This is a genomic window from Mycobacterium sp. NGS64 (assembly GCF_059812245.1).
On sequence record NZ_JCALCI010000006.1, the window covers coordinates 1 to 55,519 of the forward strand.

Genomic DNA, 55,519 nt, shown 5'->3' on the forward strand with positions numbered 1-55,519 from the left:
ATCGCTTGACCCGCGACGCCGTTCCGGATACCAATTCGACTCGGCTTCTTGGCAATTGAAGGTGCGCCGCCAGCAGGCGGATGACCGCTTCGTTGGCCTTGCCATCCACCGCTGCCTCCCGGACGTAGATCGTCAGCTCACCGTCGGGGCCGACCTCGACGAGGGGCCCCTTGCGGCTGCCGGGCTTGACCTTGACGACGACGGAGTCGTTCATGCCTCGCAAGGCTACCGGCGCGGACTCGTGTGTTGACTTACGGAGAACGTTCACGCGGTTGTCGGTGGCTGCTGCTATTTCTTAAGCAGCAACAGATTGGAGTCGGGATGGACAGCGCAGCTTTGGCCCAGCGCGGCGAACGGTTCCGCCAGCTACACGACAGTGACGAGATGCTGGTGCTCCCCAACCCCTGGGACGTCGGCACCGCACGGTTATTCGCCAATCTCGGATTTCAGGGACTGGCGACTACCAGTGCGGGACTGGCGTTTTCGTTGGGTCGGCGCGATGGCGATGGCGCGGTCAGCAGGAGCGAAACCCTCGAGCATGTGCGCAACATCGTCGACGCGACATCGTTGCCGGTGACCGCGGATTTAGAGAACGGCTTCGGAGCGTCGCCCGAGACCGTGGCAGAGACGGTGCGTCTCGCGGGCCAGGTCGGCCTGGCGGGAGCCTCGATCGAAGACGCAACGTACCGGCCTGAGGACCCGATCTTCAACCGCAAACTGGCGATCGAACGGATCCAGGCCGCCGTGGAGGCCGCGCGGTCGCTGCCGTTCCCCTTTACCCTGACGGCTCGCTGCGAGAACTTCATCCGTGGCCGACCCGACCTCGAAGACACGCTGTCACGGCTTCAGGCCTTCGAAGCCGCCGGCGCCGACGTGCTTTACGCGCCCGGCATTCCCGACGAAGCGGCCCTTCGCCTCGCGTGCAGCAGCGTGTCCAAGCCGCTCAACTACGTTGCCGGGATCGGGCCGACCCGTTTCACCGTCGCCGAGCTCAAGGAATTCGGGGTGCGCAGGGTGACTATCGGCACCTCGTTTTGCCGTGCCGCCCTGACCGCCGTCGTCCGTGCCGCGCGTGAGGTGCTCGACAGCGGGTCGTTCAACTATCTCGATGGCGTGTACAGCGTGGGCGAGTTCAACGCTCTCATCGATCCCCACGCGGGCGACCGCTGACGTCGCCGGTGTCACGAGTTGCCGCTGCGCGCGCGCCACCATCGCCACCAGATTGACGGATGCCCAAGGAGCGTCGGCAGGATCGCGAGAGGATCGAAATAGGTGACCCGTTCAATCGCCTTGCCGTCGTGTAGCACGAGCCGGTTCACGCTGGGCCATTCGATGATTCGGCCGCCAACCCGGGCATGGAGCCGGAACTCAATGAACAAGAGGTCGCCGTCTGCGCACCATCGGTCGACGCGAGCGCGCAAATCTGGAAGGCAGCGCCAGATGCGTCGGAACTCTCGTTGTGCGGCCTCGATCCCGACCATCGGGCCTGCGAGTGGTTGCACGAGGACCACGTTGGTGTGCAGGAGCTCCGGCAGCCGTTGTGGCGACGGGTCGCGCCAGAAGTCGGCGAACTTGGTGACGAACTCTTCAGGGGCGGAGCGCTTCTTCACTCCCCCACGATGTCGACCGGTGTGCTGCCATCTCGACGCGTGACAGTGCCAAGAACCGCCAACCCGAAATGCTGATCAGCCGGCCGGCGGCACCAGCGGAGGACGGCAGGCGTTGGCGGTCGGATCCCACCACCAGCCGTTGTCGCACGCCAGCGGTTGCGGCCCGACGCCGAGTGGCCGACACACGTTTGCCGTCGGGTCCCACCACTGGCCGGCATCGCACGCCAAGGGTTGCGGCCCGACGCCGACTGGCCGGCACACGTTAGCCGTCGGGTCCCACCATTGGCCGGGGTCGCATGCAAGAGGTAGCGGCGCCCCGGCGGATCGACACATGTTGGCCTTCGCGTCCCACCACTCGCCGTCGGCGCATTGGGCCGAACTCACCGCCGGCATCGCGATCGTCACCGCGGCCATCGAGCCCAGTGCCACCGTCACAGCGGCTAATGCACGGCGAATCGATGTCATCATTGCGAGCCTCCCCCTATGTCGGCATACACCTCATCGAACCGACGCCGGGCATCGAGGTCAAGGGCCGTCCGGCGCGGCTAGCGTGGATGCAGTGACCGTTGCTAGCGAACACTCGGATGACCAAGCCGCCATACGACAGCGAACCGGCCGGCTCGCCGGCGCGATCCGCGCCGCGGACCTCGAAAGCGTGATGTCGATCTACGCACCCGACGTCGTGTCGTTCGACCTCGAACCGCCCCTGCGACACGTGGGGGCGGAAGCCAAACGGCGAAACTGGGAGCGCGTGTTCGCGGCATACGAGCACCCGCTCGGCTACGAGATTCGCGACCTCACCATCACGGTCGCCGGTGACGTGGCATTCGCGCACAGCCTGAATCGGCTCAGCGGCACGCTGAAGAGCGGGACGACGAGCCCCGGCTTCTGGGTCAGGGCGACGACGTGCTTCCGCAAACTCGATGGCGACTGGCTCATCGCGCACGACCACGTGTCGGTGCCTCTGGAGGTGGCGAGCGGCGCAGCGCTGCTGAACCTGGAGCCGTGAGCCCCAATTGGCAGTGGTTGGCAGTTCCTTGCGTACACCTGGCAGCGGCCCTGAGGTGCGATGACACATAAGGGTCGGGACGAAACGCGTCAGGAGGAACAACCGACATGCCACAGCTCGCACTTCGCCAGGCCACCATCGAATACCGGGAATTCGGACCGCAGGATTCGCCGCACCCGCCTGTGCTGTTCGTCCACGGCATCCTGGTCGACGGGCAACTGTGGCGAGACGTCGCCGACGGCCTGGCGCGCCGGGGGTTCCGCTGCATCGTCCCGACGTGGCCGCTGGGCTCGCACACCATCCCGGTCAAGGACGCCACCGCGCTATCGCTGCCCGGCGTCGCGGAGATGGTCAACGACGCGCTCGTCGCCCTCGACCTCTCCGACGTGACCCTGGTCGGCAGCGACACCGGAGGTGGGATATGCCAACTGGTCGTCGACGCTCACCCGGACCGGATCGGCCGTCTCGTGCTCACCAACTGCGACGCCTTCGACAAGTGCCCACCCTTCCCCTTCGACGTCGCGTTCGCGGTGCTCCGCGGCCCGGCCTCGATCAAGGCGCTGGCCCAACCGCTGCGATTCCGCGCCGTGCGCCAGTCGCTCTTCGGGTTCGGCCTGCTCGTCAGCAAAGCCGATCCGGACCTCACCTTGGCGTGGGTGCAACCCTGCCTCGACGACTCGCGCATCCGCCGCGATCTCGCGGCGCTGCTGCGGCGGGTGGCCGGCTTCGATCTCACCGACGTGGCCACCCGCCTCCCCCGGTTCACCAAGCCCGTCACGCTGGTATGGGGCCAACGGGACCGCTGCTTCACCCCGGGCCTGGGCCGGCGGCTCTCCGGGTTGTTCAGCAACGCGAAACTGATCGAGGTGCCCGACGCGAAAACATTTGTCGCCCTTGATCAGCCGGATGCGGTCGTCGACGCGATAGCGACGATCACGGCGGTGAGCGCGTAGCGCCGTTCGCCGGGGCGCCGACGCCCGTTCGCCGGCCCGGTGAACTTCTCCGATAAGCGGCGCGAATTCGCGCGCTGTCTTAGCCTGTCTAATGGATAGTCGTTCCCGCAGGGCGGCGCCGCGAGGTGCGCCGGTGAGCGGAAGGTTGCCGGGAATATGGGCGTCGGTGTCGGGCCTTGGCAACGGCAGCCGCCAAATTCCCCGCATGCCGGTCTATCGGTCTGACGGCGCGGGCGCGGGGATTCACATGGCCGAGCGAGTCGTCGGAAGGCGAGCTGAAGAACAGGCCGTCATCGACTTTCTCGATCGTGTGCCACATGAGGCATGTGCCCTCGTCATCGAGGGCGAGCCCGGTATCGGCAAGACCACCCTGTGGTTGGACGCGGTAGACCGGGCTCGCAGCCGCGGTTTCCGTGCGCTGAGCTGTCGCGCGGCCTCCGCCGAATCCGTGTTGGCCTACACGGTGTTGGCCGATCTGCTCAGCGATGTCGACGATTCGATATTGGCCGACCTGCCTGTCCCACAGCAGGAAGCGTTGGACGGGGCGCTCCTGCGTCGCCGAGTCGAGGCACACGACATCGATCCCGGCGCGGTGGCGGCGGCGTTTGTGACCGTCATTGGCCGGCTCGCCACCGACAATCCGCTGGTACTGGCGATCGACGACTTGCAGTGGGTCGACGCGTCCAGCGCGAGCGTGGTGTCGTATGCCGCACGGCGGCTTCCGCCCGGGGCGGCCATGGTGTGCACGACGCGTACCGAAGAGGCGGCGGCGCGGCTGCAGTTGCCCAGCCCCGATGGAGTGCAGCGAATCCGGCTGCGGCCGTTGACGGTCGGTGAATTGCATCAGGTTATGTTTCTTCGGCTCGGTCGCTCGGTCACCCGCCCTGCCTTATTGCGTATCCACGAGATCGCAGGCGGCAACCCCTTTTTCGCGCTGGAGCTGGCCCGAGAACTCGGCGCCCAGCGCGGCCCCGCGTTGAGCCTGCCGAGCAGCCTCAATGAGGTGGTCCGTTCGAGAATCGGCCGGGTCGGTGCCGAGGACGTCCTGCTTGCGATGGCCAGCCTGCCCGATCCGACGGTGCCGATGGTGGCCCGCGCCACGGACATGACACCGGATCAGGTGGCCGAGTTGCTCGGTGAAGCCGAGATTCAAGCCGTGGTGGCCATCGAAGGAAACCAGCTCCGCTTCACGCATCCGATCCTGGCGCACGGCGTCTACAGTGGCGCGTCCTCACGTCGTCGCCGCGAGATGCACCGGCGTCTGGCCGAACTCGTCGACGAGCCTGAGTTGCGCGCCCGCCACCTTGCCCTGTCGGACGCGACCGGTGAACCGCAAACGATCGAAGCGCTCGACGGCGCGGCGGACCTGGCGCGCAGCCGCGGAGCCCCCGCCGCCGCGGCCGAGCTGCTGGAGCTGGCGATCGGCCTCGGCGGGGATTCTCCTGAGCGTCGAATCCAGTTGGCCGCTTACCATTTCACCGCCGGCGACGCCGAGCGTGCCCGGGCCGTGCTGGAACAGACTGTCGATCGGCCAGCACCCCGCCCCGTGCGGGCGGCGGCGTTGCGATTGCTTGGGCAATGGAGCCTGCTCGACGGCAGTTCGCGCGAGGCTGCCGAACTACTCGACCGCGCCCTCGACGACGCGGGGAACGACCTCGCGTTGCGGACCCTGATATTGGTCCCGCTGTCGTTCGCGCTACTCAACATCGGCCAGCGCGACCGCGCCGCACGATGCGTCGACGACGCCGTGGACAGTGCCGAGTCGCATGGCCAGCCCGACCTTCTCAGCCAGGCGCTGGGCATGCAGGTGATGGTGCGGTACCTGCTTGGCGCCGGCCTCGACGAGTCCCGCCTGCAACGCGCCCTGGAGTTGGAGGATTACCAAACCCCAGTGTCGGCGCAGCAGAGTCCACGGATGCAGAAGGCGATACTGCTCGCCGGGACAGGTCGCCTCGACGAGGCACGGCCCGAATTGCACGCCATCAGGCGTAGCCACATCGAGCGCGGCGAGGAAAGCGATCTGCTGGTGTTCGCGTTCCACAGCGGTCTCAACGAGATTTGGCGCGGCGACTTCGCCGCGGCAACGCTGATCGCGAACGACGCCATGGAGCGCGCGTTACAGCTGGGCCGGGACCTACCGCTAGCGGTAGCCCTCATGCTGCGGGCCGCGATCTTGGCGTATACGGGTGCGGAGGACGAGGCGCGGCGCGACGCCGCCCAGGCGCTCGCCGTCGGCGCGCGGTGTGATTCCCCCGGCTTGGTGACGGTGTGGCCGATCACAATCCTGGGGTTCCTCGACGTCTCCGTCGGTGACTACGACGCCGCGCTGAAAACACTTGAGCCCCTGTTGGATAACTTCAAAGAGGCGCCGGAGGGCACTGAGATCTTCGTCGCGCCATTTCTTCCCGACGCCATCGAGGCGTTGACCGGTCTGGGACGCTTCGATGACGCCGAGCCGTTGGTCCAAGCCCTCGAGCGCAACGGCCGGCGGTTGGATCGCCCATGGATGCTGGCCACCGGCACGCGCGGGCGGGCCATGTTGGCGGCGGGGCGCGGCGATGTGCGGGCGGCCACCGCGGCCACCAAACAGGCCATGGCCGAGCACGACCGGCTGCCGATGCCATTCGAACGTGCGCGCACGCAATTGCTGCTGGGTCAACTGCAACGTCGACAACGGCGTCGCGACGCCGCTGCCGTGACCCTGCACGAGGTGTTACAGACATTTCGCCGACTCGGCACTTCGGCGTGGGCCGCCCGCGCCGAAGCCGAACTGGCACGCGGCGTCGAGGGCAGGCGGCGCGGGCAGGGATTGACCGCGACCGAAGGGCGTGTCGCCGAGTTGGCCGCTTCGGGCATGATCAACCGCGACATCGCCGCCGCGCTGTTCGTCAGTGCCAAGACGGTGGAAGTCAACCTCGGTCGCGTCTACCGCAAACTCAACATCCACTCGCGCGCGGAGCTCTACCAAGCATTGCAAGCGTGGAAATCAGATTTTCCCGATGATCAGCGATGAGTTCCGCGCATGCCGGCAGTCATACCTGTGAGATCGGAGTAATCGAGAGCGCCAAGAAAGAGGTTGGATCCCATGCCATCCACCAGCAGGGCACTACCACCAATCGTCGACCAGCGGACCTGGCGCGCGGCACTCGACGACCTGCGCAAGCGGGAGAAGGCGGCCACCCGGGAGCTGGATGCGATCGCCGCCCAACGGCGCCGGCTGCCCATGGTCCAATTGCCCGACTACACCCTGATCGGGGCCGACGGACCCATCCGCCTGGCCGAGGTGTTCGACGGCCGGTCGCAGCTCATCGTCTACCACCACATGTGGTCCGACGGCGCGGAGTGGCAGTGCGGTGGGTGCACGGGCTTCACGTCGCAGTTCACCCGGTTGGAGTTCCTCGACAACTACGACGCCCGCTTCGTCATCGTCACCAACGGACCGATCGAGGAGGCACTCGCCTATAAGCGCAAGGTCGGTAACCGGATGGAATGGTATTCGTCGGCGGAGAGCTCGTTCGGCGCCGACATGGACGCCCCGCCGGGCGGGGGCTTCGGGGTCAACGTGTTCCTGCGCGACGGCGACACCGTGTACCGCACCTGGCATACGAACGGGCGGGGCACCGAGCAGCTCAGCCACTCGTTCGGGCTGATCGACATCCTGCCGTGGGGCCGGCAGGAGGAATGGCTCGATTCGCCCGCAGGCTGGCCCTCCCGGCCGACATACTCGGGTTGGCTCGACTCCCCCGATATCGCCGCGGCCTATGGACCCGAGGACAACGCATGACCACGACCACCGAACGCTACGTCGTCACCCGCACCATCGCCGCGAGGCCGGACCAGATTTTCACCGTCCTCGCCGACCCCGCCCGCCACTGCAACACCGAGCCCACCGACTGGGTCCGCGACGCGGTGGACACCGGACCGATCACCGGCACGGGACAGATGTTCGCGATGAACATGTTCCTCACCCAGGCCGGCGGTCACTACGTCGTCTACAACCTGGTGAACGTGTTCGACAAGGACCGCGCGATCGGGTGGATTCCGGGCCAGCTCGACGAGGCGGGCAACCACAATCCCGGCGGCTGGTCCTGGCGCTACGACCTCGCACCGAACGGGGACGGCACCGATGTCACCCTCACCTACGACTGGAGCGGTACGCCGCAGGACTTCCGCGAGCGCGTCGGCGAGATGCCGATCTTCGGCGAGGACTACCTCGCCGCGTCGCTGGCGACCCTGGAAAAATCCGTCGCGAATTGACAATCGTCGTACAGCCCTCGGGTACGTCAAAGCGGCGTCTACAAAACCCATTTCCTTGTCGGGGCGCCGAATGAAGACGACGGGATCGAATTCCGCGGTTTTCGGTTAGACCAGGTGTTTTGTGCGCGCATTCGCGCGAAAACGGCAGTCCCGAATTGGTCTCCCCAATTCGCGCCATCCGGTTTACTTTGGTAGAAATCCAAGCCAGACTTCAGCGACGTCGGTCGCGGAATGCACCAATCGGGAAGGCGCGCATGAGTTGGTTAGCGGCGTCGTGGAGACGGCCTGACCACTTCGACTGGCTGACCGGTTACCTGCAGGCTCACGGCCTGAGCACCCCCACCCGCCGCATCATGGCGGGGGTTTCGGCATCGCTGGCCTTGTGGCCGGCAAACGTCCTGTGGGGAGTGCCCCCGTATTTGCCGGGCCTTTCGCTGGCGGTGTCGGTGTTGGCCGGATTGATCGGGCTGTTCATGGCGGCGCTTTGGCTGACGCGCTGGCCCACGCGCCGGCAATCGATCTTTTTCGCGATGATGGGCAGCGCCAGCATCGTGACCGGCTGCGTGACGCAGACCCAGCCGATGGTCGCGCTGATGGCATGCTCGGCCTTGGCCGTGTCGGGCGGATACCTCGCGTTTTTCCACACCGCCCGATATATGGTCGTGAATTTCCTGCTGGCCGGCGCGGCGGGCGGTGTCGAGGTGGCCCGCCTGGTCATGGCCGGTGAGACAACGCTGGCCCTCACTGGCTACTTTCTGGTGCTCGAACTCAACGTGGTGGTCCCCTTCGCTATCCATATCGTCGTCCGGGCGCTGGGTGTAGATCTGTTACGCGCCGACCGAGACCCGCTCACCGGTCTGCTGAATCGGCGCGCCTGCGATCGCGCCATCATCGGCCGGATGCTTGCCGGCCACGACCACATGTTCCTGGCGGTGGCGATGGTCGACCTCGACCACTTCAAAGCGGTCAACGACAGCAGAGGACATGCCGCGGGCGACGAGGCGCTTGTCGCGGCGGCCCGCGCGATAACCGCCGCGTGCCAAGAGAGCGCGGTCGTCGGCCGTGTCGGCGGAGAAGAGTTTTTGATCGCGGACGTTGTCGCGACACAACGACCACGGGGATGGGGGCATAAGTTCTGCAATGCGGTCGCGGCGATTCCCGCCTCGGTAACGGCCAGCGTGGGGACCGCCACCCTGCCGCTGCGCAACGTGGGCTGCGACGACGTGGAACAAGCGCTGCGGCAACTGGTCGCCGATGCCGATACCGCTATGTACGAAGCCAAGAGATGCGGCGGAAACCAAGCTCGACACCACCGCTCCCCCGCGCCGGCGGCGATGTCCTGACGGCAGAGCCCCAGCCGCCGCCCGAAAGTTAGATGGAGCGCCAAACGGCGCGCGCTGTCTTAGCCTGTCTAAGGACAAAGGTGCATGCGACGGCGGGCGCGCCCGGGCGTGGGGATTGGACATGGCAGAGCAGGTCGTCGGACGGCGAGCTGAAGAACAAGTCGTTACCGAATTTCTCGATCGTGTGCCGCATGAGACATGTGCGCTGGTCATGGAGGGCGAGCCCGGCATCGGCAAGACGACGCTCTGGTTGGACGCGGTAGGCCGCGCCAGCGCGCGTGGGTACCGGGTGTTGAGCTGTCGCGCAGCTCCCGCCGAGTCGGTGTTGGCCTACACGGTGTTGGCCGACCTGCTCGGCGATGTTGACGACTCCATTCGGGCGGACTTGCCCATCCCGCAACAGCAAGCCCTGGACGGCGCGCTGTTGCGCCATCGCATCGAGGCCCACAACATCGATCCTCGAGCGGTGGCGGCGGCCTTTGTCACGGTCATCGACCGGCTCGCCGCCAAAAATTCGGTAATCGTTGCGATCGACGACCTGCAGTGGATGGATATCTCCAGCGCAAATGCGGTGTCCTATGCCGCGCGTCGGCTCCCGGCCGGGGCCGCCTTGCTGTGCACGACGCGCACCGAGCAGGCCGCTTCACGCCTGCAGCTGCTAAGTCCCGATGGGATGCGCCGAATCCGACTGCGGCCCTTGTCGGTTGGCGAACTACATCGCGTCTTACTGCTGCGATTGGGTCGCTCGGTAGCCCGTCCCACGTTGCTGCGCATCCATGAAATCGCCGGGGGGAATCCGTTCTTCGCATTAGAGTTGGCGCGAGAACTCGGCTCGCAGGGTCGCACCTCCCAATTGAGCCTGCCGGGCAGCCTCAATGATCTGGTCGAGTCACGGATTGGCCGGGTCGGCGCCCGAGACGTGTTGCTGGCCATGGCCAGTCTTCCCGATCCGACGGTACCGGTGGTGGCCCGCGCCACTCACTCGACGCCGGATCAGGTGGTCCAGTCGCTTGCAGAGGCCGAGTCGCAGGCGGTGGTTGCCATCGAGGGGCACCAGCTTCGCTTCACCCACCCGATCCTGGCGCACGGGGTCTATAGCGCCGCGCTGCCTCGCCGCCGCCGCGAAATGCACCGCCGCCTGGCCGAACTCGTCGACGAGCCCGAGTTGCGCGCCCGCCATCTCGCCCTGGCCGACACGTCTGGAGAGGCGGAGACCGTGGCCGCCCTCGACGCTGCCGCGGACATCGCCCGCGACAGGGGGGCGCCGGCCGCCGCTGCCGAACTGCTCGAACTCGCCTTCAGCCTCGGGGCCGACGACCCACGTCGCAAGATTCGTTGTGCGACACACTATTTCGACGCGGGTGACCCGGGACGCGCACGGCAGATCCTCGATGCGGTCGTAACGGCGCTCCCGGCTGGCTTGATCCGTGCCGAGGCCCTGCATCAGCTGGGGTTGGTGCGCCTCTACGGCGACGGTTTTCTTGAGGCGGCGGAGTTACTCGAGGCCGCGCTGCTCGACAGCACTGGCGACGCCGGCTTGCGCGGAGGCATTTCGATCAGCTTGTCGTTTGCCCTCCTGAACGCCGGGCGACCCATGGACGCCTATGAGCGTGTTCAGCAGGCCCTCGGTGACGCCGAGCGCCTCGGCGCACGAGTATCGCTGAGCCTCGCCCTCGGGATGCGGGCGATGATCGACTTTATGTTGGGCCGGGGCTTCGACCGGTCCGCAGTGCGTCGCGCCGTCGAGATGCAAGAGCCCACCTCCCGCATTCCTTTGCCATTTCGCCCGCACGTGCAGCTGACACTTCTGCGTGCCTGGACGGGTGAACTCGAGCAGGCGCGTGAGGACCTGGTCGAGCTGGGTCAGCAGTGTCTCGTCCTGGGCGAGGAAGGGGAGCTGATCTTCGTCAGCTTTCAACTTGTTCTCGTTGACATTTGGCTCGGCCGACTCGACAGCGCGGCCAGTACCGTCGACGCGACGATGGAACGGGCGGCACAGCTCGGCGGTGACTTCCCACTGTTCATTGCGCTGATCCTTCGTGGCGCGGTCGCCGCCTATGTCGGCCGCCTCGACGACGCGCGACACGATCTGGGCGAAGCGATCGCAGCCGGCCAGCGTTGCGGCTCAACGCGTTTGGCCGAGTGGCCCGCGACGCTAGCCGGGTTTGTCGAGGTGTCACGTGGTGACTATCAAGCGGCTCTCGATGCGCTCGAACCGCTGATACCGATGGTGCAAAGTTTTCCGGAGGCCAGCGAGATCATTTCGTCGTCTTTCGTGCCCGAGGCGGTCGAGGCCATGATCGGCCTCGGCCGCTTGGGCGAGGCCGAGCCGTTGGTCGAAACCCTCGAGCGCAACGGCCGTCGACTTGATCGCGCATGGACGCTGGCGGTCGGTACGCGCTGCCGCGCGATGCTGCAAGCGGGAAGCGGTGATGTCGCCGCCGGGGTGACAACCGCCGAGCTGGCTATGGCCGAGCATCAGCGACTGACGATGCCATTCGAGCGCGCCCGGACCCAGCTGTTGCTCGGTCAGCTGCAACGCCGCCAGCGGCGCCGGGATGCGACTCCGACCTTGCGCGAGGCGCTCCGGACGTTCCAGCAGCTCGGTACGACGGCATGGGCCGCCCGCGCCGAGGCCGAACTGGCGCGTCGGCCTCCGGGCAGGCGGCGCGAGCAGGGATTGACCGCGACCGAAGCGCGTATCGCGGAGCTGGCCGCCTCGGGCATGATCAACCGCGACATCGCCGCCGCGCTGTTCGTCAGTCCCAAGACGGTCGAGGTCAACCTCAGTCGCGTCTACCGCAAGCTCAACATCCGCTCGCGCGCGGAGCTCTACCAAGCGCTCCAAGTCTGGAGATCAGAATCGGATATGAGTAGGTAAACCCCTGATGTAAGGGGCCGCCATCATCTATAGCGTGGCCGGGGTGGCGAGCACCGACGCGGCGGGAACACACTCATTTCTTGTCGAGTGGTATGGCCCCCGTGCGCCCGCGCACTGGATCGGCGAAACCGCTCAACGCCTCAACGACCACGCCGCGGCAATGTCGGCCCGCGGTGGACTGATCCGATTGCTCATGGCGGTGGCCGTTCCCGCGGACGACTACGCGTTCGGCGTGTTCGCCGCCGATTCTGCCGAGGTAGTCGCGGAAACCTGCGCCGGCGCCGGCGCTCCCCCGGAACGGATCAGTGCCGCCGTGGGCTGGTGGCAAGGGCAGGATTTTCGATCGCCGAGCGAGGCTTAGCGCCTTCCCGGTCCGCCGCGGCGACCCGCCTCTGCCGGGAGCGGTGCGCGTCCCGTCGCCCCGCGCCGACGATTTCCTTGACGGTTGCGAGCAGCCGGTCGGGCCGATCCCGCAGTGCGCGCGCGGCGGCCCGGATGACACGGCGCGTCGTGAAGAGCTGTGACGGGCGGACTTCATGGTTAAGGACGCGAAGCAGCGTCTGTGTGGCTTCGGGATCGGCGGCGATATCCTTCATCAAGCGGGTATTGAACGGCGTCGACGCACCCGGTGCGCCAAAATCACTTGCCATCCAGTGCATTTCATAGCCGTCGTCGTCGCGCCACTGCCACCACCGCTGCATTTCCTCGTCGGGAGTCGTGTAGCCCAGGCCGCCCTCAATGGAATCGGCCAGCCGACGGGCCTGCCGGAACGCGTCGCCGATGCCCTGCCCCGGCGATGGGTCCTTGAAGTGGCCGGCGTCGCCGACGAGGACCCATCCGGGGCCGGCGGCCTCGCGGAAGTATCCGTGCCACTTCGTCACTACCCGGATCGGGCCGACGCGTCGCCCGTCTCCGATCACGTCGGCGAGTTCAGGCCAGGCCTGCAGTCCGGCGGCGAAGTTTGCGTCACGATTCGCGTGGAACTCGGCCTGTTTGGCCATATCGATCCCGATCGCGGCCATGTAGAGATCGCCGTCAGTGGGCCCGGCGAGGAAGGCCAGGTTTCCGCGGCGCCCAAGCCGCGCGTGCCCTTCCCGATCGCGCACCTGCTCGAAATATGCCCAGGCAAACATCTTCCCCGGCTCGGCGACGTGGTATTCGCGGGCCCCGGCCAGCGCGGCGATCGTCGAGTGGCGGCCGTCGGCGCCGACCACCAACCGCCCTTTGATGGGGCCGGCGACCGTGTCCACCCCCGTGACGCGCCCGCCTTCGGTGATGAGGTTCGTGACGCGCAGGCCAGTGCGGACGTCGGCGCCGGCCGCAGCGGCCGCCTCGACCAGCAACGCATCCAGCGTCACCCGCCGGACGCACAGGCCGCGGGGGGCCTTGAGCGCGAGGTCGACCGTCGCCTCGATCCGCACGGCGTCATCGATCACCATCGTCATGCGGTCGAGCGGGACGGCCCCTGCCGCCAAGACGTCGTCCAGCACGCCGAGCTGCTCCAGCACTTGCACCCCGCTGGACTGGATTATGTGGGTCGATGGCGTCTCCGATGGAAACTGCGCGCGGTCGATAAGGCAGACGCGCAATCCCCGGCGGGCGAGCATCGTCGCCAGCGGCGAACCGGCGCAGCGCGCACCCACCACCACGACATCGAATCGGTTCACACCGCTCCCCCAATCGCTCGACGATCCACTGCCCCGACGCTACCCGAAGATTAAGGGAATAGTAAGAGCTTCTTAGATAACGTTTAGATCGAGCGGGGGTGCTCGCGCACTCCTGCCTCGGCTACGCCACCTGGCGTCACCGAAACACGTTTGTTAGCACTGTAATTCGTGTCCCCACTGCTCGCGCGGCCCTGGGACGTGAGGCGCGATATCGCCCCCTGCGGGGCGCGCGTCGTTCTTAGAGAAGCAAAGAGTTGCACGAAAGCGTCCCCGGGTAGGGTCAGCGCATGACCGCTCTGCGAACCCAGGTCTGTGTAGCCGGCGGCGGTCCCGCCGGACTCGTCCACGCGCTTCTGCTCGCCCGTGCCGGCGTCCAGGTCGTCGTCCTGGAGAAGCACAACGACTTCTTGCGCGACTTCCGCGGCGACACCGTGCACCCCACCACCCTTCGGATCATGGACGAGCTGGGATTCATTGACGAGTTCTTGCGTCTGCCCCACACCAAAATCACGCGTGTCGCCTTCGACACCGACGGAACGCTTCGCACCTTCGGGAACTTCAGCGCGCTCAAACGGTTGGGTTTCAACCAGCCCTACATCGCGCTGATGCCGCAGTGGGACTTCCTCGACTTCCTGGCTGAAAAGGCAAGCGCCTACCCGGAATTCACCTTGATCCGCAACGCCGAGGTCAAGGAGTTGATCTTCGACGGCGACCGCGTCGCCGGGGTGCGTACGCCAGAACTGGAGGTGCGCGCCGAGCTGGTGGTCGGCGCGGACGGACGCAAGTCCACCGTGCGAGAGGCGTCCGGCCTGAACATCGCCGCCGCACACTCCCCGATGGACGTTTTATGGTTCCGGCTGAAATGGCGTCCGGGCGATCCACAAGAGCTCTTCGGAGTCCTCCGCAAGGGCCTGCTCATGGCCATGATCTACCGGGGGGACTACTGGCAGGTCGCCCATCTCATGCCCAAGGGAACCGATCCACGCGACGGTTCGCTCGAGGCGTTCAAGGAGCGCCTGGTCCGCGCCTTACCAAGGCTGCGCGAACACGTCAACGATTTGCACTCCTGGGACGACGCCAGCTACCTCGACGTGCGGGTGGACCGGCTCGAGACTTGGTGGCGCACAGGCCTCCTCTGCATCGGCGACGCCGCGCACGCCATGTCGCCCGCCGGAGGGGTCGGCATCAACCTCGCCGTCGCCGACGCCGTCGCCGCGGCGAATATTTTGTGCGCCCCACTTCGCGAAAACCGGTTGACCGACGCGGATCTTGCCAAGGTTCAGCGGCGCCGCGAGCTGCCCACCCGAATAATCCAGGCCGGTCAGGTCTTCATCCAGGACAGGGCGGTCGAACCCAATTTGACCGGCGACCTCTCCCCGATCAAGGTTCCCAGCTTCATCGGTCGCGGTCCCTTGCAGTTCATCCCGCCGATCATCGTCGGCCGCGGCTTTCGCCCGGAGCACGTGCGCACGCCCGACGTGCACGCTTCCTAGGAGCCGATCGCTCAGCCGGCGAGCGGGTCGAACATGTGCGCCGGGTCTATCCCAAGTTGCTGAGCGACGTGGCTGGTGTCCAATACTCGCGCCAGTGAGTGATCGTGCCGTCGCGGACCTCGAAGAGGGCGGTGACGTTGAACGTGACCGCGACACCGTTCATCGCGTTCACGTCGACCCGTTCGACCACCACCGTGTCCGCGTTCGACACGACCGTGCGAATCTCGCTCCCCTCGATCATTCCCGTCGACAGGCTGCTGTGTTTCTCGAGCTCGGCGCGCGCCGCGTCGCGCCCCACGACCACCGGCGAGAGAGGCACATGGAGTTGCCAAACGAAGTCGTCCGCCATCAACGCGGTCATCGCGTCGACGTCCATGCGCTCGCCATAGGCCGCATGGAGGAAGTCGAGCACGAGCTTTTCGTTCTCATTTTTCGCAACGGCCTGGGGCATGGTCTTTTCCCTAACTCCCGACGAGGACGACCTAAATAAACCGGTTGATTTAATGCCAGGCCAATCACGCTATCCCTTCGATCGGGTCGGGTAAAGACCCGACGCGACGACGAGCTGCCGCGACGCGCGCCTCAGGCCTGGGGGCCCTCCGAGGGCGGCCAGTGCGCGCCCGGCGACGCATCGCCGGGTTCGGCGTGCTCGCCACGGGACAGCGGAACCCATTGCTCGGTTGGCGCGGGCTGCTTGGACGACGGGAAGTCCCGCAGCGGACCCGACGGCTTGGCGTCCCACTTGGCGAAGGTCAGCGGCGTCCGTAGCCAGCAATGCAGCAGGTTGTACGCCGCCTCCAGCGAGTCGATGTGGGTGCGCTCCCAGCCGTGGCTGCCGTCGACGCCGAAGCCGACCAGCGCGGCCCGGGTGCCCGCGCCCGCCTCGATCGCCGCGGCGGCGTCGGAGCGGTAGTAGCGAAACACGTCCCGCACGAAGGGAATCCCTTGCTCCTCGGCGAGCCGGCACATCCTCCGGGTCAGGTGATAGTCGAAGGGGCCGTGCATGTCGGCCATCGGGATGGTCACGCCGTCCTCGATCGAGTGCTGGCCGGGCGCGCACACCGCGTTGTCCACCGAGACCAGCTCCGCGACATCCGCCGGCAGGCCGTGGCTGGCGCCATGGCCAACCTCCTCGGTGATGGTGACCATGATCGTGGTGCGGTGCGGCAACACCACCTTGTTCTCGGAGAAGTTCTTGGCCAGCGCGAGGGCGATTGCGACGCCGGCCTTCCCGTCGAGGTGACGCGAAACGATGAAACCGTCGGCGGTGAGTTCGGGGCTGGCGATCAGCGCGACGAAGTCACCGACGTTCAAGCCCAGTCTGACCAGGTCCTCGCGCGAGGACACCTTGCGGTCGACGCGGACCTCGATGTTGTCCCAGTCGGTGGGTTGCGTGTCGATCTCGTCGCCGAACCGGTGCCCACTTGCCTTGAGCGGCAAGACCGTTCCGGTGATGAACTCGTCGGGGTCGTCGCTGAAAATCCGCACGCGGGCACCCGTGGCGAACCGGGCCGAAAAGGTGCCGACCGGAATCAGCTCGAGGCGGCCGTTGTCCTTGAGGCTGCGCACCATGCAACCGATGGTGTCCGCGTGAACCGCCAGCGCCCGGTCGATGGTCGCGGACTCCCCCGGCAATTCGGCGGTCAGCGCGCCGCGGCGCGTGAGGGTGAACGGCACCCCGAAGTCGTCGAAGATGTCGCCGATCAGCTGCATCACCGCATCCGTGCGTCCCGCCGGACTCGGGGTCTGCAGCAGTGCGAGCAGCGTGTCGATCATCCACGCGCGGTCGGCCTCCGCCATGGCCGCGGTTTGGGGCACAGCCTCTCCTTCCCGGTTCGTTCGGAATCCGGGTTCAACCTACCGGTTCGCGCGGGAGCGGAAGGGCGCAGCCGCAACGTCTACAGTTGGAGCGCGATGAACGCGTCGGCGGTTACCGGGTGACCGACTTCGTCAAGCGCCGGCCGGGCGCACCCGCCGGCTACTTCGCGTGGGAAGCCGCGGGGCTGCGATGGCTTTCGGCCGTCGCGGGTGGCGTGCCGTGCGCGACGGTTGTCTCTGTCGGCGCCGACCACCTCACGCTAGGGCGGCTGGAATCGGTGCCTCCCAGCCCCGAAGCGGCGTACGAATTCGGGAGCCGACTCGCCGTGACACACGACGCGGGCGCACCCGCGTTCGGCGCCGGGCCCGACGACTGGGACGGGCCCGGGTTCTTCGGTCCCTTGTCCCAGCCACTGCCGATGTCGCTGCGTGGGCACCCAAGCTGGGGTGAGTTCTACGCCGAGGAGCGGCTGATCCCGATGGCCGAAATGGCGGCGCCGCGCCTCGATGCTTCCGTCCGCGCCACGATCGACGCCGTCGTGGCGCGTTGCCGCGCCGGCGACTACGACTCCGATGACGACTTTCCGGCGCGGCTGCACGGCGATTTGTGGAGCGGCAACGTGATGTGGACACCTGACGGGGTGGTCCTCATCGATCCGGCCGCCCATGCCGGTCACCGCGAGACCGACCTGGCGATGCTCGCGCTGTTCGGCTGCTTGCACTACGACACGGTCCTCACCGGTTACCAGCGCGTGCGATCGCTGAACCCGGGCTGGCACAACAGGATCGGACTGCACCAGCTTTACCCACTTCTGGCGCATGTCGCGTTGTTCGGTGGAGGGTATGCCGCGCGGACCCATGCGGCGGCGCGCGCCGCATTGGACGCACGTTCGAAGTAAGCCCATCTGCCGCACCTTTTGCCGCAAAAATTTGTTTCCGGCGTTGCCGCAAATTGGAGTTAGGCTCCTCGATGTCCGGTCATATCGCAGATTAGGAGCCCGCTATGAAAGTGGATGCGCAGGGACACGAGGAAAAAGACGTCCGCCGGCTACGGGAATTCGCCACATTCGACAAGCTTTCGGATAGCGATTTGCGGCGCATTGTCACGGCGGCACATCACACCTCCACGCACGCGCCCCTGCCGCTGATTCACGAGCAGACCCCGTCGGACGCCTGCTACATCCTGCTGACCGGCGAGGCCGGCGTCTATGTCGGCCATGACCGCGTTGCCGTGGTGGGGCCGGGCGAAGTGATCGGCGAATCTGCGCTGCGCCGTGGGAAATTGCGTTCCGCGACCGTCACGACGACCGGGCCGGCCGAGGTGCTGCGCATCGAACGCGACGACCTGGGCCGCTTGCTCGACGAGATGCCGGCACTGCGCGAAACCATGGACGCCACCGCGGCGCGGCACGCGGCCGCAGCCGTCCCCGAGCAGCCGCCGAAGCCAAAGCCGACGCATCGCAGGGTGGACGCGCAGGTCCCGACGGAGTTGGTCGAGCGGTTCGAACAGGCCGCGGAGGGCGCCGGGGTGCGGGTCTCGGCCGCGCTCGAAGATGCGCTCACCCAGTGGATCGAGCGAAACGGCACAGGGTAGCCGGCAGACGGCTAACTATGGGTTCACATTCGGGCAGATCTGCTTGATCCAACCGGTGATCGAGTCCCTGTTGGAGTTCAGGTCGGGGTCGTCGGGCCGCGCGCCGACGGTGGTGACGAAGTGCTCGATCGCGGCCTTCACCGGATCGGGCGGACCGTACTTCTCCAGCGTGTCTGCCCACTTGCGCGCGTTTTCCGGTTTCGCCGCCACCATCAAGTTGTCCTTGGCGAACGAAATGTCCAGGCAGGTGGATTGGTCGAGTGGCGCGGCCGGCGTGGACGAGGTGGGTGCCGTCGTCGGCTGGGACGGGGCCGCCGTCGGCGAGCTCGACGTCGACGTCTCACTCGACGTGGGTGCCGATTGAGTATTGCCGTTCGAGCAGCCCGCGGTGATGACCGCAATGGCGACCACTCCCGCGAGCGCAGTTCCGTTTAGCCGCATCAGACACTCCTTTGCCCGACGATCTATTTGCTGCAGGCACCTTACCGGCAATTCGGCTGCGACGCTGTTTGACGGCGAATCCGGTTATGCCGATTACATTTCGGCGATCAGGTCGCCGAGGGCGAGGATCCGCTGGGCGTCGCGCACGTGCAGGCTCTCGATCATCCGGCCGTCGACCGTGATGACGCTGTTCCCCGCGGCCTGGGCCTCTTCGTAGGCCGAGACGATCTTGCGGGCATCGGCCAGCTCCTGGTCCGACGGTCCGAACACGTCGTTCGCCGGTCCGATCTGGGACGGGTGAATGAGGGTCTTGCCGTCGAAACCGAACTCCCGGCCTTGCCGGGCCTCGGCCCGGAAGCCGCCCTCGTCGCTGATGTCGTTGAAGACGCCATCCAGGACGACCTTGCCGGCCGCCCTCGCCCCCAACACGGCGAGCGACAGCGCCGTGAGAACCGGCGCCCGGCCGGGCAGGTGCAATCCGTGCAGATCGTTCACCAGATCGTTGGTGCCGACCACCAACGCCGCCAACCGATCGCTGGCCGAGGCGATCTCTTCGGCTCGCAAGATGGCCCTCGGCGTTTCGATCATGACCCACAGCTGCAACGACTCCGGCGCGCCGGCCCGGTCGAGCGCGGCGATCAGCGCCCGGACCTGTTCGCCCGTCTCGACCTTCGGCACGAGCACGCCGTCGGCGGCCGAACCGGCCACGGCCGCCAGATCGTCGTCGTGCCAGTCGGTGCCCAAGCCATTGATACGCACCACGATCTCGCGAGGTCGGTAGGCCCCGGAAGCGACGGCGTCGCACACCCGCGAGCGCGAGTCGGCCTTGGCGTCGGGCCCGACGGCGTCCTCGAGGTCGAAAATGAGCACGTCCGCCGGCAGCGTGCGGCCCTTCTCCAGGGCACGCGCGTTATTACCGGGTAGGTACAGGGCGGATCGGCGCGGGCGCAGCGTCGGTGGCATGCCACGACAGTAGGGCCTTTGGGATAAGCCTCGCCCACAGTGGGAAATCCCCCGTATGGGGAACCCCGGTGGGAACAGGGAGGAGCAGCTCATGCAGCGAGACGAAATCCGGTCACTCGCCGACTTGGCCGGTGAGGGCACCCGGGTCTTGACCACGCTCGTGCGCGATACGCACAGCGGCATCGCGCGACGCGTGTTCGGCGCCGTCGGACCAGTGTCGAAACCCGTGGAGGTCGTCCACAACACCACCGCCGCGGCGACGTACTACGCCGTCGACCGCGCGATTCGGGGCGCCCTGCGCGCCGCCGGTGAACTGGCCGCCGAGACGCGCGGCAGCGACGAGGACGAGACCGTCGAAGCCAATCCGAGGGTCGCCGGGGTCATCGCGGCGCTCAATGGCATCTACGGCGACGAGCTGACCGACCGCGGAAACGGCTTTGCGCTGACCATGCAGCTGCGCCATCGCGGCAAGCCGGTCGCGATGACCGCCCCCGACATCGCGGCGGCGTTCCCGCGGGCAACGGGCCGGATCGCGGTCTTCGTGCACGGCTGGTGCATGACCGAGATGTCGTGGTGGCGGCGCCCGCGCGACGGCGAAGAGGTGAAGTCCTACGGCGCGCGGCTGCGTGACGACCTGGGATTCACCCCGGTTTACCTGCGCTACAACACCGGCCTGCACATCTCCGACAACGGAAAATCACTCGCTGCCCTGCTGGATCAGCTGCAGGCGCTCTGGCCGGTGCCCGTCGAGGAGATCGCGCTGATCGGTCATTCGATGGGCGGCCTGGTGATCCGGAGCGCCTGCCACTACGGAACCCAGGATGAGCACGGCTGGCCCGGCGCCGTTCGGCACGTCGTCTGCCTCGGCTCCCCGCACCTGGGTGCCGACCTGGAGAAGGGTGTCAACGCCGCCTCGTGGGCGCTGGCCCGACTGCCCGAAACCCGCGCCCTGTCTTCATTTCTCAACGCCCGCAGCTCGGGCACCAAGGATCTGCGATACGGCGCGCTGCTCGACGAGGACTGGAGCGACTGCGACCCCGACGAGTTTTTGCGGGACCGCTGCAACGAGGTGCCCTTCCTCCCCCACGCCGTCTACCACTTCGTGGCGACCAGCGCGGGCCCGGGCGCGGTCGGGGCGGTGCTCGGCGATCGCCTGGTGCGGCCGCAAAGCGCGTCCGGTGTGGGCAAGTCCCGCCAGATTCCGTTCGACCCGGATCACGGGCTGAAGCTCACCGGCCTGCACCACTTCGATCTGCTCAACCACGCCGACATCTACGCGAAGTTACATCACTGGCTCGATCAGCCCGTCCCGCCGGCGGACTAGCCCTTTTTCTCGCGCCACTCCCGCTCGAACGGCAATCGCCACGCGTTGGGGGCGATCAACTGGTGAATCGCGTTGGGCCCCCACGTGCCCGGCTGGTAGCTCTTGGCCGGCGGTGGGTCGTCGAGCAGGTCCTGCGAACGTTCCCACAACGATTCGATGCCCTCGGCGGTGTTAAACAGCGTGTGGTCGCCGCGCATCGCGTCGAGGATCAGCCGCTCGTAGGCCTCCAGCACGTCGACGACGGTGTCGATCTCCTGTGAGGAGAACTGCATGGACAACTTGTCCAGCTTCATGCCGGGGCCCGGCCGCTTGCCGTAGAAGGACAGTGAGACCTTCGAGTTGTCGGCGAGGTCGAAGGTGAGGTGGTCGGGACCCTGGGTCCCCACGCCCGACCCCGGCGGAAACATCGTTCGCGGAGCCTCTTTGAAGGCGATCGAGATAATGCGGATGCCCTCGGCCATCTTCTTGCCGGTGCGCAGGTAGATCGGCACGCCGGCCCAGCGCCAGTTGTCGATGCCCACCTTGAGCGCGATGAAGGTCTCGGTGTCGGAGTCCTTCGCCACCCCCTTCTCGTCGCGATACCCGCTGTACTGGCCGCGCACCACGTTGGACGGCTTGACCGGCAGCATCGACCGGAACACCTTGTTCTTTTCCTCGCTGATGGCAAAGGGTTCGAGCGCCGTCGGCGGCTCCATCACCACGAACGCCATCACCTGGAACAGGTGGGTCACCACCATGTCCTTGTACGCGCCGGTGTCCTCGTAAAAGTTGGCCCGCTGATCCAACCCCAGCGCCTCGGGGATGTCGATCTGGATGTGGTCGATGAAGTTGCGGTTCCAGATCGGCTCGAACAGGCCGTTGGCGAAGCGGAACGCCAGGATGTTCTGGGCGGCCTCCTTGCCCAGGAAGTGGTCGATGCGGAAAATCTGGGATTCCTCGAACGTTTCGTGCACGAAGTCGTTGAGCGCCACCGCGCTGGCCAGGTCCGTGCCAAACGGCTTCTCCATGACCACCCGGGAGCGGTCGACGAGCTCCGCGTCGCGCAGCATGGTGATGACGTCACGCGCCGCCTTCGGCGGAACGGAAAGGTAATGCAGCCGCCGAACGTTGGGTCCCAGGTTGGCTTCGGCTTCGGCGACCGCGCTGGCGAGTGCGCCGGGTCCGGCGCCCTGCGGGACGTAGGTGACGATTTTGGCGAAGTTGGCCCACTGCTCGTCCGTCAGCTTGTGCGTGCCGAAGGAATCGATCGCGTTCTTGGCCAGATCACGGAACTCGTCGTCGCTCATGTCTTCCAGCGACGTCGCGACGATTTGGATGTCGGGGGCCAGTTCGGACTGATCCAAATAGGCCAGGCCCGGGATCAGCTTGCGCTTGGCGAGGTCCCCCGTCGCGCCGAACAGGACGATGACGTGGGGCTCCAGCCGTTCAGTGTCGTGGCGTCGCGGGCGTTTCTCCGGCGCCGGGTAAGAGATCGTTTGCGGTTTCTTGTCGGCCACCCTTGCGATCCTTCCATCGCAGCGCCGTGTGTGCAGCCCCATGTTGGGGTCGATCTGCGCGGTTATCGATCGCGGGGCGGGGTATGGAAAGCGATATGACCGGACCCGACCGAGACCAGCTGAGCCACGCCGAGGAGCTGGAAAACATCGTCGACGAGCTCGACGAGAAGGTTGCCAATGAGCGGGAGGCCGAAGGCGTCCCCGGCAAGCCCAGCGACCGCGAACGTGACGCCGCGGGGCCCGGCGCGCAGGACGAGCCGCCGGATTAGGCCCGCGGTATTGCCCTCGAGAACCCTTGACCGCCAATCCATGCGGCCCTAACCTAATCAGGTGTACGAAACCGTTTCGTTCACAAGGAGCGTCGCGTGGTCCGTGGAGAAGCCCGCACCGACGCGATTCTGGATTCGGCAATCGAGCTGATGGCGACGACCGGATACGACCGGCTCACCATTGATGCTGTCGCATCGCGCGCGAGAGCCAGCAAGGCCACGATTTACCGCCGCTGGCCCGGCAAATCCGAATTGGTGATCGCGGCGTTGGCGCGACGTGGCGCGGCCTCGGCCACAGAGGTTGACACCGGCGACCTCCGCGGCGACCTGATTCAAGCGGTCACCCAGATGCGCGACGGACTCGCATCCCAAGACGGTGCGGTGATTTTGGGGCTGCTCAACGCGATACGCGAAAACGCGGAGCTCGCCGAGCATGTCCGCGGTCACGTCCTAAGTGAAAAGCGAGCGGTCATCGGCCGACTCGTCGAGCGTGCGGTCAGGCGAAAGGAACTGCCCACCCGCGCGGACCACGAGTTGGCGTCCGAGATCGCCTCCGCACTGGTTTTCACGCGCATCCTGGTGACGGGCCAGCCACTTGGGGACGACGAGATCGTGCGCATCGTGGACGCGGCGTTGATGCCCGTGCTGACGTGCGATTCGAGGAGGGGCAAGCCGTGATCGGGGCGCTTGTGCTCGCTTTTGTGGGAGGCCTGCTGGGCGGCAATGCGATTCCTCACTTCATCCGCGGAATCACGAAGCAGCGCTACCCGAACGCGTGGGGTGGCGGTCCCATTCCCAATGTTGTTGCGGGATGGCTTGGTTTGGTGCTGGCCGCGGTGGCGCTGCACACGGCGTTCGAGGGGCGCGAGCCACTGTGGCCTTTCTGCGCAGCGGCGATCGGGGTGCTCTTGATCGGACTCTTTCACGCCGGGCCCGGCGCATTCGGTCGGCGATGATCATCTCCCACGCGCGGGCGGCCCGAACCAGGCTTTCAGGGCGTCGGCGAGGGGTCGCTCCCCCACCCAGGCGACGTATCCGTCGGGGCGAATCAACACCGCGTCGAGGGCGGTGACGGGGCCGAGGTCCGGAAGTTCCCACGTTTCAACGTATTTCGCGTCGACCAACGTGACGCGATCCTCCCAGCCGGCGATGTCGACGGCGCCGGGCTCGCCGAGGTTGAGCAGCACCGGCCGCGCGTCGTGCAGCAGGGCGAATACCCGCACCGTGCCGTCGGCGGTGACCAGATCGAGATCGGGCATCCGACGGCCGAGCAGCGGGTGGCCCTCGCCCAGGTCGTAGCGGATGTCGAGACCCGACATCATCGCGGCGTATCGCCGCCGCGGCTCGGCCATGCTGAGCAGGTCGGAAGTGACCTCTCGCAAGGCCTTTGTGCGGTCGTCCGGGCGAAGCAGCGCCATTTGGGCCATGGCGTTGCGCAGCACGCGCGCAGCCACCGGGTGCCGTTCGGTGTGGTAGGTGTCCAGCAGGCTTTCCGGGGCCGCTCCTTTGACCACCTGGGCCAGCTTCCATCCCAGGTTCACCGCGTCCTGCACGCCGGTGTTGAGGCCCTGCCCGCCGATCGGATGGTGCACGTGCGCCGCGTCGCCGGCCAGCAGGATTCGCCCGGCGCGGTAGGTCGCCGCCTGCCGCGCCGCGTCGGTGAACCTGGAAATCCATGCGGGACTGTGGATCCCGTAATCCGTCCCGTAAACGGCGATGAGCGCCTCACTCAGCTCGCGCAGGGTGGGCTCGCCGGCGGGCCTGACCTGCCGCTCGGTCACCATGACCCGCACCGGCCCGCCGTCCTCCACCATGCTGAGCGAATGGACACCCAGGGCGTCGTGGCGGATGCCCCATTCCGGCGCTTCGCCCGCCATGTCGACCTCGGCGAGGAGGTAGCTCATCGCCGGGTCCCATCCCGGGAAGTCGATGCCGGCCGATTTGCGGACCGAACTGCGTCCCCCGTCGCAGCCGACGACGTATTCCGCACGCAGGGAGTGGCCGTCGGTGAGCTCGATGTCGACGCCGGCGTCGTCTTGGGCGACCCTCGTCACCTCACGTCCGCGATAGGTCGGCACGTTCAGCTCGTCGACCCAGCCGGCCAGGATGCGCTCGATGTGGATTTGCCACAGCGCGAGCCCGTAGGGGTGCCGGGTGGGAAAGTCGCTGATGTCCAACCGAATCTGGGAAAACCCGGCGACCTGCGCCACTTGGCCCTCGGAAAGGAAACGATCGGCGATGCCGCGCTGATCGAGGACCTCGATGGTGCGCGAATGCAAGCCGCCCGCCCGCGCCCCGATCAGCTCCTGGCTGGCGCGCCGCTCCACAATGGCCACGTCGACGCCCGCCAACGCCAGCTCGCCCGCCAGCATCAGCCCGGTCGGGCCTCCCCCGACAACTGCCACCGCGTGGTCGGCCATTGGTTCCCTCAACACACTCATCTCGCCCCCCGAGTCGGTCCGGTTTGGCTTCGACCAGCGATTTTGCGGCATGACCCCGGTCTTGCCGCAAGCCCCCGGGTGCGTAATATGTTGAAGTGGGACGGATTAAAAGCCGCCCCTTCTTTTTGCATCCGATCTGGGTTTTCGATAAACCATCAACGGTCTCCTGGGATCTGAACTACGGTTCAGACGAATGGCGGTTGCGCGCTCCCAAAATGGCGGTGAAATAATCGGCCGCGCGCCCGCATCGGCGCATCTGACCAGAGAGTGACGGGATGGGTCTACGCCTCGCAGGGCCCGTGGGCCACCCCCGCCGATACAAGCTGCGGTTGCGCGCCGACTCCGGAAGCGGTTTTTACGGCAAACACCAGGTCCGGCTGCTGCGAATCTACTTGGGCACCACGACATTCCTGTACGCCTACGGGTTGGTGTTCACCACCGTGATTCTGCTTCACCCCGACCGACCCCGGGGGCATCCGGTTGGCGGCATCGTGGCGATCGTCCTCGGTGTCGTGGCGCTGGCGTGGCTGGCCGTCCGGCCCGACAAACCCGCGCCCGCGACGGCGGCGGCGATCGCGGCCACACCGATCGTGATGGCCTTCCACATCGCGATCATCGCCGAGTTCGTCTGTCTGATCGCGCCGATGTTTCTGGCGATGTACCTGCGCGCGTTCTACTCGCCGCGCCGCGGCATGGTCCTGGTCGGCGTGCTCGCCCTGGCGTGTGTTGCCGGCCTGGCGGTGTCGCGCACCGCGACGCTCGGCATCGATTACTTCATCTTTGTGATCGCGATCGTCGGAGCGGCGGAGTCGTTCGGCCTGGTGACGCGGACGCTGGTGGACGCGGCGTGCACCGATCCGCTCACCGGGTCGCTCAACCGCGCCGGTTGGGAGATCGCCACCGCCGACCTATTGGCGCGATCGCGTTCGACATCTACCGTCATCACGGTCGTCGCGCTGGACATCGACAACTTCAAACGCATCAATGACACCGACGGGCATGTGGCCGGCGACCAGCACCTGATCAGCCGAGCGACAGCGTGGCGAAACGCGGTTCCCCCCAACGCGATTCTGGCCAGGCTCGGCGGCGACGAGTTCGCCGTGTGCATCGCCGAGCGCTCGGGCCCCGGTCCTACGGCGGCCGAGCGGTTCGTCGCCGCCGTGCGGTTACAGACCCCGGGCACGAGCGTCGGGACCGCATCGGCCGACGGAGCGAGCGCCAATGTGGCCGTGCTGTGGGCGGTCGCCGACGCGAATCTGTACACCGCCAAGCAGAACAGGGCTCCGCAGCGCCGGGATCCCGATCTGCGCCACGCGCTGTAGACCCGACTTGGCTGCGAGCGCAAACGAAATCCTCTATGCGACAACTTGTTTCGGCTCAGATATGGAACCGGCCTAGTTGTTTGTCGGTGGGGGTTGGGGTTCGAAGGGGGTGTACCACCACCAGTCGGCGCGTTCGCCAAGGGGTCCGCGGCAGGGTGGGACGTCAGGCGGGGGGCGCTTCGGTGGACGCGCGAGTGATCCCGCGGACAGTGGTCGGCCGTCGTCGTCGGTGACGACGAGGTGGTCGGCGGGTCCGGTGATGGTGATCAGGCCGCGGTGGTGTGCCCGGTGGTGATAGGGGCAGAGCAGCACCAGGTTGGTCAACTCGGTGGGGCCGCCGTTTTCCCAGTGCACGATGTGGTGGGCGTGCAGGCCGCGGGTGGCCCCGCAGCCTGGTACCGCGCAGGTGGGGTGGCGGTGTTCGAGGGCGCGGCGTAGCCGGCGGTTGACCGTGCGCGTTGTGCGCCCGGCACCGATGGGCCGCCCGTCGCGTTCGAACCACACCTCGCAGGTGGCATCACAGGTCAGGTATTGGCGCTCGGCGTCGGACAGCAGTGGGCCCAGGTGCAGCGCGGCGGAACGCCGCTCGACATCGAGGTGCACGACCACCGTGGTGTGTTGGGCGTGCGGGCGGCGCGCCGCTTCGGCGTCCCAGCCGGCCTCCACCAGCCGCAGGAAAGCGTCGGCGGTGTCCGGGAACGGCGGCGCCGCATCGGAGGCGGCCTCGCTATCGTCGCGGTCGCGCTTCCACTGGGCGATCAGCGCCTCGCGGTGCGACGCCAGCGCCGCGTCGAACGTCGCCGCCTCGGGATGCGGAAGCTTGATCCGCCAACAGCTGCCGTCCTCGCTCGAGGTCTTGGTGATCGAGGGTTGCCGCTCCGGGCGGGCCTCGGGTTCGGGGCGCGGTTCGAGTTTGATCGCGGTGCGCAGCTGGGTGACCGTGGCCACCTTCGCCAGCTGGAGGTAATGCTTATCCGAGCCCGCGCCCGCGCGGGCGGCGATCACCCCGACCTGATCTAGCGATAACCGGCCCTGGCGCAAGGCCCGGGTGCAGCGCGGAAACTCCTGCGCCCGGCCGGCCACCGTGGCGATGGTGTGGGCGTTGGCCGGCGAGCAGCCGGTCTTCCAGGCCACCAACGCCGGGATCGACCGCGCCCCGGTGTTACCCCACAATCCGTCGCGATCGATCTCGGCGACGATCTCCACAATGCGCCCATCAATCGCATTGCGTTGACCGCACAACTCCGCCAACTCCTCAAACAGCACGTCAAGACGCGTCGGAGTGTTCACCACCCACGCGCCAACGGATGCGGTTGAAGACATGACCCCATGATCGCAGCGGGGTACGACAAGTTTTCGGCTACGAAGTCCGCGCCGGGATCCCCATCACTGCGGGTGGCTGGCCACGTACTCCGCGGCGGGGATCGGCGACGAGGCGGCGTAGCCGATGGGCAACAGCACGTCGCCAGCGGTGGTGTTGCAGTAGACGTCCCAGCGGTAGTAGGCGGCAAAAGTCGCGGGATCGGACCCGATGAGTGCCGCGTACTGATCGACCGCGCGCACGTATTCGTTCGCGTGGTTGTACCGGTAGATCGCGTGATCGCGGTCGCCGGCAAAGCCATTGGCGGCCAGGTATCGGCCCGCCGCCATGATGCTGTCGTGCGGCGAGTTGATGTCACCGCCCTGCCCGTAACCGGCAAATGTCCCGGGCAGGAACTGCATCGGCCCCTGCGCGCCCGCGGTGCTCACGCCATGGATGCTGCCGAGGCGGGTTTCGACGAGGTTGATGGCGGCCAGGTAGTTCCAGCCGACGCCGGATTCCGACTCCGCCTGGTGGTAGTAGCCCAGCAGCTCGTCGGCCGGCGGCGGCGGCTCGATGCTCCACGCGGGCAGCGTGTCCCGCGCGGCCGTCATCGCGGTGAGTTGCCGGCGGGCGTCGACGTTGCGGTCGTAGACATCGAGCACCGATGCCGGGATCCGCGGTCGTATGGTCGCATCCCATTCGGGGTGGCGCCCGATGGCGCGATACGCCGCCTGCTCGCGGTGCGCCGCCGCCGCCAACCCAGCTTCCCCCGTCGATGCGTCACGCAGCGCGTGCTCGTCGGCGACGAGGTCGTCGGCCACTTGCGCGGGGTCCGAAGCCAGCTGGGGCTGCGCGCCGGCGGGGATGCTCGGCGCCGCGGGCCGCGTCGTGGTCGTGGCGCATGCAGTTGGAGCCGGCGCCCCGGCGAGGGCGACCAGGATCGCGCCGAGGACAATCAGCGTGGCGCGCGGTTTACCGCTCACAGTGTGCCTCCCGTCCGATCCGACTCGGGGTAGCTCAACGGTAGCGACACGCGAGGCGGCCGCTATGCGCTGTCCCGATTCGCGCACTGGCGGCCGTCATCGGCTCGAGCGGCGGTTGCCGCCGGGTCGGCAAACTGGCTCCCGCGGCTTCGTCGCGGCCCAGCGCGATCGCGGCCGCCGCCATCGCCATCACCGCGACGGCAAGGACCAGTGCCGCCGATCCTCGGACCGCCAGGTGCTCCCCGAGCACCACCACACCGAGCACGACCGCGACGATCGGTTCGCCGACCAACATGATCGGTACGGACGCCTGCAACGCGCCGGCGTGAAACGCCGCTTGTTGCACCACGGTGAGCAGCGCGGCCAGCCCGACCAGCACATAAAGGGCCGGCACGGTCAGCAGCCCCTGCCACCCGGCCACGGCGAAGCGGTGCGTGCAGATCTTGGTCAGCACGGCGATCATGCCCAGCAGGACCGCCACCGGGATCGCCAGCAGCATGGCGCGGGGCCGCCCGGCGGCGCGGCGGGCCGCGGCGACGCACACGACCACCAGCGGCACGGTCATCATCAGGGCGATCGTCCACGCGGGCACCGGGGCCCGGTTATGGCCCTCGCGGGGCTGGCCGACGAGCACGAAGACGGCCAGGGCGGCGGTCAACAGCGTCGCCCACCCCCAGTCGGCCCAACTGATGCGCTGGTGGCACAGCCTCGCGCTCATTGGCAGTGCGAACAGCAGCGACGACACCAGCAGCGGCTGGACCAAGAGCAAGGATCCGTGGGCCAGCGCCAGCGCTTGGAAGACGTACCCGGCGACCGCGGCGAGAGTGCCCGCCCACCACAGCGGTTCGCGGACCAGGGTGGTGGCCATCGTTGCCGACATGGCTTTGTCGTCAGGGACGCCGCGTGCGACCCGTTGCCGAACGACGATGCCGACCGCGGCCCAGAATGCGGCGAGCAACGCCGACACGATCGCCACTGCGTGTAGCGCCACCCACCCCATGGCCGGGTGCATACCCAGCATTCAAGCGGCGCGAACCTCCCCGGCGAGAGGGCGCGACTCACTGGTAGAAGATCGTCGTCCCGACGCCACCCGGGTTACACGAGATGTACACGGGGCGTTCGAGGAAGGGCGGCGCCCACGTGTTCATGTCGGTTGGCGGACGCGGCGGAGGCGTCAGATCACTGATAGACGGTCGCGCCGCCCGTGGCGTAGTTGATGTAGACCGGGTGTTCCTGGAAAAGCAGGTTGCCGGTATTCATCAACCCGCTCGAGATCGGCGTCGGGAAGTAGTCGCCGTTGTAGGTGAACGAGTAGAGGAGGTGATTACTGCCGTCGAAGACCTGAATCACGTCCCCGGGCGACGCGCCAAGGCCCGTTGGCAGCGTGCCTTCTACCCCGCCGGAATCGACAATCGATTGGACATTTGAAAACGACGTTGTTGTGGCGCCGTGAGTGACGGTCACGTCCAAGCCGGTAATCGGCATTTGCGGGAGGGTCGTCAACACGGACCCCACGCCAGTCGTCGGCGCATCACCAAACTGTAGATAAGGGTTGGCGGCGGTCTGGTTGATCAGCAACCCATGACTGTAGTTCCCCGGCAGCGCCTGCAGCGGAATGCTGGGACCCGGGCCGCCCGCGTTCGGCCCGACACCCAGAACACCCGCCGCGCCGTCGGAGGCGAAGAACGACTGGAACGTCAGGCCGTTGGTCATCGCGGACTGGATAGACACCGGGAACGCCAGGAACTCGACATTGACGGGCGTGTTTGCGGTGATCAGGCCGCCGCCGAAATTCACCGGCGCGTTGTAGGTGAGGTACAGGTAATCCAGTCCCCCGCTGTAACCCCCGATGCCGCCTCCGATGGGGATGCCGAGCTGGAGGACGCCCAACAGCCCGCCGACCTTGGTGAACGGGATGACGAGGCCCTCGGATCCGGTGTCGACCAGCAACGGCACGGGCGATCCGGTGCCGACGGAGGCGTTCACCAGCGGCTCGGTTCCCGCGAAGACCGAAAGCGGTGCGGTTGCCGTTGTGGAGTTCACTATCGTCGCGCTGGTGCCGAGCGACTGCGGCCCGGTCGGGATCAGCTGACGCCCGAACAAGATGTCGGTGGGGAAATTGATGATGTCGGCGGCGTAGGTTTCGGCGCGCCCGACCAGGCCCGCAATGGGATTGCTGGCCGCCGAGGTCAGCGAACCAATCGCTGCCGGACTTGTGGCCGCCGGGGCGCCGGCAATCGCGGCGGACGCCTGCGCCGGCAGCGCCTGCACCGCGGAACCCCAGGACGAGAGCTGGGCCGCGGCCGCCGAAACCCCGCCGTGGTAGCCGACCATCGCGGACACGTCGGTGGCCCACATCTCCTCGTAGGCGGCTTCCGTGGCGGCGATCGCGGGCGCGTTCTGCCCGAACAGGTTCGAGAACACCAGCTGCACCAGCTGGTTGCGGTTCGCGTCGACCACGAGGGGATGCACCGTGGCGGCCAGGGCGGCTTCGAACTCGCCGGCCACCGCCTGGGCTTGCAGGGCGGCCGTCTGCGCATGCGCCGCCGCCGCGCTGAGCGACGCCGAGTACTGCGCCGCGGTCGACAGCATCGCCGCCGAGGCGGGCCCCTGCCAGGCGTCGGCGGCCAAACCGGAGGTGATAGAGGAGAACGACTGCGCCGCGGTACCGAGTTCGGCGGCAAGCCCGTCCCACGCCGCGGAAGCGGCCAGCATGGGCGTCGAGCCGGCGCCGCTATGGAGCAGAGAAGAAATAATCTCTGGCGGTGACGTCAGAAAACTCATCCCCCGGGTGTCCTTCCCTCTGCCCCACGACCTCGCGTTTTCACCGGGGACGGGCCTTAAGGCCACCAGCCGGTACGCCAGACTCTAGGGAAAACCGGGCCAAAATTCTCGGTATTTACCAAACGTTTCCGCGCCAACGGCCGTCGGCGCCGACGGCGACTACCGTGGCACCGTGAGCGACCGTCAACAACGCGCGATGTCCTTCGGGGCGATTGCCGAAAACTACGACGGGCTGCGGCCGCAACCCCCACCAGAGGCGGTGAACTGGCTGGTCCCGCCCGGATGTGGGGTGGCCGTCGACGTCGGTGCGGGCACCGGACTGTTCACCCGGGCGTTGCTGGCCAAGGCGACGCAGGTCATCGCCGTCGAACCCGACGCGCGGATGCGGAAGGTCCTCGCGGCCCGGTCCCCCGGCGTGCGCGTCGTCGAGGGCCGCGGCGAGTCGATTCCGCTGCCCGACGCCTGCGCGGACGCGGTGTTCGTCTCGTCGGCGTGGCACTGGATGGACCCCGAGCGCGCCGTGCCGGAGATCGGCCGGGTGCTGCGCGACGGCGGTCGGCTCGGACTGATCTGGACGAGCCGGGACCGCGAGGTGGGCTGGGTCCGCGACCTCGACCGGCTGCCGGGCGACGAGGCCTCCGACGCCGAAGCGGCCGACCGGGCCCGTCGGCGCCTGGACGTCGTCCTCCCGTTGCCGACGACGTTTCGCAACTTCGCCCGCGAAACGTTCCGATTCACGCGAACCATGACCATCGACGACGCCGTCGCGATGCTGGGCACCTACAGCAGGTTCCTCGTCGCCTCCCCCGACGACCGCGCCCGGCGGCTGACCGAAGCGCGAGCGGCCCTGCAGGCGCAGTTCCCCGGCGCCGAGACGGTGGAGATGCCCATGCAGGCGCGCTGCTGGCGGGCCGATCGGCTCGCGCGCGGCGACGGCATGTGAGGCACCGCATGCGCCGCCGTCGTCGCGGGTGTGTCAGCATTTGGAAATGAATTCACCCAGGCTTGCCCGCATCGCTGGAGTGTCGGCCGTGACGGCGTGGGCGGCGCTGAGCGCGCCGATCGCCATCCCGGTCGCGTCCGCCGATCCCTGCACCGACGTCGCGGTCGTGTTTGCTCGTGGCACCCACCAGGAGCCCGGCCTCGGCAACATGGGGCAGGCATTCGTCGACTCGCTCACTGCACAGCTCGCGGGGCGGTCGGTCAGTTCCTACGCCGTCAATTACCCGGCGAACGACGACTATCACAACAGCGCGTCGGCCGGCTCCAACGACGCCAGCGCGCACATCCAGGACGTCGCCGCCAGCTGCCCCAACACGAAGATGGTGCTCGGCGGGTACTCCCAGGGCTCGACCGTGATCGACCTCGCCAGCCAGACCCTGCCGGGCCCGGTGGCCGACCACGTCGCCGCCGTCGCCCTGTTCGGTGAGCCATCCAGCGGGTTCTCCAGCATGTTGTGGGGCGGCCAGCCGCTTCCGACGATCAGCCCGGTGCTGGTCGGCCGGACTATCAGCCTGTGCGCGCCCGACGACCCGATCTGCTCCCCCGGCGGCAACATCTTGTCGCACATGTCGTACATCGACTCCGGCATGGTCAACCAGGCCGCGATGTTCGCCGCCAACAAGATCGGTCAGGCGCCCGCCCGGGCACAGAACGGCTAGCGGCCTCCGAGCCACCCGACTGTGAGATCCCTTGTAGCGGTTCGGATCCTGATCGCCGTGGTGCTCGGCGCCGCGGTCGCAGTCGCGGTGGGCAACACAATCGGCTGGCGATTCGCCCTCGTCGGGTGGGTCGTCACCGCCGGCGTGTATGTGGTGTGGACGTGGCTCCTGTTAGGCGGCATGGACGCCGACCGAACCCGCGAATACGTCACCCAAGAGGACCCCACCCGCTGGATCGCCGACACCGTCGTCGTGTCGGCAAGCCTCGCCAGCCTGGTCGGGGTGGCCTACGTGGTCGCCGCCGGGTCGCGCTCCGGCGCCGCGGCCGTCGTCGCCGCCCTGCTGGGCATCCTGGCCGTCTCGGCGTCCTGGTTCGCGGTGCACACGCTGTTCACCGTGCACTACGCGCGGCTCTACTACTCCGGCGAGCCGGGCGGGATCAACTTTCACGACCCTGAGCCGCCCCGGTTCCGGGACTTCGCGTACCTGGCCTTCACCGTCGGCATGACCTATCAGGTGTCGGACACCGAGATCGGGCTGACATCCATCCGGGCGACGGTGTTGCGCCAGGCGCTGCTGTCCTATCTGCTCGGCGCCGTTGTCCTTGCGGTCACCATCAATTTGATCGCCGGGCTGGGCTCCAAGCTGTGATCCGCGGCTAATCTGGCTGGCATGGCCATCGAGTCCACCATGCTTGCCCTCGGCACCCCCGCGCCGCCGTTCTCGCTGCCCGAGCCGGCCACCGGCGCCACGGTCAGCCTCGACGACCTCACCGGCCCCGCGCTGGTCGTCACGTTCATCTGCAACCACTGCCCGTACGTCAAGCACGTCGCCGCCGGGCTCGCCGCGCTGGGCCGCGACCTCGCGGACCAGGGCGTCGCGATGGTCGGCATCTCGAGCAACGACGTCGTCACCTACCCGCAGGACGGGCCCGAGCAGATGGTCGCCGAGGCCCGTGCCCACGGCTGGACGTTTCCCTACCTCTACGACGAGAGCCAGGACGTCGCACGCGCCTTCTCGGCGGCCTGCACGCCCGACACGTTCGTGTTCGACGGCGAGCGCCGCCTCGTCTACCGCGGACAGCTCGACGATTCCCGCCCGGGAAACGACAAGCCGGTGACGGCCGCCGACGTGCGGGCGGCGGTCGACGCGGTGCTTGCCGGGAAGCCGGTCGACGCCGATCAGCGCCCGTCGATCGGGTGCGGCATCAAGTGGCGTTCAGCCTGATTCGCGCGTTTGGGTGCCGCTCGGGCGGGTATCGCAACACCAGCCATGACTGCGCAACCTCCCGACCCCGACCCCACGCAAACCCCCGACCTCGAGCGGGGCGGAGGCGTCACGCCCGGCGCGACACCGCCGGCCGCGCCGCAGACCTCGGGTGTGGCCGAGGCTCAACCGCCCAATCGCCGGCGATTCACTCCCGGCGCCACGCTCACGGTCCTCGCCGTCTGCGTGTTCTCTGTGGCGTTCCTCGCGGTGGCTGTGCTGCTCGTCATGAAAATGGTTGGGGCCCACTGATTACGGGCCGACGGTGACGGGGTCACCGACCCGAATGACGCCCTGCCGAACCACCTCCAGGTAGGCCCCCGCGCACGGCTGCGGTCCGTGACCGCCAGTGTCCCAACGGTTCTCGGCCGCGGGAATGCGAAGCGCGTGTGGGGCTCGGGGCAACGGGCCGTGCTCCAGCGTGGGCACCACACACCGTGAGGTGGCCGTCAGGGCTCGCAGCCGTGCCTCCCCTACCACTATTTCCCTTCCCGCCCAATCATTTTCGGCATATGGAGGATGCCCCGGTGGCGTCGCGATCACCAGGTTGGGCCGGTAGCGCAGCGCCTCCACGTCGATGTGCTCGAGGGTGGCCGTGGTGATCGCGTGCAGCGGGGCCTCGTCGGTGAACGAGTCGCCCGGGGTCGCCTGGGCGATCTCAAGGATGCGGCCGCCGACTTCGGCGTCCAACCCGAACTCGAGCAGTTGCTCGGGATCCGGGCGCTCCAGCGTCGCCCCTTGCGGTCGCTGCCTGATCAGTCGCACCGTCCGCCCAAGCAGCCGCGAGAGCACGTCGTCGACGTCGGGGTCGTCGGCGGTGACGTCGGTCCCGTCGGGCAGCCTGATCCTGACCTGACCGGTGTCGGCGTGGGCGGTGCATTTCAGCAGCCCGCGCCAGAGCCGCGCCTGTTTGGCGCTGGCCACGTGGCCGGTTTCGGTGTCGACGAGCGCCAGCCGCCGGTCGCCCTCGGCTCCGCGTTCGTCGACGAACAGGGAGTCCACGATTTCGCCGAGCATCGACTTCACCGGGTAGCGGCGCAAACTCTCCACCCGCATGTGCACTTTTCCCCCGCGAGAGACCCGTCGTTCACCGTCAGGGACGACAGTAGTGCGGTCGCGGCGGCCGGGTGTCGATTAACCCGGGCAGTAGGTCGACTCCGCCGCGCTGACCCAGCCGGTCATGTCCGCGAACGAGAAGCCCTTCGAGCTCATGTTGGAATGCAAGTCGGCGGCGATCGCGTCGGGCGTCTTGCCGGCCATCCGGTCGGCGCAGACCGCATGCCCCATCGCGATCATGTCGGAATCACTCGACGAGGGCCAGCTGAATCCGAGGTTTTTCAGTTTCGCGAGGTATGCGTCGTCCGTGGAGTCGGCCGATGCAATCGCGGTGCTTGCTGTCAGGGCAGCGCCAACCATCACGGGAATTGTCACTTTGGCGAGCCAGCGAGGTGCAGACATTTCGTGCCCTTCTTTTCTTGTCGGCGTTCAGGTGTCGTCAGTATATGGTCGTCCGGCCCGGCATGAATATTAAATACTTCGAAACTCGTGGCCAGACGGTCGACCGACCTGGGTGATCGATGCCTCGGCCGGTGACGACGATCGAGGCGCGGCCGTTTTTTAAGTCCTCCGCGAGTTGGCGAGAATGCAACGCCGGCGAATACACGGCGTAACCAACGGCGTAACCAACCGGTGCATAGCTTCATTTGCTGTCAAAAGGCAACTGTTGCCGTGGCCGACGATTTGCTAGGGAATCTGAGACAGGAGTTTCTTCTTCTGTTCGGTGAATTCCTCATCGGTGAGGATTCCCGCGTCGCGCAGCGAGGCCAGCTCACGAAGCTCGGTGGCGACGCTCGTGACCGGGCCCCCGGCCGGGGCTTCCGGGGGCGCCTTCTTGTCGGTTGTCGTCGGCGCCCCGATCCGCTCCCGGCGGGCCGGGGCGCCGCCCCCGCCACCGGTGCCGGCCATCGCGCGCCCGGCCATGCCCGCCAGGGCCATCTGGCTGAACAGGCTTCCCATGCTCCCCGTCGAGGCCTCGGCGGCGGCGCCCATGCTGGCCGCCGGCAACGCGACAGCCAAGGGCCGTATCATCGTCGTCTCGGCGGCCCAGGCCGGCGGAACCGACAGGGCCCCAATGGTTTTCGCTTCGGCGAGGCCGGCCGTGGCCGCCGACCCGCCGGCCAGGTTGGTGATCACCGGGAACGGCGAAGGGGGCACCGGTTCCGTGCCGGGCCAGGTCTGTATTCCCGCCCAGCCGCTGACGATGTCGTCGGTGTGGATACCGACGTAGTACCCGGCGACGTCGTAGGGAAGGGCGGTGGTGCCGAGCACCGTGTCGGCGCTGAGGCCCGCCGCGCTCAATTCGGGGTCGATGAAAACACCGCTCAAGTTGGCCAGCACGGCCAGCAGGTCGAGCGGCCCGGCTTGGGCGGGGGTGGCCGCCAGGCTGCTCAGCGCGTTGGGCACCGCCGCGATGGCCTGCGCGCTGGACACGGTGCTCTGCGCGTTTCCCGCGGAGGTGCCGGTGGCTTGCGCCACCGCCGCGGCCTGCGCGGCCGGCCCGGCGGAACTGGTGTTTCGCGGCGGCGGCGCGAACGGCGTGAGCGTCGTCGCCAGCGCCGACGCGGCGGCATAGCCGTACATGGCGGCAGCGTCCTGGGCCCACATCTCGGCGTACTGCGCCTCGGTGGTCGCGATCGCGGGGGTGTTCTGACCGAAGATATTGGTCGCGACCAGTGCCAGCAGCAGGCTGCGGTTGGCCGCGACCACCGGCGGCGGAATCGTCTCCGCGAACGCCGTCTCGTAGGCGCCGGCCGCGGCCTTGGCCTGGTTGGCGGTCTGCTCGGCCTGCGTGGCGGAGGTTCTCGTCCACGCCAAGTAGGGAGCGGCCGCGGCGGCCATCAACCCCGAGGTCGGCCCCAGCCAGGGCCCGGCGGTCAGCGCCGCCACCTCCGATTGGTAGGAACTCGCCGCCGCGTGCAGGGCGGCGGCCAGCCCGTCCCAGGCCGTCGCGGCGGCCAGGAGGGGTCCCGAGCCGGGGCCGGTGTACATCCGGGCGGAGTTGATCTCGGGCGGTAATGCCGCAAAGTCCATGTCGTTCCCTCCGATCGAGCCAAACGCCGCCAGGACACGGACGGCTTCCCGACTAGTTGGGCGGCGCGGCCGGAATCGGACCGGCAAACGATCGCACTTCCCTCAGTAGTACATGTCCGGGACGTGAACGTGGCTAATACCCCGCCAAACGGCAGTGTTAACGGGTGGTGTAGGACGGCGGCCCCTGTGCGACCGCGGATCGGGTCGTGTAGAAGAGTCTCGTGGACGCGCCGCAGCCCAAACCGTTCGACACGCCGAGGCTGCGCGAAGCGATGGTCAGCCGGGTGTACCGCCGATCGATGGCCGAGGGCCAGATTTCGGTGCCCGCCGTCCCCGGCATGATCGACGAGTACGCGCAGTTGTGCGCCAACCTGTGCGCGACGCTGGGTGTGCCGTATACGCCCGAACAAGCTCGTCAGCTCAACAAGGTGCTGGAGACCGAGCTGGCAAAGGCCTTCAAGGCCTCCCAGCGTTCGGAGATCATCATCTCGTTTCAGGTTCCCTTCGGAACGGGTCTGAACTACCGCGTCAATGCCGAATGGCGCACCGTCGAGGCCGACTACGACAACTGGGTCGAGACCCGGCCGGCGCCCCTGTTCGGCGCCGAACCCGACGCGCGCGTGCTCGCGCTGGCCTGCGAGGCGGCCGACCCGGCGAGCTGTCGGGTACTGGACGTCGGCGCCGGAACCGGGCGCAACGCGGTGGCCCTGGCGCGGCGCGGCTTTCCCGTGGACGCCGTGGAGATGGCGCCGAAGTTCGCCGAGCTCATGCGCGCGGACGTGGAACGCGAATCGCTCGGCGTGCGCGTCATGCCCAGCGACGTCTTCACCGCTATGGAGGGCGTCCGCGACGAGTACCAGCTGATGGTCCTCTCCGAGGTGGTGCCCGACTTCCGCACGCCGCACGAATTGCGCGGCGTGTTCGAACTGGCCGCCGATGTGTTGGCCCCGGGTGGGCGGCTGGTGTTCAACACGTTCCTGCCGCGGCCCGGCTATACCCCCGACAGAGCCGCGATCGAGCTCGGGCAGCAGTGCAACACGATGATCTTCACCCGTGACGAGGTGGCGAACGCGGCGACCGGGCTGCCGTTCGACCTCGTCGCCGACGATTCGGCCTACGACTACGAGAAGGCCCACCTACCGGAGGGCGCCTGGCCCCCGACGGGCTGGTTCGAGAGCTGGGCCAGCGGCCTCGACGTCTTCGACATCCCCCGCGATCAGTCCCCGATCGAGTTGCGCTGGCTCGTCTATCAGAAGACGGGCTGAATCGTTCGAATAACCCTGAATCGGCGGGGTATTGGAGACACGTGGTGGGCGAAATGGAACCGAATCGGCGCTCTTTGCTCATGACGGCGCCATTGCTGCTGGCGGCGGTCGCGGCCGGCGACAAGTCGCGCAATACGGGCCGCCTGGCAGACATCGGCTTGTCGCCGCCGCCCGGCACCGGCCCGGACCCGGCCCAAACGTTCGTCCAGCCCTACGACAAGATCGGTTTCCAGCCATGGGGCAACCTGCCGCCGCGCAGTGGCGAAATGGCCATGCTGTATGGCGATTTCAATCAGCCCGGACCCTACCTGGTCATGATGAAATGGCATCCGGGCTGGTTCAGCGCGCCCCACACCTATGCAACCGACCGGATTCAGGTCGTTGTGTTCGGGACGTGGTTCGTCAACAGCGGCAATGACTTCCGGCCTCAGGACGCGGCGCCCGTCGGCCCGGGCGGTTATGTCAAGCGGACCGCCCGGACCCCGCACTACGATGGCGTCCCGGCGAACCAGCCCGACCCGGCGGTGATCGCTGTCTTCGGGGTTGGTCCGGTGGACATGCAGCTCGCCGATCCCGCGCAGCCGTCGTGGCGTCAGGTCTGACGCCTAGGCGGTCAGATCGCGCGTTGCGGGCCCTTCCAGAAGGGTGCCGTCCGGGGCGAACCGCGACCCGTGCAGCGGGCATTCCCACGCCTCGTCGGCGTCGTTCCAGTTGACGATCCCACCCAGGTGCGGGCACACCGGGGAAACGCGGTGCTCGGTGCCGTTCACGCGGCAGCGGGCCTCCAGGTGCCACGGGGGCCCGCTCACCACGCCGCCCTCGCCGTTGACGGGGCTGCGGCGGCCGGTGCGTATCGCCGGGGTGATCCAACCCTTCGCCAGGTCGAAGCCCACCTCGAGGTTGGCCTGCAGCGCCATCAGCAAGCCCGACAGCTCGTGCGGGCTCCAGCTGGCGAACGCGCCGGCCCAATCCATCCGCCCGCCCAGGATGCGGCTGGACAACGCCAACGCGGCCGCGGGGCCGTTGGTCATGCCCCACTTGTTGAAACCCGTTGCGACGAAGATGGTTTCGCTGTTCGGCAGGATGGGGCCCACATACGGCAGGTAGTCGATGGGCGTGTAGTCCTGCGCCGACCAGAAATGGGTCTGCACGGACCCCGGGTAGTGCTTGCGCGCCCACGAGGAGAGTTCCTGCAACGATTTCGACGGGCTCTTCTTGCGGCCCACCGTGTGGCCGGCCCCGCCGACGATCAGCCGCTCGCCGTCCGCGACCGGCGCATAGCGGACCGAACGCGTCGGCGAGTCGGTGGAGATCATCATCGGCCGGGTGATGTCGCCTGGGACCTTGAACGCCAGGCAGTAGGACCGGCTTGGCTTCACGCGCGCGAAATAGCCGCCGCGATCCAGGATCGGGATTCCGGTGGCGAGCACCAGCTGCCCGGCCTGCAATTCGACGTCCTGCCGCGCGGCGTCGTTGACGTGCACCCGCACCCCCTTGCCGCGCCAGGACACCCGCCGCACCCGGGTGTGCTCGACCAGCCGCCCCCCGCGGCCGAGCAGCTCGGTGGCCAGCGAGTCGAGGAACGGCATGGGGTCGAACTGGGCCTGGTCGGGCAGCCGCACGCCACCGTGGTACGGAAACGGCACGTCGGCGTCGTCGTCCCACACGGCGCCCAAGCCCACCGCCTGGCAGGCCGCCAGCTCCGCGCGCGCCGACAACACGCCCCGAGCTGACTGGGCGTAGGTATAGGCGTCCTCGCGCTGTACGGCGACGCCGTTCGACTCGCAGTGCTGCAGCACCCACTCCTGGCCCTCGCGATTGCCGTCGACGTAGGCACGGGCCACATCCGGACCGTGCCTGGGCAGGATCCTGGACAGCTGGCTGCCCTGCAACAAGCTGATCTTCGCCGTGGTGTTTCCCGTCGCGCAGGAACCGACCGTGCGGGCCTCGACCACCAACACGTCCTTGCCCGCGCGGGCCAGCAGGACGGCGGTCATCAGCCCGGTGATCCCGGCGCCGACGATGATGACATCGGCGGAACGTGGGCCGTCCTCGAGCCGGCTTGCGGTCCAGGTCGGGTCGGCGCGGTCGGATAGCCATAAAGAAGTCACGGCTGGGCTGATACCCCCGCAGCGTCGACGGAAACTGCCGCCGCCCGCGGAATGGCTGTCACGCCCTGTTGAGCTGTGCTTTCGCCTCTTTCAGCGATTCGGCGGCCGCGCGGCCGGCACGCTTCGCCTTGTCGTAGGCGGCCTCGGCCTTGTCGAGTTCACGCTCGGCCTTGCGCAGGGTCGCGATCGCTTCGTCGCGTCGTTGCCGGGCCGCGTCGCGCTCGGCTTGCCGCTTCGAGAGGGCGTCGTCGGCGGCGGCCCGGGCTTGCTCGGCGTCGGTGACGGCAGCGGTCAACTTCTCCCGGCGCCGCTCCGCGGCCGTCTGCGAGCGCTTCGCCGGCAGGGCCGGCGCCGCGTCACCGAACCCGCCGAAACCCGACCATCGCTCGGGTTTGGCCAATCGGCCGAGTCGCTCCCTGACCTCGGGGTCGGCGATCGCGGCTTGCAGGGTGGCGGTCACGTCCTCGCGCACCGACGCGGACGGCCGGTTGACGTCGGCCGCTTCGAACGCGGCGCGGGCGAGCCCCTCGATCAGCTTGTGTTGCTCGGCGGACAACGCCCGGATGCGTTCGCCGTCCATCGCGGCGTGCGCGTCGCGCAGGCGGTCACCGAGGTCGGCGAGGCGTTTCTTGGTGTCCTTGTGCGAGAGCGCGACCCGGTTGACGATCCAGGCCGCGGCCGTGGGTTTGCGCGCCGCGGAGATTCGTTTTGCGGCCGCCGCGTCACCCCGGTCCTTCGCGGCCTTGGCGAGTCTGTTGCGTTCGGCGGTGAAAGCCTCCGGCTCGGTCCAGTACAGACTGTCGAGTTCGTCGTCGGCCATGACCCCATGATCCTCCGCGCGAGCGACGCGGACTGCGCCACGTTTCAGGGCGTACGCCCCGGGCTATGTGATGCACATGATCGCCCCTCGCCCGGCAGTTGGATGGCTGCGCCCGCTCCTGTTCGCGGTGTTGCTCGTGGCCGGGGTGGTGGGCGCGATCCAGCTGGCAACGTCGGTCAGGTGCCCGCACGGCGCGTGCCCCGGCCCCGGCGCGAAAGAGCCTGGCGCGGCTCGGATAACGATCACGCCCGGACCCAATGCGCACGACGTCGACCCCGTCGCGCCGGTCATGGTGAAGGCCGACGCGGGGACCCTGACGGACGTGCGCATGGTCAACGAGAGCGGCAAACCGATCGAGGGCATCGCCACACCGGACAACACCGTCTGGAAGCCCACCGTCCCGCTGGGATACGGGCGCACCTACACGCTGACCGTCACCGCCCGCGGGCCCAACGGCGTTGCGGCGACGCAGGTCTCGTCGTTCTCGACGCTGCGGCCGTCCAACCAGACCAAGGTTTCGTTCACCACCACCTCGGAGGCCGCGCTGCACGACGGCGGCACCTACGGCGTCGGAATGGTGATCGTCGCCCACTTCGACGAGCAGATCACCGACCGGGCCGCCGCCGAGCGACAGCTGAGTGTGACCACCAACCCGCCGGTGCAGGGCTCATGGTTCTGGGTCGACAGCCAAAACGCCCACTGGCGACCCGAGCACTACTACGCCCCGGGAACGACCGTCACCGCCGAAGCCAAGATCTACGGAATTGCCTTGGGCGACGGGCTGTTCGGGCAAGACGACACGCGGGTGTCGTTCCGGATCGGCGACGCGCACATATCCATCGCCGACGACGCCACCAAACAGGTCAGCGTCTTCGACAATGGCAAGCTCGTCCGCACAATGCCAACCTCGATGGGAATGGGCGGCACCGAGGACGTCGGCGGGCGCACCATCTCGCTGTGGACCCCGCCGGGCATCTACACCGTGCTCGACAAGGGCAACCCCGTCGTGATGGACTCCTCGACCTTCGGCCTGCCCAAGAACTCGCGCCTCGGCTATCGCGAGACCATCAACTACGCGACCAAGATCAGCACCGATGGCATCTACCTGCACGAGCTCGACGCGACGGTGTGGGCCCAGGGCCACCGGGACACCTCGCACGGGTGCCTGAACCTCAATGCCGACAACGCGAAGTGGTTCTACGACTTCTCGGTACCCGGGGACGTCGTCGAGGTCCGCAACAGCGGAGGGCCGCCGCTGACGCTGGCTCAGAACGGTGACTGGACGCTGAGCTGGGACCAGTGGCGCAACGGCAGCGCCCTGAAGCCGGCGTCCTGAGATCACGCAGTCGCGCTCTGGCGCAACGTCATTCGGTCCGACGCACCGACCGGATGGGCACGGTTCACCACCAATTCGGCGGCTCGCCCCCGAGAAAGTCTTGACTGATTCCAAATAAGAGTGTGATATGGACCACGTGTCCTCATCGGCGAGTTACGCGGACCGGCTGCGCATGGCCGACCTGCGGGTGACCCGCCCCCGGGTCGCCGTCCTGGAGGCGGTGCACGCCCACCCCCACGCCGACACCGACACGATCTTCAACGCGGTGCGGGGGGATTTGCCCGACGTTTCCCGCCAGGCCGTGTACGACGTGCTCAACGCGCTGACCGCCGCCGGCCTGGTGCGACGGATCCAGCCGCTGGGCCTGGTCGCCCGCTACGAATCCCGCGTCGGCGACAACCACCACCACGTCGTGTGCCGCTCCTGCGGGGTCATCAACGACGTCGACTGTGCGGTCGGCGAGGCGCCCTGCTTGACCCCATCGGACGACAACAACGTTCTGGATGGCTTCGTCCTCGATGAGGCCGAGGTCATCTACTGGGGCATATGCCCCGACTGCTCGACGGCAGAGTCCTGATCACTCCCGTGATCGCAGCCCGCATTACAACCACCGGAAAGGAATGCTGTGTCAACATCTGACAGCCGCCCACCCCACGACGACACCAAGACGACGAGCAACAGCGAGAGCGAAAACCCGGCAATCCCTTCCCCCAAACCGAAATCGCACGCGCCGCTGACGAACCGGGACTGGTGGCCCGACCAGATCGACGTGTCGACGCTGCATCCGAACCACCCCGATGCCAGCCCGTACGGCGAAGATTTCAACTACGCCGAGGAGTTCGCCAAGCTCGATGTCGAGGCGCTCAAGCGCGACGTGTTCGAGGTCATGACCACCTCGCAGGACTGGTGGCCCGCCGACTATGGCCACTACGGCGGCCTGTTCATCCGGATGAGCTGGCACGCCGCGGGTACCTACCGGATCTTCGACGGGCGCGGCGGCGGCGGGCAGGGCATGCAGCGCTTCGCCCCGCTCAACAGCTGGCCGGACAACGTCAGCCTGGACAAGGCCCGCCGGCTGCTGTGGCCGGTCAAGAAGAAGTACGGCAACAAGGTCTCCTGGGCCGACCTGATCATCTTCGCCGGCAACTGCGCCCTGGAGTCCATGGGATTCAAGACCTTCGGCTTCGCCTTCGGCCGCGAAGACGTCTGGGGGCCCGAAGAGATCCTGTGGGGTGAAGAAGACACCTGGCTCGGCACCGACAAGCGCTACTCCGGCGAGCGTGACCTCGCCCAGCCCTACGGCGCGACCACCATGGGCCTGATCTACGTGAACCCGGAGGGCCCGGAAGGCAAGCCGGACCCGATCGCCGCGGCGATCGACATCCGCGAGACCTTCGGCCGCATGGCGATGAACGACGAGGAAACCGCCGCCCTCATCGTTGGTGGTCACAGCTTCGGCAAGACCCACGGCGCCGGTCCTGGCGACCTGGTGGGCCCCGAGCCGGAGGCCGCCCCCATCGAGCAGCAGGGGCTGGGCTGGAAGAGCTCCTACGGCACCGGCGTGGGCAAGGACGCCATCACCAGCGGCCTCGAGGTGGTGTGGACGCCCACCCCGACCAAGTGGGACAACACCTTCCTGGAGACCCTGTACGGCTACGAGTGGGAGCTGACCAAGAGCCCGGGCGATGCGTGGCAGTTCGTCGCCAAGGACGGCGCGGGTGCGGGCACCATCCCGGACCCGTTCGGCGGGCCGGGCCGCGCGCCGACGATGCTGGTTACCGACATCTCGATGCGTGAATCGCCCATCTACCGCGACATCACCCGTCGCTGGCTCGATCACCCCGAAGAGCTGGCGGACGCGTTCGCCAAGGCCTGGTACAAGCTGCTGCACCGCGACATGGGGCCGATCAGCCGCTACCTCGGGCCCTGGGTCGCCGAACCGCAGCTGTGGCAGGACCCGGTTCCGGCCGTCGACCACGAGCTGGTCGACGAGAACGACGTCGCCGCTCTGAAGAGCAAGGTGCTCGACTCCGGCCTGACCGTGCCGCAGCTGGTCAAGACGGCCTGGTCGGCGGCGTCGAGCTACCGCCGCACCGACAAGCGGGGCGGCGCCAACGGGGCGCGGCTGCGCTTGGAGCCGCAACGCAACTGGGAGGTCAACGAGCCCTCCGAGCTGGACAAGGTGCTGCCCGTGCTGGAGAAGATCCAGCAGGACTTCAACGCGTCGGCCTCGGGCGGCAAGAAGATCTCGCTGGCCGACTTGATCGTGCTGGCCGGCTCGGCGGCGGTGGAGAAGGCGGCCAAGGACGCCGGCTACGAGATCTCGGTGCACTTCGCGCCCGGACGCACCGACGCCTCGCAGGAGAGCACCGACGTGGAGTCGTTCGCGGTGCTCGAACCGCGGGCCGACGGGTTCCGCAATTACATCCGTCCCGGCGAGAAGGCGCCGCTGGAGCAGCTGCTCGTGGAGCGGGCCTACCTGCTGGGCGTGACAGGGCCCGAAATGACGGTGCTCGTCGGCGGGCTGCGTGCCCTCGGCGCGAACCACGGCGGCAGCAAGCACGGCGTGTTCACCGACAGGCCCGGCACGCTGACCAACGACTTCTTCGTCAACCTGCTCGACATGGACAACGCGTGGAAGGCGTCGGAGACGTCGGAGAACGTCTACGAGGTCGTCGACCGCAAGTCGGGACAGAAGAAGTGGACGGCCACGGCCAACGACCTGGTGTTCGGGTCGAACTCGGTGCTGCGCGCGCTGTCCGAGGTCTACGCCCAGGACGACAACCAGGGGAAGTTCGTCGAGGACTTCGTCGCGGCCTGGGTGAAGGTGATGAACGCCGACCGGTTCGACCTCAAGTAGCAGTCGGATACGAAGCGACGCCCCGTGGGCCACAGGCTCGCGGGGCGTCGGCTATTTCGGACCGTGAGGCCAGCCACACTACTACCCACGGGTAACCTACGACGGCGTAAGTTATGTACCAATGGCTGATGGCCGATGCGTCCGACTACCGAAGCTGGGTAAACGGTGACATGAGCGAATTGAAGTATCTCGAACTTCACGGAGACCGGATCGCCTACCGGGATGCCGGCGACGGCCCTGTCGTATTGCTGATACACGGGATGGCCGGCAGTTCCGCGACGTGGCACGCGATCATTCCGCAGCTATCGAAGAATTACCGCGTCATCGCGCCGGACCTGCTCGGCCACGGCATGTCCGCGAAGCCGCGTGGCGACTACTCACTGGGAGCCTTCGCCGTCTTTCTGCGCGACCTGCTCGACGAACTCGGGGTGGACCGGGCAACGGTGATTGGGCAGTCTCTCGGCGGCGGCATCGCGATGCAGTTCGCGCATCAGCACCGGGAGCATTGCGAGCGGCTGGCCCTCATCGGCAGCGGTGGCCTCGGGCCAGACCTCAGCCCCGTGCTGCGGATCCTGTCGGCACCGGGCGCCGAGTTCGTATTGCCCGTCGTCGCACCGCAGTCGGTGCTGAACCTCGGGAACAAGCTGGGTTCCTGGCTGACCTCTGCCGGGGTTCAGTCGCCGCGAGCCGGTGAGATGTGGCACGCCTACTCCTCGCTGTCCGATCGACGGACCCGCCAAGCCTTTTTGCGGACGTTGCGCTCAGTGGTGGACTACCGCGGTCAGGCGGTCAGCGCTTTGAACAAGATCCACCTCACTGCTGGGATGCCCGTCGTGCTGATCTGGGGCGACCAGGACCGGATCATTCCCGTGGCCCACGCCTACGCTGCCCACGATGCGCTGGAGGGCAGTCGCCTCGAGGTGCTCGAGGGAATCGGGCACTTTCCTCATGTGGAGGCTCCATCGGCGGTGGCGGAGATCCTGGAGGACTTCATCGCGTCGACGACCCCGTCGATCCCCGAGAAGAACGCTGACAGTTCGGTACACCTAGGGATGTAGCGCCAAATCAGCGCGGGAGGTCCCACTGGCCGTAGTCGGCGGCGAGGACGTCGTCGATGTCCACGTTGATCCCGCCGAGCAGCGGGCTCGGGTTGGACGGGCTGTTGACCACGGTCTGATACAGCACCGCCGCAGGTTCGCGCTCCCCGTTCGACCACGACCTGGTCTGCCACGCCCAGCGGTGGCCCGGGGTGGTCGAGTTGCCGATGACGCCGTCGCGGATCGCCCAGCCGCACGCCCGGGCGTGCCCGTAGATACCGGTGCGGCCCACTCCCAACACCGAGTTGATGCCCCGAAACCATTGCACCGCAGGGCCGTTCCAGGTGTTCTCGTCGATGTTGTCGTCGACGCTGAAAAAGATCGGGGCCGACGCCGTCCCGCCTGCCGCGTTGTGCAGTTGCAGGGCGGTGTGCGCGTCGGCCACGCCGCCGTCGAACCCGCGGGTGTAATCCGACGGGTCGGGCCAGCCGGGTTTGCCGTACTGGAAGTTGCTGACGATCTGCAGGCCCGCCGCGCGCAGCGCGTCCGCGTACTCGCGTGTGATGGGCTTGGCCTCGAAGTTCGCGCCCGGTCGCGACGCTGACACGTAGTTGACCACCCCGCCGTAGCCCGCCGCCTTGATCTCGCCCGGCGCGATCCTCTTCTCGGCGAAATCGATCAGTTGCAGGTCGGCCGCCGAGGCCCGCTGCTGCGCGAGCGGCGCGGCCAGGCCCAGCAGGGCCGGCGCGAACGCATACTTGAGGGCGTCGCGTCGCGAGATCGATCGCCATCCGTCGTGCACGGCGCGATGGTAACAAAGCGGGCTCATCGCGCCGGCCGGCACTCTCCGCCGATTTCGTGACGGTTTCGATTGGGCAAAGGTCGTGCAGCATACCCGCGCTGCGCGGGCCGACACCGCCTGCTTGTCCTTACTGTTGGCCACTATGGCCCGCCTGAACAATTGCGTGAAACGCTGGCGCGCAGCGCTTCACGTGACCATGCCGGCAATGCTGGTTGCCGCCCTGGGACTCGCCGGCGCCCCCGACGCTCATGCGGCCGCGGCCGCGGCGACGTTGTCGGTGGAACACACGTGGCAGACCGGCTTCATCGCCAACTTCACCGTCACCAACGCGAGCGCGGTGCCGATGAGCGATTGGAAGATCGAGTTCGACTTGCCGGCGGGAGAAGGCATCTCCCATACCTGGAACAGCTCGTTTACCCAATACGGAACGCACTTCGTGCTGAGCCCCGCGAACTGGAATCGCGTCATTCCGCCCCTTGGTTCAGCCACGGGCGGCATGAGGGGCGTGCTGAGCGGCACCTACTCTCCGCCGGTGAACTGCGTGCTCAACGGGCAATATCCCTGCAGCTAGCGGTGGCCGCTTCGCACGCGCCGACGCCCTTGAGGGCAGACTGAACACGGCGTTCCGCCCTCGATTGCATCAATTAGGTCGGCGAACTATAGTCTGGACACATGTCCAGTTTGCTGTCACGGAGTTCGGGAGTCCGTTGATCGCGATGGATTGGGGGCCGCCCGCCTGCCATTTTTCTTCGGCGGATAAGAGTTGAGTATGCGAATTGCCCTGCTGTCCTATCGCAGTAAGGACCATTGCGGCGGACAGGGCGTCTACGTGCGCCATCTCAGCCGCGGCCTGGTCGAGCTAGGCCACGACGTCGAGGTGTTCTCCGGGCAGCCCTACCCCGAGCTGCTCGATCCGCGGGTGCGGTTGACCAAGGTGCCCAGCCTGGATCTTTACCGTGAGCCCGACCCCTTCCGGGTGCCGCGCCCCAGCGAGATCCGCGACTCGATCGATCTGCTCGAGCTGCTGACCGTGTGGACGGCGGGCTTTCCCGAACCGCGCACGTTCACCATGCGCGTGGCGCGGCTGTTGGCCGAGCGCGCGAACGACTTCGACCTGGTGCACGACAACCAGAGCCTGGGCACCGGGCTGCTGGCGATCGCCGACTCGGGCCTGCCGGTGGTTGCCACCGTGCATCACCCCATCACCCGCGACCGCGTGCTCGACGTCGCCGCCGCGCGCTGGTGGCGCAAACCGCTGGTGCACCGCTGGTACGGGTTCTCCAAAATGCAGGAGCAGGTGGCCCGCCGGATCCCCGACCTGTTGACGGTCTCGTCGTCGTCGGCCGCGGACATCGTCGCCGACTTCGGCGTCTCACGCGAACAACTGCACGTCGTGCCGCTGGGTGTGAACACCGAGCTGTTCCGGCCGGCATCCGGCCCCCGCCAACCCGGCCGCATCATCGCGATCGCCAGCGCCGACACTCCCCTGAAGGGCGTGCGGACCCTGTTGCACGCGGTTGCCAGGCTGCGCACGCGCCGAGACGTCGAATTGCGGCTGGTCGCCAAGGTTGAACCCAACGGTCCTACCCACAAACTCATCGCGGAGCTGGGAATATCGGACATCGTCCACATCACCAGCGGGCTGTCCGACGAAGCGCTCGCCGCCCTGTTCGCGTCGGCCGAGGTCGCCTGCATTCCCTCTCTCTACGAAGGGTTTTCGCTGCCCGCGGTGGAAGCCATGGCGAGCGGGACGCCGATCGTGGCCAGCCGGGTGGGCGCGCTGCCCGAAGTCCTGGGGACCGACGGCGCCTGCGCCGAGCTGGTGCCCCCGGCCGACGTCGATGCCCTGACCGGCGCGCTCGGCGAGCTGCTCGACTCGCCGGAAAAACGCCGCACCATGGGCAAGGCGGGCAGGGAGCGCGCGATCAACGTGTTCAGCTGGGAAGCGGTGGCCGCCCAGACCGTGCAGGTCTACGAGCGGGCGATCGCGCGATGCTGACGATAGATTTCGACCGGCTGCGTATCGGGCCGTCCACCAAGGTGATCGACGTGGGATGCGGGGCCGGCCGGCACGCCTTCGAGGCCTACCGGCGCGGCGCCGACGTCGTCGCCTTCGACCGCGATCCGGACGAACTGCGTTCCGTCGACACCATCCTGAAGGCGATGGCCGAGACCGGAGAGGCACCCGAGGGGGCCTCGGCGAAGGTCGTGCTCGGTGACGCGCTGAGCCTGCCGTACGCCGACGAGACGTTCGACTGCGTCATCGCCTCGGAGATCCTCGAGCACGTCCCGCAGGACGACGCCGCCATCACCGAATTGATCAGGGTCCTCAAAGTCGGTGGGACGCTGGCGGTCAGCGTCCCGCGCTGGCTTCCGGAGCGGATTTGCTGGCTGCTTTCCGACGAATACCATGCCAACGAGGGCGGGCACGTTCGCATCTACCGGGCCGACGAGTTGCGCGGCAAGATCGCGGGCGGCGGAATCGAATTGATCCACGCCCACCACGCACACGCCTTGCACTCGCCGTTCTGGTGGCTGAAATGCGCAGTGGGCGTTTCGAATTCGGACCATCCCGCCGTGACCGCCTACCACAAGCTCCTGGTGTGGGACCTGATGCAACGGCCCAAGGTGACGCAGCTGGCCGAGTCCCTGCTCAACCCGCTCGTCGGTAAGAGCGTGGTCCTGTATTTCGCGAAGTACTATGCAGCGCCGCCTGCCGCGGAAAGCGAAGCCGCCCCGGGATATTCAGTTGCGTCGAGTTAGCGTGCCGGCGATTCCGGGTATCCTCACCCCGGACCAATGCCGGCAGACCGCGAAGTCGATAGCGGCCGACCAGGAACCGTCGGGAGCCATCCCCTGGTTCGCGGGTGGCCACACCGATCCGTGGGACCACGTGGAATGCGCGATGGCGCTCACCGCAGCCGGACTGCTGGAGCCGGCGCGGGCCGCGTTCGAATGGAGCCGCCGCACGCAGCGGACCGACGGTTCCTGGCCCATCCAAATGCGCGAGGGGACAATCGAAGACGCCAACAGCGACAGCAACTTCTGCGCATACATCGCCACCGGGGTCTGGCATCACGTGTTGATCACCGGCGACAGGTCGTTCGCCGCCGAGATGTGGCCGGTGGTGCACAAGGCGATCGACTTCGTCATCGATTTGCAGTTCGGCTACGGCGAAATCGCCTGGGCCCGAAGCGAAGCCGGGCCTGTCCCGGAAGCGTTGCTGACCGGGTGCGCCAGCGTGTTCCACAGCATCCGCTGCGCGCTGGCGCTGGCCGTCCTGGTCGGGGACCCCCAGCCGGAATGGGAGTTGGCGCTCGGGCGCCTGGGCCACGCGATCGCCGTGCACCCCGAGGCGTTCACCGAGAAGGACCGCTACTCGATGGACTGGTACTACCCGATCCTGGGCGGTGCCCTGCGGGGCCCGGCGGCCGCCCGGCGGATCCGGCAGCGCTGGGACGACTTCGTGGTCGGCGGCCTCGGCATCCGCTGCGTCGACGATCGGCCCTGGGTGACCGGCGCCGAAACCTGCGAACTGGTGATGGCCCTCGACGCCATCGGCCACCGCTCCGCCGCGCACCGCCAGTTCGCCGCGATGCAGCACCTGCGCGAAGACGACGGCTCCTATTGGACCGGTTTGGTTTTCGCCGACGGCAAGCGGTGGCCCGAGGAGCGCACCACCTGGACCGGCGCGGCGGTGATCCTGGCGGCCGACGCGCTGTCGGACACCACCAAGGGCAGCGGCATCTTCCGCGGCGACGGGCTGCCCATGGGGCTGCAGACCGACTTCGACTGCGAATGCGTGGTTACCGGTCCGGGCCGGTGATTATTTCCTCACCGGCCCGACCGGCGGTGCGCTCGAGCACCCGCAGCGACCCGGTGGCCGAAACCTCCCGGAACTGACCGGAATCCATCGCGCGGCGATAGATGTAGTAGGGCGGGCGGCCGCCGTCGCGTGGGTCGGGGAACACGTCGTGGATGAGCAGGGCACCGCCGGTGTCCACCCACTTCGCCCATCCGTCGAAGTCCTCGTTCGCGGCCTTCTCGGAGTGGCCGCCGTCGATGAACAAGAACGACAGCGGTGCCCGCCACCCGCGGGCGACCACCGGCGACTTGCCCACGACGGCGACGACGTAGTCGTCGAGCCCGGCGGCGTCCAGCGTGCGGCGAAACGTCGGCAGCGTGTCGAACAGACCCGTCACGTCGTCGACCATCGAGGCGTCGTGGTACTCCCACCCGGGTTGGTGTTCCTCCGAGCCGTGGTGATGGTCGACGGTGTAGAGCACGCTGTTCGTCTGTTGCGCCGCCGCGCCGAGCAAGAGGGTGGATTTGCCGCAGTAGGTGCCGACCTCGACGCCGACGCCGCCGTCGAGGTACCGCAGCGCGGCGTCGTAGAGGGCGCGTCCCTCGTCGGGCGGCATGAAGCCCTGCACCTGCTCGGCGAGCGCAAACAAGCGCTCGGGTGACTCGGCGTCGGTGTGGCTCATGAGGCGAACCTATCCGACCGGAATTCGCCCTGCCCAAGCGGCGCGCTCGCTTTACGATCGTGCTGTGCGCGCTTTGCCTGTCCGCAAGTTGCTTGATATCGGTATGGCCGCCGTCGTCGCCGCGGCGGCGTTGACTGTGGCGCCCGCTGTGGTGCCGGTGGGGACGCCCCGGGCCGCCGCCGCGAGCTGTCCCGCCGTGCAGGTCGTCTTCGCCCGCGGACGGTTCGAGTCGCCCGGCACCGGCGCGCTCGGCAGCGCGTTCATCAGTGCGCTGCGATCCAAGGTTTCGAAGAACATCGGCGTGTATGCGGTGAAGTACGGCGCCGACACGGACGTCGACGTCGGTGCCAACGACATGAGCCATCACATCCAGGACATGGCCAACAACTGCCCGGACACCCGACTGGTGCTGGGAGGCTATTCGCTTGGTGCGGCAGTCACCGACGTGGTGCTCGCCGCGCCCATCGCCGCGTTCGGTTTCGACAGCCCGCTGCCGCCGGGCATCGACCAGCACGTTGCCGCGGTCGCGCTGTTCGGCAACGGAAGCCAGTGGGTGGGTCCGATCACGAACTTCAACCCGCTCTACAACGACCGGACCATCGAGTTGTGCCATGGTGCCGACCCCGTCTGCAACCCGGCCGACCCGAACACCTGGAAAGAGAACTGGCCGCAACACCTCGCCGGCGCGTACATCGACGCGGGCATGGCCAATCAGGCCGCCGATTTTGTCGCGGGCAAACTGTAAGCTGGCGATTCAGGCTTCGTACGTGACCTGATACCAGTGGCGTACCGGCTTGTGGCTCTTGTCCGCCTGGCCGGTGTCCGTCGCGCTGACGACGTTGACGTCCGTCACGCCCGGATTGTGGGCCTCGATGTAGCGCTCCAACTCGTGCAGCAGCGCGCCGTGGGGCTGGGCGGGGTTCGCGAGCGCCTTCGTCCTGCGTGTCTGGGCCACGCGGAGGATTATGCCGCGGCTTGGACCGTCGCGCATCCGATGCTAATGGATTGCATTACAAAGGAATTCGGATTAATGGCCGAACCCCTCGAAAGTGCAATTGGTCCGCATTTCGCGGTTAAAGGCGGCGGATTTCAGGCCGGGGTGTCGGTGCTCGAGTACACCTTGAAGTTGCGGGTGACCTGGCCACCCGCCGCGGCGGCGTGCCGCCGGGCAAGGGAAGAAGGATGGCGGCGCATCGCGTCGCGGCACTCCCGGTCCCGCCGCCGGGCCGCGACCCATGCGGGATGCGATTGAAGGAAAATGACCGTCGCGCCGTCTGCGTCCGCCATGATTCCAACTCCTCCCGAGCAATCCGCAAAAGAATGAACAATGTTTATCGGTTCGTAATTTCAGGATGCCCTGCGAATCCTGAGACCAAACCACGCGCCAAGTTGAGAATTAGCCATGAATTGCGGCGTCATCCTGAACCGGCTGGCCTGGCGATCCACACGTTAGCGGCGGCCACCGACAGAATTTTCCGTTTCGACCTAGGACGGCACCGGCTGCTAGGGTGCCTTGCTTATGCCGCAGATAGACCGCCGCCGGATGATGTTGACGACCGGGATCGGCGTGCTGGCAGCAGCGCTGCCGCTCCCCGAGGCCTGCGCCTTTCCGAGTCGACCAGACACACCCAGCGGCCAGAGCTACATCTTCCAGGACGAATTCGACGGGCCGGCCGGCTCGGCCCCCGACGCGTCCAAGTGGGCGGTGGCCAAGGCCCGCGAGACGATCAAGGACCCGACGTACTGGGAGTTGCCGGAGCACATCGGGCAGTACCGCGACGATCGCAAGAACGTGTTTCTGGACGGCAACTCCAACCTGGTGCTGCGCGCGGCCAAGGACGGGCCCACCTACTTCAGCGGCAAGGTCCAAAGCCTGTGGCGGGGCGGCGTCGGGCACACGTGGGAGGCCCGGATCAAGCTGAATTGCCTGACCGCCGGCGCCTGGCCCGCCTACTGGCTGGGCAACGACGACCAGGGCGAGATCGATGTCATGGAGTGGTACGGCAACGGTAACTGGCCCTCGGCCACCACCGTGCACGCGAAGGCGAACGGCGGCGAGTGGAAGACCCACAACATCGCGATGGACAGCGCCTGGCACACCTGGCGCACTCAGTGGGACGCGGCCGGGATCCGATTCTGGAAGGACTACTCCGACGGCGCCCAGCCCTACTTCGACGTGCCCGCCAGCTCGCTTCCGGACTGGCCGTTCAACAACCCCGGCTACGCCGTCTACCCGGTGTTCAACCTTGCGGTCGCCGGATCGGGCGGCGGCGACCCCGGGCCGGGAACCTACCCCGCGGACATGCTCATCGACTGGATCCGCGTCTGGTAGCTCAGTGGGTGAGCAGCGCCGTCGCGCTCCAGGCCCTGCCGCCGGGACGACGTGGGTCAGGCTGGGGCAACCAGGTGAGCGGGCGCATGAACATCGGTAACCGCCGGAACCGATGGGCCGCCAGATACAGCGCCTGCACCTCTACCGTGCGCCAACCGAGATCTTCGAAATAAGCCAACCCGTTCTCGGGCGCGAACTTGAACGGCGCGTTTTCCAGCATCCCGGCCATCTTCTTGTTCATCAGCCGTTTGAGGCCGGGGCCGGCGAAATCAAGCATCCACCAGGCCACCTCGGGCCGCTTGATCGCCGCCGAAAGCGACACGACGTCGCTGTCTTCCAGATACATCAACAGGCCCTCGGTCAACACCAGCGCTTTGGTCGCGCCGTCGAGGGCTTCGTCGAGGAAGGCGTCGCGGGCCTGCGGGTCGGCCAGGTCGACGGCGACCCGGGTCAACCGGCACCGTGGCGTCTGATCCGCGAGAACCTGCGTCTTTTCCTCGA

58 protein-coding genes (1 of these 58 cut by a window edge) are annotated in these 55,519 nt (G+C 67.5%); 34 read left to right on the forward strand and 24 right to left on the reverse strand.

The window, feature by feature from the left end; genetic code table 11:
• The coding region (locus AC5Y4S_RS23500; RefSeq protein WP_500035015.1) for a DUF167 domain-containing protein at positions 1–214 on the reverse strand (214 nt) is incomplete at its 3' end.
• Positions 215–321: 107 nt separating this feature from the next.
• Between AC5Y4S_RS23500 and AC5Y4S_RS23505 the strand changes: the two genes are divergently transcribed.
• Positions 322–1,170 (forward strand): isocitrate lyase/PEP mutase family protein, encoded by an 849-nt coding sequence (locus AC5Y4S_RS23505; RefSeq protein ID WP_500035016.1) that lies wholly within the window; start codon positions 322–324, stop codon positions 1,168–1,170.
• Between the two features lie 11 nt (positions 1,171–1,181).
• On the opposite strand, the gene AC5Y4S_RS23510 is transcribed toward AC5Y4S_RS23505, so the two are convergent.
• Both AC5Y4S_RS23510 and AC5Y4S_RS23515 read right to left on the reverse strand, forming a co-directional pair.
• Positions 1,182–1,610 carry a nuclear transport factor 2 family protein gene (locus tag AC5Y4S_RS23510; protein WP_500035017.1) on the reverse strand — a complete coding sequence of 143 codons (429 nt, stop codon included), beginning with the start codon at positions 1,608–1,610 and terminating at the stop codon, positions 1,182–1,184.
• Positions 1,611–1,685: 75 nt separating this feature from the next.
• Positions 1,686–2,078, reverse strand: a complete 393-nt coding sequence (locus AC5Y4S_RS23515; RefSeq protein WP_500035018.1) for a hypothetical protein — start codon at positions 2,076–2,078, stop codon at positions 1,686–1,688.
• A gap of 91 nt (positions 2,079–2,169) precedes the next feature.
• Here AC5Y4S_RS23515 and AC5Y4S_RS23520 point away from each other — a divergent pair, with 91 nt between their 5' ends.
• The 8 genes from AC5Y4S_RS23520 to AC5Y4S_RS23555 all read left to right on the forward strand — a co-directional run bounded on the left by AC5Y4S_RS23520 (position 2,170) and on the right by AC5Y4S_RS23555 (position 12,414).
• Entirely contained in the window at positions 2,170–2,619 is a 450-nt protein-coding gene (locus AC5Y4S_RS23520) for a YybH family protein (RefSeq protein WP_500035019.1), read from the forward strand.
• A 107-nt stretch (positions 2,620–2,726) separates the two neighbouring features.
• Positions 2,727–3,572: an alpha/beta fold hydrolase gene (locus AC5Y4S_RS23525; RefSeq protein ID WP_500035020.1), complete on the forward strand. Its 846-nt coding sequence runs from the start codon at positions 2,727–2,729 to the stop codon at positions 3,570–3,572.
• 133 nt (positions 3,573–3,705) lie between these two features.
• Entirely contained in the window at positions 3,706–6,585 is a 2,880-nt protein-coding gene (locus tag AC5Y4S_RS23530; RefSeq protein ID WP_500035021.1) for a helix-turn-helix transcriptional regulator, read from the forward strand.
• A 72-nt stretch (positions 6,586–6,657) separates the two neighbouring features.
• Complete coding sequence (locus tag AC5Y4S_RS23535) at positions 6,658–7,356, forward strand: DUF899 domain-containing protein (RefSeq protein ID WP_500035022.1); 699 nt, start codon at positions 6,658–6,660, stop codon at positions 7,354–7,356.
• The gene (locus AC5Y4S_RS23540) at positions 7,353–7,829 is read left to right on the forward strand and encodes an SRPBCC family protein (RefSeq protein ID WP_500035023.1); all 477 of its coding nucleotides are present in this window, start codon (positions 7,353–7,355) and stop codon (positions 7,827–7,829) included. The genes AC5Y4S_RS23535 and AC5Y4S_RS23540 overlap by 4 nt, the downstream gene beginning before the upstream one ends.
• A 254-nt stretch (positions 7,830–8,083) precedes the next feature.
• Positions 8,084–9,172, forward strand: coding sequence for a GGDEF domain-containing protein (locus AC5Y4S_RS23545; RefSeq protein WP_500035175.1), 1,089 nt, complete (start codon positions 8,084–8,086; stop codon positions 9,170–9,172).
• A 121-nt stretch (positions 9,173–9,293) separates the two neighbouring features.
• Complete coding sequence (locus AC5Y4S_RS23550) at positions 9,294–12,053, forward strand: AAA family ATPase (protein WP_500035024.1); 2,760 nt, start codon at positions 9,294–9,296, stop codon at positions 12,051–12,053.
• A 34-nt stretch (positions 12,054–12,087) separates the two neighbouring features.
• Positions 12,088–12,414, forward strand: coding sequence for a hypothetical protein (locus tag AC5Y4S_RS23555; protein WP_500035025.1), 327 nt, complete (start codon positions 12,088–12,090; stop codon positions 12,412–12,414).
• Here the strand turns inward: AC5Y4S_RS23555 and AC5Y4S_RS23560 are convergent.
• A complete protein-coding gene (locus AC5Y4S_RS23560) occupies positions 12,356–13,720 on the reverse strand; it encodes an FAD-dependent oxidoreductase (protein ID WP_500035026.1) in 1,365 nt (454 codons plus the stop codon). The two genes, AC5Y4S_RS23555 and AC5Y4S_RS23560, sit on opposite strands and share 59 nt — an antisense overlap.
• A 287-nt stretch (positions 13,721–14,007) precedes the next feature.
• On the opposite strand from AC5Y4S_RS23560, the gene AC5Y4S_RS23565 reads away from it, so the two are divergent.
• Complete coding sequence (locus AC5Y4S_RS23565; protein ID WP_500035027.1) at positions 14,008–15,213, forward strand: FAD-dependent oxidoreductase; 1,206 nt, start codon at positions 14,008–14,010, stop codon at positions 15,211–15,213.
• 46 nt (positions 15,214–15,259) lie between these two features.
• Here AC5Y4S_RS23565 and AC5Y4S_RS23570 read toward each other — a convergent pair whose 3' ends face one another.
• The gene (locus AC5Y4S_RS23570) at positions 15,260–15,664 is read right to left on the reverse strand and encodes a nuclear transport factor 2 family protein (RefSeq protein WP_500035028.1); all 405 of its coding nucleotides are present in this window, start codon (positions 15,662–15,664) and stop codon (positions 15,260–15,262) included.
• 131 nt (positions 15,665–15,795) lie between these two features.
• Positions 15,796–17,031: an osmoprotectant NAGGN system M42 family peptidase gene (locus AC5Y4S_RS23575; RefSeq protein WP_500035029.1), complete on the reverse strand. Its 1,236-nt coding sequence runs from the start codon at positions 17,029–17,031 to the stop codon at positions 15,796–15,798.
• 119 nt (positions 17,032–17,150) lie between these two features.
• Between AC5Y4S_RS23575 and AC5Y4S_RS23580 the strand changes: the two genes are divergently transcribed.
• The gene (locus AC5Y4S_RS23580; RefSeq protein ID WP_500035176.1) at positions 17,151–17,930 is read left to right on the forward strand and encodes a fructosamine kinase family protein; all 780 of its coding nucleotides are present in this window, start codon (positions 17,151–17,153) and stop codon (positions 17,928–17,930) included.
• A gap of 104 nt (positions 17,931–18,034) precedes the next feature.
• Entirely contained in the window at positions 18,035–18,625 is a 591-nt protein-coding gene (locus AC5Y4S_RS23585; protein WP_500035030.1) for a cyclic nucleotide-binding domain-containing protein, read from the forward strand.
• A 15-nt stretch (positions 18,626–18,640) separates the two neighbouring features.
• Here the strand turns inward: AC5Y4S_RS23585 and AC5Y4S_RS23590 are convergent, their stop codons facing one another.
• Together AC5Y4S_RS23590 and AC5Y4S_RS23595 are read right to left on the reverse strand one after the other, a co-directional pair.
• Positions 18,641–19,066, reverse strand: coding sequence for a hypothetical protein (locus AC5Y4S_RS23590; protein ID WP_500035031.1), 426 nt, complete (start codon positions 19,064–19,066; stop codon positions 18,641–18,643).
• A gap of 93 nt (positions 19,067–19,159) precedes the next feature.
• Positions 19,160–20,029: an HpcH/HpaI aldolase/citrate lyase family protein gene (locus tag AC5Y4S_RS23595; RefSeq protein WP_500035032.1), complete on the reverse strand. Its 870-nt coding sequence runs from the start codon at positions 20,027–20,029 to the stop codon at positions 19,160–19,162.
• Between the two features lie 91 nt (positions 20,030–20,120).
• On the opposite strand from AC5Y4S_RS23595, the gene AC5Y4S_RS23600 reads away from it, so the two are divergent.
• Positions 20,121–21,353 (forward strand): esterase/lipase family protein, encoded by a 1,233-nt coding sequence (locus AC5Y4S_RS23600; protein ID WP_500035033.1) that lies wholly within the window; start codon positions 20,121–20,123, stop codon positions 21,351–21,353.
• Here AC5Y4S_RS23600 and zwf read toward each other — a convergent pair.
• Positions 21,350–22,849, reverse strand: a complete 1,500-nt coding sequence (zwf, locus tag AC5Y4S_RS23605; protein WP_500035034.1) for a glucose-6-phosphate dehydrogenase — start codon at positions 22,847–22,849, stop codon at positions 21,350–21,352. The two genes, AC5Y4S_RS23600 and zwf, sit on opposite strands and share 4 nt — an antisense overlap.
• A gap of 83 nt (positions 22,850–22,932) precedes the next feature.
• Between zwf and AC5Y4S_RS23610 the strand changes: the two genes are divergently transcribed.
• From AC5Y4S_RS23610 to AC5Y4S_RS23620, 3 genes are all read left to right on the forward strand, one after another.
• Positions 22,933–23,118, forward strand: coding sequence for a hypothetical protein (locus tag AC5Y4S_RS23610; protein WP_068106058.1), 186 nt, complete (start codon positions 22,933–22,935; stop codon positions 23,116–23,118).
• Positions 23,119–23,214: 96 nt separating this feature from the next.
• Positions 23,215–23,796, forward strand: a complete 582-nt coding sequence (locus tag AC5Y4S_RS23615) for a TetR/AcrR family transcriptional regulator (protein WP_500035035.1) — start codon at positions 23,215–23,217, stop codon at positions 23,794–23,796.
• Complete coding sequence (locus tag AC5Y4S_RS23620; protein WP_500035036.1) at positions 23,793–24,074, forward strand: hypothetical protein; 282 nt, start codon at positions 23,793–23,795, stop codon at positions 24,072–24,074. Before AC5Y4S_RS23615 ends, AC5Y4S_RS23620 begins: the two co-directional genes overlap by 4 nt.
• On the opposite strand, the gene AC5Y4S_RS23625 is transcribed toward AC5Y4S_RS23620, so the two are convergent.
• The gene (locus tag AC5Y4S_RS23625) at positions 24,075–25,538 is read right to left on the reverse strand and encodes an FAD-dependent monooxygenase (protein ID WP_500035037.1); all 1,464 of its coding nucleotides are present in this window, start codon (positions 25,536–25,538) and stop codon (positions 24,075–24,077) included.
• A 344-nt stretch (positions 25,539–25,882) separates the two neighbouring features.
• On the opposite strand from AC5Y4S_RS23625, the gene AC5Y4S_RS23630 reads away from it, so the two are divergent.
• Positions 25,883–26,881 carry a GGDEF domain-containing protein gene (locus tag AC5Y4S_RS23630; RefSeq protein WP_500035177.1) on the forward strand — a complete coding sequence of 333 codons (999 nt, stop codon included), beginning with the start codon at positions 25,883–25,885 and terminating at the stop codon, positions 26,879–26,881.
• 72 nt (positions 26,882–26,953) lie between these two features.
• Here the strand turns inward: AC5Y4S_RS23630 and AC5Y4S_RS23635 are convergent, their stop codons facing one another.
• The 4 genes from AC5Y4S_RS23635 to AC5Y4S_RS23650 form a co-directional block, all read right to left on the reverse strand.
• Complete coding sequence (locus tag AC5Y4S_RS23635; protein ID WP_500035038.1) at positions 26,954–28,204, reverse strand: HNH endonuclease signature motif containing protein; 1,251 nt, start codon at positions 28,202–28,204, stop codon at positions 26,954–26,956.
• Between the two features lie 63 nt (positions 28,205–28,267).
• Entirely contained in the window at positions 28,268–29,167 is a 900-nt protein-coding gene (locus AC5Y4S_RS23640; RefSeq protein WP_500035039.1) for a lytic transglycosylase domain-containing protein, read from the reverse strand.
• Between the two features lie 34 nt (positions 29,168–29,201).
• A complete protein-coding gene (locus AC5Y4S_RS23645; RefSeq protein WP_500035040.1) occupies positions 29,202–30,179 on the reverse strand; it encodes a DMT family transporter in 978 nt (325 codons plus the stop codon).
• 167 nt (positions 30,180–30,346) lie between these two features.
• Complete coding sequence (locus AC5Y4S_RS23650) at positions 30,347–31,951, reverse strand: PecA family PE domain-processing aspartic protease (RefSeq protein ID WP_500035041.1); 1,605 nt, start codon at positions 31,949–31,951, stop codon at positions 30,347–30,349.
• A 172-nt stretch (positions 31,952–32,123) separates the two neighbouring features.
• Here AC5Y4S_RS23650 and AC5Y4S_RS23655 point away from each other — a divergent pair, with 172 nt between their 5' ends.
• The 5 genes from AC5Y4S_RS23655 to AC5Y4S_RS23675 are packed head-to-tail and all read left to right on the forward strand — an operon-like array spanning position 32,124 to position 35,130.
• Positions 32,124–32,894, forward strand: a complete 771-nt coding sequence (locus AC5Y4S_RS23655) for a class I SAM-dependent methyltransferase (RefSeq protein ID WP_500035042.1) — start codon at positions 32,124–32,126, stop codon at positions 32,892–32,894.
• Positions 32,895–32,940: 46 nt separating this feature from the next.
• Positions 32,941–33,612: a cutinase family protein gene (locus AC5Y4S_RS23660; RefSeq protein ID WP_500035043.1), complete on the forward strand. Its 672-nt coding sequence runs from the start codon at positions 32,941–32,943 to the stop codon at positions 33,610–33,612.
• A gap of 21 nt (positions 33,613–33,633) precedes the next feature.
• On the forward strand, positions 33,634–34,263 hold the full coding sequence (locus tag AC5Y4S_RS23665; protein ID WP_500035044.1) for a DUF1345 domain-containing protein: 630 nt from the start codon (positions 33,634–33,636) through the stop codon (positions 34,261–34,263).
• Positions 34,264–34,284: 21 nt separating this feature from the next.
• Complete coding sequence (locus AC5Y4S_RS23670) at positions 34,285–34,839, forward strand: thioredoxin family protein (RefSeq protein ID WP_500035045.1); 555 nt, start codon at positions 34,285–34,287, stop codon at positions 34,837–34,839.
• A 45-nt stretch (positions 34,840–34,884) separates the two neighbouring features.
• Positions 34,885–35,130, forward strand: coding sequence for a DUF6480 family protein (locus tag AC5Y4S_RS23675; protein ID WP_500035046.1), 246 nt, complete (start codon positions 34,885–34,887; stop codon positions 35,128–35,130).
• On the opposite strand, the gene AC5Y4S_RS23680 is transcribed toward AC5Y4S_RS23675, so the two are convergent.
• The 3 genes from AC5Y4S_RS23680 to AC5Y4S_RS23690 all read right to left on the reverse strand — a co-directional run bounded on the left by AC5Y4S_RS23680 (position 35,131) and on the right by AC5Y4S_RS23690 (position 37,968).
• Positions 35,131–35,934, reverse strand: coding sequence for an MOSC domain-containing protein (locus AC5Y4S_RS23680; protein WP_500035047.1), 804 nt, complete (start codon positions 35,932–35,934; stop codon positions 35,131–35,133).
• Between the two features lie 78 nt (positions 35,935–36,012).
• Entirely contained in the window at positions 36,013–36,294 is a 282-nt protein-coding gene (locus tag AC5Y4S_RS23685; protein ID WP_500035048.1) for a DUF732 domain-containing protein, read from the reverse strand.
• Between the two features lie 327 nt (positions 36,295–36,621).
• Complete coding sequence (locus AC5Y4S_RS23690) at positions 36,622–37,968, reverse strand: PPE family protein, SVP subgroup (RefSeq protein ID WP_500035049.1); 1,347 nt, start codon at positions 37,966–37,968, stop codon at positions 36,622–36,624.
• A 272-nt stretch (positions 37,969–38,240) separates the two neighbouring features.
• Between AC5Y4S_RS23690 and AC5Y4S_RS23695 the strand changes: the two genes are divergently transcribed.
• Entirely contained in the window at positions 38,241–39,233 is a 993-nt protein-coding gene (locus tag AC5Y4S_RS23695) for a class I SAM-dependent methyltransferase (protein WP_500035178.1), read from the forward strand.
• A gap of 92 nt (positions 39,234–39,325) precedes the next feature.
• Positions 39,326–39,835, forward strand: coding sequence for a cupin domain-containing protein (locus AC5Y4S_RS23700; RefSeq protein WP_500035050.1), 510 nt, complete (start codon positions 39,326–39,328; stop codon positions 39,833–39,835).
• Positions 39,836–39,838: 3 nt separating this feature from the next.
• On the opposite strand, the gene AC5Y4S_RS23705 is transcribed toward AC5Y4S_RS23700, so the two are convergent.
• Both AC5Y4S_RS23705 and AC5Y4S_RS23710 read right to left on the reverse strand, forming a co-directional pair.
• Positions 39,839–41,344 carry an FAD-dependent oxidoreductase gene (locus AC5Y4S_RS23705; RefSeq protein WP_500035051.1) on the reverse strand — a complete coding sequence of 502 codons (1,506 nt, stop codon included), beginning with the start codon at positions 41,342–41,344 and terminating at the stop codon, positions 39,839–39,841.
• A gap of 58 nt (positions 41,345–41,402) precedes the next feature.
• A complete protein-coding gene (locus tag AC5Y4S_RS23710; RefSeq protein ID WP_500035052.1) occupies positions 41,403–42,164 on the reverse strand; it encodes a hypothetical protein in 762 nt (253 codons plus the stop codon).
• 76 nt (positions 42,165–42,240) lie between these two features.
• Here AC5Y4S_RS23710 and AC5Y4S_RS23715 point away from each other — a divergent pair, with 76 nt between their 5' ends.
• From AC5Y4S_RS23715 to AC5Y4S_RS23730, 4 genes are all read left to right on the forward strand, one after another.
• Positions 42,241–43,500, forward strand: coding sequence for a L,D-transpeptidase (locus tag AC5Y4S_RS23715; protein ID WP_500035053.1), 1,260 nt, complete (start codon positions 42,241–42,243; stop codon positions 43,498–43,500).
• Between the two features lie 136 nt (positions 43,501–43,636).
• Complete coding sequence (locus tag AC5Y4S_RS23720; protein WP_500035179.1) at positions 43,637–44,077, forward strand: Fur family transcriptional regulator; 441 nt, start codon at positions 43,637–43,639, stop codon at positions 44,075–44,077.
• Between the two features lie 48 nt (positions 44,078–44,125).
• Positions 44,126–46,360: a catalase/peroxidase HPI gene (katG, locus tag AC5Y4S_RS23725; RefSeq protein WP_500035054.1), complete on the forward strand. Its 2,235-nt coding sequence runs from the start codon at positions 44,126–44,128 to the stop codon at positions 46,358–46,360.
• A gap of 170 nt (positions 46,361–46,530) precedes the next feature.
• On the forward strand, positions 46,531–47,418 hold the full coding sequence (locus AC5Y4S_RS23730) for an alpha/beta fold hydrolase (protein WP_500035055.1): 888 nt from the start codon (positions 46,531–46,533) through the stop codon (positions 47,416–47,418).
• Between the two features lie 7 nt (positions 47,419–47,425).
• Here AC5Y4S_RS23730 and AC5Y4S_RS23735 read toward each other — a convergent pair whose 3' ends face one another.
• Positions 47,426–48,226 (reverse strand): DUF1906 domain-containing protein, encoded by an 801-nt coding sequence (locus tag AC5Y4S_RS23735; RefSeq protein ID WP_500035056.1) that lies wholly within the window; start codon positions 48,224–48,226, stop codon positions 47,426–47,428.
• Between the two features lie 115 nt (positions 48,227–48,341).
• On the opposite strand from AC5Y4S_RS23735, the gene AC5Y4S_RS23740 reads away from it, so the two are divergent.
• The 4 genes from AC5Y4S_RS23740 (at position 48,342) to mmpH (ending at position 52,025) form a co-directional block, all read left to right on the forward strand.
• Positions 48,342–48,770 (forward strand): cellulose-binding domain-containing protein, encoded by a 429-nt coding sequence (locus AC5Y4S_RS23740; RefSeq protein ID WP_500035057.1) that lies wholly within the window; start codon positions 48,342–48,344, stop codon positions 48,768–48,770.
• A 198-nt stretch (positions 48,771–48,968) separates the two neighbouring features.
• Entirely contained in the window at positions 48,969–50,198 is a 1,230-nt protein-coding gene (gene manT / locus AC5Y4S_RS23745; RefSeq protein ID WP_500035180.1) for an MMP alpha-(1->4)-mannosyltransferase, read from the forward strand.
• Positions 50,192–50,962 (forward strand): class I SAM-dependent methyltransferase, encoded by a 771-nt coding sequence (locus tag AC5Y4S_RS23750; RefSeq protein ID WP_500035058.1) that lies wholly within the window; start codon positions 50,192–50,194, stop codon positions 50,960–50,962. Before manT ends, AC5Y4S_RS23750 begins: the two co-directional genes overlap by 7 nt.
• The gene (mmpH, locus tag AC5Y4S_RS23755) at positions 50,949–52,025 is read left to right on the forward strand and encodes an MMP endo-(1,4)-3-O-methyl-alpha-D-mannosidase (protein WP_500035059.1); all 1,077 of its coding nucleotides are present in this window, start codon (positions 50,949–50,951) and stop codon (positions 52,023–52,025) included. Before AC5Y4S_RS23750 ends, mmpH begins: the two co-directional genes overlap by 14 nt.
• Here the strand turns inward: mmpH and AC5Y4S_RS23760 are convergent.
• On the reverse strand, positions 52,006–52,686 hold the full coding sequence (locus tag AC5Y4S_RS23760; RefSeq protein WP_500035060.1) for a class I SAM-dependent methyltransferase: 681 nt from the start codon (positions 52,684–52,686) through the stop codon (positions 52,006–52,008). The two genes, mmpH and AC5Y4S_RS23760, sit on opposite strands and share 20 nt — an antisense overlap.
• Positions 52,687–52,789: 103 nt before the next feature.
• Between AC5Y4S_RS23760 and AC5Y4S_RS23765 the strand changes: the two genes are divergently transcribed.
• On the forward strand, positions 52,790–53,431 hold the full coding sequence (locus AC5Y4S_RS23765; RefSeq protein ID WP_500035181.1) for a cutinase family protein: 642 nt from the start codon (positions 52,790–52,792) through the stop codon (positions 53,429–53,431).
• 9 nt (positions 53,432–53,440) lie between these two features.
• Here the strand turns inward: AC5Y4S_RS23765 and AC5Y4S_RS23770 are convergent, their stop codons facing one another.
• On the reverse strand, positions 53,441–53,641 hold the full coding sequence (locus AC5Y4S_RS23770; protein WP_068182199.1) for a hypothetical protein: 201 nt from the start codon (positions 53,639–53,641) through the stop codon (positions 53,441–53,443).
• Positions 53,642–53,775: 134 nt separating this feature from the next.
• Positions 53,776–53,973 (reverse strand): hypothetical protein, encoded by a 198-nt coding sequence (locus AC5Y4S_RS23775; protein ID WP_500035061.1) that lies wholly within the window; start codon positions 53,971–53,973, stop codon positions 53,776–53,778.
• Positions 53,974–54,205: 232 nt separating this feature from the next.
• On the opposite strand from AC5Y4S_RS23775, the gene AC5Y4S_RS23780 reads away from it, so the two are divergent.
• Entirely contained in the window at positions 54,206–55,018 is an 813-nt protein-coding gene (locus AC5Y4S_RS23780; RefSeq protein WP_500035062.1) for a glycoside hydrolase family 16 protein, read from the forward strand.
• Position 55,019: 1 nt separating this feature from the next.
• Here AC5Y4S_RS23780 and AC5Y4S_RS23785 read toward each other — a convergent pair whose 3' ends face one another.
• Positions 55,020–55,519, reverse strand: partial view of a class I SAM-dependent methyltransferase gene (locus AC5Y4S_RS23785; RefSeq protein ID WP_500035182.1) — the 3' portion only. 346 nt of this gene lie beyond the right edge of the window; 500 of the gene's 846 nt are visible here — the last part of the coding sequence; the start codon falls outside the window, past its right edge; it ends in the stop codon at positions 55,020–55,022.

Bases quoted from the DNA above. Each gene is read 5' to 3' on its own strand.
- AC5Y4S_RS23505 (WP_500035016.1), top strand. From the start codon at position 322: ATGGACAGCGCAGCTTTGGCCCAGCGCGGCGAACGGTTCCGCCAGCTA.
- AC5Y4S_RS23625 (WP_500035037.1), bottom strand. From the start codon at position 25,538: ATGGCCGACCACGCGGTGGCAGTTGTCGGGGGAGGCCCGACCGGGCTG.
- AC5Y4S_RS23540 (WP_500035023.1), top strand. From the start codon at position 7,353: ATGACCACGACCACCGAACGCTACGTCGTCACCCGCACCATCGCCGCG.
- AC5Y4S_RS23780 (WP_500035062.1), top strand. From the start codon at position 54,206: ATGCCGCAGATAGACCGCCGCCGGATGATGTTGACGACCGGGATCGGC.
- AC5Y4S_RS23595 (WP_500035032.1), bottom strand. From the start codon at position 20,029: ATGCCACCGACGCTGCGCCCGCGCCGATCCGCCCTGTACCTACCCGGT.
- AC5Y4S_RS23740 (WP_500035057.1), top strand. From the start codon at position 48,342: ATGGCCCGCCTGAACAATTGCGTGAAACGCTGGCGCGCAGCGCTTCAC.
- AC5Y4S_RS23710 (WP_500035052.1), bottom strand. From the start codon at position 42,164: ATGGCCGACGACGAACTCGACAGTCTGTACTGGACCGAGCCGGAGGCT.
- AC5Y4S_RS23645 (WP_500035040.1), bottom strand. From the start codon at position 30,179: ATGCACCCGGCCATGGGGTGGGTGGCGCTACACGCAGTGGCGATCGTG.
- AC5Y4S_RS23535 (WP_500035022.1), top strand. From the start codon at position 6,658: ATGCCATCCACCAGCAGGGCACTACCACCAATCGTCGACCAGCGGACC.
- AC5Y4S_RS23635 (WP_500035038.1), bottom strand. From the start codon at position 28,204: ATGTCTTCAACCGCATCCGTTGGCGCGTGGGTGGTGAACACTCCGACG.
- AC5Y4S_RS23730 (WP_500035055.1), top strand. From the start codon at position 46,531: ATGAGCGAATTGAAGTATCTCGAACTTCACGGAGACCGGATCGCCTAC.
- AC5Y4S_RS23765 (WP_500035181.1), top strand. From the start codon at position 52,790: ATGGCCGCCGTCGTCGCCGCGGCGGCGTTGACTGTGGCGCCCGCTGTG.
- AC5Y4S_RS23675 (WP_500035046.1), top strand. From the start codon at position 34,885: ATGACTGCGCAACCTCCCGACCCCGACCCCACGCAAACCCCCGACCTC.
- AC5Y4S_RS23570 (WP_500035028.1), bottom strand. From the start codon at position 15,664: ATGCCCCAGGCCGTTGCGAAAAATGAGAACGAAAAGCTCGTGCTCGAC.
- AC5Y4S_RS23515 (WP_500035018.1), bottom strand. From the start codon at position 2,078: ATGATGACATCGATTCGCCGTGCATTAGCCGCTGTGACGGTGGCACTG.
- AC5Y4S_RS23750 (WP_500035058.1), top strand. From the start codon at position 50,192: ATGCTGACGATAGATTTCGACCGGCTGCGTATCGGGCCGTCCACCAAG.
- AC5Y4S_RS23760 (WP_500035060.1), bottom strand. From the start codon at position 52,686: ATGAGCCACACCGACGCCGAGTCACCCGAGCGCTTGTTTGCGCTCGCC.
- AC5Y4S_RS23735 (WP_500035056.1), bottom strand. From the start codon at position 48,226: ATGAGCCCGCTTTGTTACCATCGCGCCGTGCACGACGGATGGCGATCG.
- AC5Y4S_RS23565 (WP_500035027.1), top strand. From the start codon at position 14,008: ATGACCGCTCTGCGAACCCAGGTCTGTGTAGCCGGCGGCGGTCCCGCC.
- AC5Y4S_RS23525 (WP_500035020.1), top strand. From the start codon at position 2,727: ATGCCACAGCTCGCACTTCGCCAGGCCACCATCGAATACCGGGAATTC.
- AC5Y4S_RS23600 (WP_500035033.1), top strand. From the start codon at position 20,121: ATGCAGCGAGACGAAATCCGGTCACTCGCCGACTTGGCCGGTGAGGGC.
- AC5Y4S_RS23585 (WP_500035030.1), top strand. From the start codon at position 18,035: ATGAAAGTGGATGCGCAGGGACACGAGGAAAAAGACGTCCGCCGGCTA.
- AC5Y4S_RS23695 (WP_500035178.1), top strand. From the start codon at position 38,241: ATGGTCAGCCGGGTGTACCGCCGATCGATGGCCGAGGGCCAGATTTCG.
- AC5Y4S_RS23590 (WP_500035031.1), bottom strand. From the start codon at position 19,066: ATGCGGCTAAACGGAACTGCGCTCGCGGGAGTGGTCGCCATTGCGGTC.
- AC5Y4S_RS23715 (WP_500035053.1), top strand. From the start codon at position 42,241: ATGATCGCCCCTCGCCCGGCAGTTGGATGGCTGCGCCCGCTCCTGTTC.
- AC5Y4S_RS23690 (WP_500035049.1), bottom strand. From the start codon at position 37,968: ATGGACTTTGCGGCATTACCGCCCGAGATCAACTCCGCCCGGATGTAC.
- AC5Y4S_RS23775 (WP_500035061.1), bottom strand. From the start codon at position 53,973: ATGGCGGACGCAGACGGCGCGACGGTCATTTTCCTTCAATCGCATCCC.
- AC5Y4S_RS23545 (WP_500035175.1), top strand. From the start codon at position 8,084: ATGAGTTGGTTAGCGGCGTCGTGGAGACGGCCTGACCACTTCGACTGG.
- AC5Y4S_RS23660 (WP_500035043.1), top strand. From the start codon at position 32,941: ATGAATTCACCCAGGCTTGCCCGCATCGCTGGAGTGTCGGCCGTGACG.
- AC5Y4S_RS23650 (WP_500035041.1), bottom strand. From the start codon at position 31,951: ATGAGTTTTCTGACGTCACCGCCAGAGATTATTTCTTCTCTGCTCCAT.
- manT (WP_500035180.1), top strand. From the start codon at position 48,969: ATGCGAATTGCCCTGCTGTCCTATCGCAGTAAGGACCATTGCGGCGGA.
- AC5Y4S_RS23670 (WP_500035045.1), top strand. From the start codon at position 34,285: ATGGCCATCGAGTCCACCATGCTTGCCCTCGGCACCCCCGCGCCGCCG.
- AC5Y4S_RS23550 (WP_500035024.1), top strand. From the start codon at position 9,294: ATGGCAGAGCAGGTCGTCGGACGGCGAGCTGAAGAACAAGTCGTTACC.
- AC5Y4S_RS23610 (WP_068106058.1), top strand. From the start codon at position 22,933: ATGGAAAGCGATATGACCGGACCCGACCGAGACCAGCTGAGCCACGCC.
- AC5Y4S_RS23680 (WP_500035047.1), bottom strand. From the start codon at position 35,934: ATGCGGGTGGAGAGTTTGCGCCGCTACCCGGTGAAGTCGATGCTCGGC.
- AC5Y4S_RS23685 (WP_500035048.1), bottom strand. From the start codon at position 36,294: ATGGTTGGCGCTGCCCTGACAGCAAGCACCGCGATTGCATCGGCCGAC.